The organism is Segatella sinensis (assembly GCF_040095255.1).
Lineage (GTDB): Bacteria > Bacteroidota > Bacteroidia > Bacteroidales > Bacteroidaceae > Prevotella > Prevotella sinensis.
In genome coordinates this window covers 1-57671 of the sequence record NZ_JBBNGE010000013.1, presented here as the reverse complement: position 1 = coordinate 57671, position 57671 = coordinate 1, and the positions used below count along the sequence as shown (strand labels likewise).

The 57671-nt window shown below is 43.4% G+C and carries 48 protein-coding genes (1 of these 48 running past the window's edge); 17 read left to right on the top strand and 31 right to left on the bottom strand.

Annotated features, from left to right (window positions below):
- A protein-coding gene (locus AAAT87_RS05630) for an outer membrane beta-barrel protein (RefSeq protein ID WP_349225875.1) crosses the window boundary here: on the top strand, positions 1–1692 show its 3' portion. Its footprint begins 525 nt before the window's first position; the window shows 1692 of its 2217 coding nt (coding positions 526–2217); its start codon lies off the left edge, out of view; it ends in the stop codon at positions 1690–1692.
- A gap of 51 nt (positions 1693–1743) precedes the next feature.
- Here the strand turns inward: AAAT87_RS05630 and bamJ are convergent, their stop codons facing one another.
- Entirely contained in the window at positions 1744–2142 is a 399-nt protein-coding gene (bamJ, locus tag AAAT87_RS05625) for a BamJ family beta-barrel-assembly machinery protein (RefSeq protein WP_317606529.1), read from the bottom strand.
- 4 nt (positions 2143–2146) lie between these two features.
- Positions 2147–3169 (bottom strand): family 43 glycosylhydrolase, encoded by a 1023-nt coding sequence (locus AAAT87_RS05620; protein WP_295025307.1) that lies wholly within the window; start codon positions 3167–3169, stop codon positions 2147–2149.
- Between the two features lie 222 nt (positions 3170–3391).
- On the opposite strand from AAAT87_RS05620, the gene AAAT87_RS05615 reads away from it, so the two are divergent.
- Positions 3392–4678, top strand: coding sequence for a BaiN/RdsA family NAD(P)/FAD-dependent oxidoreductase (locus tag AAAT87_RS05615; protein WP_349225874.1), 1287 nt, complete (start codon positions 3392–3394; stop codon positions 4676–4678).
- Position 4679: 1 nt separating this feature from the next.
- Here AAAT87_RS05615 and AAAT87_RS05610 read toward each other — a convergent pair whose 3' ends face one another.
- From AAAT87_RS05610 to AAAT87_RS05555, 12 genes are all read right to left on the bottom strand, one after another.
- A complete protein-coding gene (locus AAAT87_RS05610) occupies positions 4680–5708 on the bottom strand; it encodes an alpha/beta hydrolase (RefSeq protein ID WP_349225873.1) in 1029 nt (342 codons plus the stop codon).
- 173 nt (positions 5709–5881) lie between these two features.
- The gene (locus AAAT87_RS05605; RefSeq protein WP_349225872.1) at positions 5882–7996 is read right to left on the bottom strand and encodes a TonB-dependent receptor domain-containing protein; all 2115 of its coding nucleotides are present in this window, start codon (positions 7994–7996) and stop codon (positions 5882–5884) included.
- 480 nt (positions 7997–8476) lie between these two features.
- Complete coding sequence (locus tag AAAT87_RS05600; protein ID WP_294967704.1) at positions 8477–8953, bottom strand: hypothetical protein; 477 nt, start codon at positions 8951–8953, stop codon at positions 8477–8479.
- Between the two features lie 12 nt (positions 8954–8965).
- On the bottom strand, positions 8966–11164 hold the full coding sequence (locus AAAT87_RS05595; RefSeq protein ID WP_218487967.1) for a peptidase domain-containing ABC transporter: 2199 nt from the start codon (positions 11162–11164) through the stop codon (positions 8966–8968).
- Between the two features lie 118 nt (positions 11165–11282).
- Positions 11283–12071, bottom strand: coding sequence for a hypothetical protein (locus AAAT87_RS05590; RefSeq protein WP_288770562.1), 789 nt, complete (start codon positions 12069–12071; stop codon positions 11283–11285).
- 29 nt (positions 12072–12100) lie between these two features.
- Positions 12101–14143, bottom strand: coding sequence for an outer membrane beta-barrel protein (locus AAAT87_RS05585; RefSeq protein WP_287580034.1), 2043 nt, complete (start codon positions 14141–14143; stop codon positions 12101–12103).
- 118 nt (positions 14144–14261) lie between these two features.
- On the bottom strand, positions 14262–14444 hold the full coding sequence (locus tag AAAT87_RS05580; protein WP_153140028.1) for a hypothetical protein: 183 nt from the start codon (positions 14442–14444) through the stop codon (positions 14262–14264).
- Between the two features lie 2 nt (positions 14445–14446).
- Positions 14447–16285, bottom strand: a complete 1839-nt coding sequence (locus tag AAAT87_RS05575) for a radical SAM protein (RefSeq protein WP_287073232.1) — start codon at positions 16283–16285, stop codon at positions 14447–14449.
- Positions 16286–16661: 376 nt separating this feature from the next.
- Positions 16662–17387, bottom strand: a complete 726-nt coding sequence (locus AAAT87_RS05570) for a hypothetical protein (RefSeq protein WP_294967711.1) — start codon at positions 17385–17387, stop codon at positions 16662–16664.
- Positions 17388–17422: 35 nt separating this feature from the next.
- Positions 17423–18373, bottom strand: a complete 951-nt coding sequence (locus AAAT87_RS05565) for a relaxase/mobilization nuclease domain-containing protein (protein ID WP_294967713.1) — start codon at positions 18371–18373, stop codon at positions 17423–17425.
- Positions 18370–18783 (bottom strand): plasmid mobilization protein, encoded by a 414-nt coding sequence (locus tag AAAT87_RS05560; protein ID WP_294967715.1) that lies wholly within the window; start codon positions 18781–18783, stop codon positions 18370–18372. The genes AAAT87_RS05565 and AAAT87_RS05560 overlap by 4 nt, the downstream gene beginning before the upstream one ends.
- 184 nt (positions 18784–18967) lie before the next feature.
- Positions 18968–19447, bottom strand: a complete 480-nt coding sequence (locus AAAT87_RS05555) for a DUF3408 domain-containing protein (protein WP_288770417.1) — start codon at positions 19445–19447, stop codon at positions 18968–18970.
- Positions 19448–19844: 397 nt separating this feature from the next.
- Here AAAT87_RS05555 and AAAT87_RS05550 point away from each other — a divergent pair, with 397 nt between their 5' ends.
- A complete protein-coding gene (locus AAAT87_RS05550; RefSeq protein WP_008656559.1) occupies positions 19845–20156 on the top strand; it encodes a helix-turn-helix domain-containing protein in 312 nt (103 codons plus the stop codon).
- Between the two features lie 82 nt (positions 20157–20238).
- Complete coding sequence (locus tag AAAT87_RS05545) at positions 20239–20547, top strand: helix-turn-helix domain-containing protein (RefSeq protein WP_008628594.1); 309 nt, start codon at positions 20239–20241, stop codon at positions 20545–20547.
- A 232-nt stretch (positions 20548–20779) separates the two neighbouring features.
- Here AAAT87_RS05545 and AAAT87_RS05540 read toward each other — a convergent pair whose 3' ends face one another.
- The 6 genes from AAAT87_RS05540 to AAAT87_RS05515 form a co-directional block, all read right to left on the bottom strand.
- Positions 20780–21142: a virulence RhuM family protein gene (locus AAAT87_RS05540; RefSeq protein ID WP_288770415.1), complete on the bottom strand. Its 363-nt coding sequence runs from the start codon at positions 21140–21142 to the stop codon at positions 20780–20782.
- Entirely contained in the window at positions 21139–22350 is a 1212-nt protein-coding gene (locus AAAT87_RS05535; RefSeq protein ID WP_294967719.1) for a site-specific integrase, read from the bottom strand. Before AAAT87_RS05535 ends, AAAT87_RS05540 begins: the two co-directional genes overlap by 4 nt.
- 64 nt (positions 22351–22414) lie before the next feature.
- Positions 22415–23647, bottom strand: a complete 1233-nt coding sequence (locus AAAT87_RS05530; RefSeq protein ID WP_294967721.1) for a phage integrase SAM-like domain-containing protein — start codon at positions 23645–23647, stop codon at positions 22415–22417.
- Between the two features lie 444 nt (positions 23648–24091).
- Positions 24092–26662 (bottom strand): outer membrane beta-barrel family protein, encoded by a 2571-nt coding sequence (locus AAAT87_RS05525; protein WP_349225871.1) that lies wholly within the window; start codon positions 26660–26662, stop codon positions 24092–24094.
- Between the two features lies 1 nt (position 26663).
- Positions 26664–27446, bottom strand: a complete 783-nt coding sequence (locus tag AAAT87_RS05520) for a DUF4974 domain-containing protein (protein ID WP_349225870.1) — start codon at positions 27444–27446, stop codon at positions 26664–26666.
- Between the two features lie 29 nt (positions 27447–27475).
- A complete protein-coding gene (locus AAAT87_RS05515) occupies positions 27476–27964 on the bottom strand; it encodes an RNA polymerase sigma factor (protein ID WP_349225869.1) in 489 nt (162 codons plus the stop codon).
- A 168-nt stretch (positions 27965–28132) separates the two neighbouring features.
- On the opposite strand from AAAT87_RS05515, the gene AAAT87_RS05510 reads away from it, so the two are divergent.
- The 3 genes from AAAT87_RS05510 to AAAT87_RS05500 all read left to right on the top strand — a co-directional run bounded on the left by AAAT87_RS05510 (position 28133) and on the right by AAAT87_RS05500 (position 29456).
- A complete protein-coding gene (locus AAAT87_RS05510; RefSeq protein ID WP_294967729.1) occupies positions 28133–28390 on the top strand; it encodes a DUF4160 domain-containing protein in 258 nt (85 codons plus the stop codon).
- Positions 28391–28395: 5 nt separating this feature from the next.
- On the top strand, positions 28396–28650 hold the full coding sequence (locus AAAT87_RS05505; RefSeq protein WP_349225887.1) for a DUF2442 domain-containing protein: 255 nt from the start codon (positions 28396–28398) through the stop codon (positions 28648–28650).
- A gap of 509 nt (positions 28651–29159) precedes the next feature.
- Positions 29160–29456, top strand: coding sequence for a nucleotidyltransferase family protein (locus AAAT87_RS05500; protein ID WP_296974497.1), 297 nt, complete (start codon positions 29160–29162; stop codon positions 29454–29456).
- Between the two features lie 159 nt (positions 29457–29615).
- Here the strand turns inward: AAAT87_RS05500 and AAAT87_RS05495 are convergent, their stop codons facing one another.
- The 3 genes from AAAT87_RS05495 to AAAT87_RS05485 are packed head-to-tail and all read right to left on the bottom strand — an operon-like array spanning position 29616 to position 32193.
- The gene (locus AAAT87_RS05495) at positions 29616–29843 is read right to left on the bottom strand and encodes an outer membrane beta-barrel protein (protein ID WP_349225868.1); all 228 of its coding nucleotides are present in this window, start codon (positions 29841–29843) and stop codon (positions 29616–29618) included.
- On the bottom strand, positions 29813–30223 hold the full coding sequence (locus AAAT87_RS05490; RefSeq protein WP_349225867.1) for a porin family protein: 411 nt from the start codon (positions 30221–30223) through the stop codon (positions 29813–29815). The genes AAAT87_RS05495 and AAAT87_RS05490 overlap by 31 nt, the downstream gene beginning before the upstream one ends.
- Positions 30224–30231: 8 nt before the next feature.
- Positions 30232–32193 (bottom strand): outer membrane beta-barrel protein, encoded by a 1962-nt coding sequence (locus tag AAAT87_RS05485; protein WP_349225866.1) that lies wholly within the window; start codon positions 32191–32193, stop codon positions 30232–30234.
- 215 nt (positions 32194–32408) lie between these two features.
- Between AAAT87_RS05485 and AAAT87_RS05480 the strand changes: the two genes are divergently transcribed.
- Both AAAT87_RS05480 and AAAT87_RS05475 read left to right on the top strand, forming a co-directional pair.
- Positions 32409–32702: a nucleotidyltransferase family protein gene (locus tag AAAT87_RS05480; protein WP_089544535.1), complete on the top strand. Its 294-nt coding sequence runs from the start codon at positions 32409–32411 to the stop codon at positions 32700–32702.
- Positions 32695–33063: a HepT-like ribonuclease domain-containing protein gene (locus AAAT87_RS05475; RefSeq protein WP_297149024.1), complete on the top strand. Its 369-nt coding sequence runs from the start codon at positions 32695–32697 to the stop codon at positions 33061–33063. The genes AAAT87_RS05480 and AAAT87_RS05475 overlap by 8 nt, the downstream gene beginning before the upstream one ends.
- Before the next feature lie 101 nt (positions 33064–33164).
- Here the strand turns inward: AAAT87_RS05475 and AAAT87_RS05470 are convergent, their stop codons facing one another.
- From AAAT87_RS05470 to AAAT87_RS05455, 4 genes are all read right to left on the bottom strand, one after another.
- Positions 33165–35660, bottom strand: coding sequence for a TonB-dependent receptor (locus AAAT87_RS05470; protein WP_349225865.1), 2496 nt, complete (start codon positions 35658–35660; stop codon positions 33165–33167).
- A 509-nt stretch (positions 35661–36169) separates the two neighbouring features.
- Positions 36170–38728 (bottom strand): outer membrane beta-barrel family protein, encoded by a 2559-nt coding sequence (locus tag AAAT87_RS05465; RefSeq protein WP_349225864.1) that lies wholly within the window; start codon positions 38726–38728, stop codon positions 36170–36172.
- A 1-nt stretch (position 38729) separates the two neighbouring features.
- Complete coding sequence (locus AAAT87_RS05460; RefSeq protein WP_349225863.1) at positions 38730–39509, bottom strand: DUF4974 domain-containing protein; 780 nt, start codon at positions 39507–39509, stop codon at positions 38730–38732.
- Between the two features lie 161 nt (positions 39510–39670).
- Positions 39671–40159, bottom strand: a complete 489-nt coding sequence (locus AAAT87_RS05455; RefSeq protein WP_349225862.1) for an RNA polymerase sigma factor — start codon at positions 40157–40159, stop codon at positions 39671–39673.
- Between the two features lie 229 nt (positions 40160–40388).
- Here AAAT87_RS05455 and AAAT87_RS05450 point away from each other — a divergent pair, with 229 nt between their 5' ends.
- Positions 40389–40721 (top strand): helix-turn-helix domain-containing protein, encoded by a 333-nt coding sequence (locus tag AAAT87_RS05450; RefSeq protein ID WP_296974508.1) that lies wholly within the window; start codon positions 40389–40391, stop codon positions 40719–40721.
- Between the two features lie 105 nt (positions 40722–40826).
- Here AAAT87_RS05450 and AAAT87_RS05445 read toward each other — a convergent pair whose 3' ends face one another.
- The 3 genes from AAAT87_RS05445 to AAAT87_RS05435 are packed head-to-tail and all read right to left on the bottom strand — an operon-like array spanning position 40827 to position 44610.
- Positions 40827–43409 carry a TonB-dependent receptor domain-containing protein gene (locus AAAT87_RS05445; RefSeq protein ID WP_349225861.1) on the bottom strand — a complete coding sequence of 861 codons (2583 nt, stop codon included), beginning with the start codon at positions 43407–43409 and terminating at the stop codon, positions 40827–40829.
- 17 nt (positions 43410–43426) lie between these two features.
- Positions 43427–44113: a DUF4974 domain-containing protein gene (locus AAAT87_RS05440; RefSeq protein WP_349225860.1), complete on the bottom strand. Its 687-nt coding sequence runs from the start codon at positions 44111–44113 to the stop codon at positions 43427–43429.
- A gap of 17 nt (positions 44114–44130) precedes the next feature.
- On the bottom strand, positions 44131–44610 hold the full coding sequence (locus AAAT87_RS05435; RefSeq protein ID WP_349225859.1) for a sigma-70 family RNA polymerase sigma factor: 480 nt from the start codon (positions 44608–44610) through the stop codon (positions 44131–44133).
- A 297-nt stretch (positions 44611–44907) separates the two neighbouring features.
- Between AAAT87_RS05435 and AAAT87_RS05430 the strand changes: the two genes are divergently transcribed.
- From AAAT87_RS05430 to AAAT87_RS05420, 3 genes are read left to right on the top strand one after another with little or no spacing between them, the layout of a single operon-like run.
- Positions 44908–45675 (top strand): radical SAM protein, encoded by a 768-nt coding sequence (locus AAAT87_RS05430; RefSeq protein ID WP_022120410.1) that lies wholly within the window; start codon positions 44908–44910, stop codon positions 45673–45675.
- 45 nt (positions 45676–45720) lie between these two features.
- Positions 45721–46542 carry a pyridoxamine kinase gene (locus AAAT87_RS05425; protein ID WP_349225858.1) on the top strand — a complete coding sequence of 274 codons (822 nt, stop codon included), beginning with the start codon at positions 45721–45723 and terminating at the stop codon, positions 46540–46542.
- Positions 46543–46589: 47 nt separating this feature from the next.
- A complete protein-coding gene (locus tag AAAT87_RS05420) occupies positions 46590–47528 on the top strand; it encodes a DMT family transporter (protein ID WP_349225857.1) in 939 nt (312 codons plus the stop codon).
- Between the two features lie 44 nt (positions 47529–47572).
- Here AAAT87_RS05420 and AAAT87_RS05415 read toward each other — a convergent pair whose 3' ends face one another.
- A complete protein-coding gene (locus tag AAAT87_RS05415; protein ID WP_349225856.1) occupies positions 47573–49669 on the bottom strand; it encodes a TonB-dependent receptor in 2097 nt (698 codons plus the stop codon).
- Between the two features lie 203 nt (positions 49670–49872).
- On the opposite strand from AAAT87_RS05415, the gene AAAT87_RS05410 reads away from it, so the two are divergent.
- From AAAT87_RS05410 to AAAT87_RS05395, 4 genes are all read left to right on the top strand, one after another.
- Positions 49873–50646 (top strand): winged helix-turn-helix domain-containing protein, encoded by a 774-nt coding sequence (locus tag AAAT87_RS05410; RefSeq protein ID WP_349225855.1) that lies wholly within the window; start codon positions 49873–49875, stop codon positions 50644–50646.
- A 93-nt stretch (positions 50647–50739) separates the two neighbouring features.
- Entirely contained in the window at positions 50740–51297 is a 558-nt protein-coding gene (locus AAAT87_RS05405) for a hypothetical protein (RefSeq protein ID WP_349225854.1), read from the top strand.
- Positions 51298–51433: 136 nt separating this feature from the next.
- Positions 51434–56482 (top strand): RecQ family ATP-dependent DNA helicase, encoded by a 5049-nt coding sequence (locus AAAT87_RS05400; protein WP_349225853.1) that lies wholly within the window; start codon positions 51434–51436, stop codon positions 56480–56482.
- Between the two features lie 175 nt (positions 56483–56657).
- The gene (locus AAAT87_RS05395) at positions 56658–57557 is read left to right on the top strand and encodes a carboxypeptidase-like regulatory domain-containing protein (RefSeq protein ID WP_349225852.1); all 900 of its coding nucleotides are present in this window, start codon (positions 56658–56660) and stop codon (positions 57555–57557) included.
- The last annotated feature ends 114 nt before the right edge of the window (positions 57558–57671 follow it).

The following is a 57671-nucleotide window of genomic DNA, read 5'->3' as shown; positions in this document are numbered from 1 at the left end:
CAGGTGTATGATAAATTGAGCGAGGTGAACACCAACCACGAGGAATTGACCCTGGGTTGGGTAACGAAGAAGATTTCGCTCACAGGATTTTACGGCTACACAGACAACCGATACAATGTGCATCAGCCACAGGAAGCGCTCGTAAGAGCCAAAGATGGCGAATATCTCTTCGGAACCGACCGCCATGGCAAGAACAAGACAAATTATAACGCTACGGAACTCAATTTCGACTGGTTAATCAGCAAGCAGCACGAAGTGGGAATACAATGGGAAGGGCTTTGGCTGAATGGCGGCAGAAGCGAGAAACAGCAGCAGTACTATCGCTATCCTAACCCAGCAGGAGAAGATACAAATAGCGAGATGAAGCTTTCTGATGCGGATGGCGAAATGAAGTATTTTGATGCGGAGAGCCAGCAATGGGGACACCAGCGCAGTCACCACATCAATCTCTTCCATCTGGCTAAATGGTCGAAACATCTCTCATCACAGATTTATCTGGACTATGCCAGAAACAAGGATTCTGACAGCCAGCCTATCACGGAGAAAGAAGGTAGCGAGATGCAGGAAACCCTCAACCGCTCTAATTCCAACTACGATATCTATAGTGGAAGAATCGAAGTCAAGCAACTCATCTCTGATAAACATTCCATCAACTATGGTGGCGAATGGAGCCTGATGGAAGGCAAGGGAAAAACCGAAAGTTCTGCCAATATGCTAGGAACTACGGAATACAAAAACCACGATACCAAGACGGCTGCTTACCTGCAATATCAGGGTGAAGCTGGCAGATGGAGCTGGTGGGCAGGCATCCGATACGAGCATCTCACCTCCCGATACACCAATCTGTCGGAGGAATCTCCCGACAATATGGAGCGCCATTACGACCAGTGGTTTCCATCGTTCGGTATCACTCTCAACGAACCATCGTGGCATCACTCGCTCAGCTTCCGAACTACCACCGCCCGACCTTCTTTCAGTCAGCTCAGTGGGAACATCTACTATACCTCGCGCTTTCAGTATCAGATCAGCAATCCGAAGCTACAGCCTGTCAACACCTATCGTCTGACCTACTCCGTGCAGTGGAAAGATTGCATGGGAATGCTGAGATACACCCGTATCGACCACTCCATCATGTACGTGCATGAGGTGCCGGAAGACAAGCCCGTAAGATACGTGAGTACATTCATGAACTTCAACAAGATTCAGAAATACATGGCATATCTCAACTGGGGCCACGTCTTCGGCTGCTGGCGTCCGAATGCCCATGCAAGCATCACTTACCAGCGCTTCTCCGCAAATGATTATGGAGAGCTAATCAGCTATAACGGAGCAACTTGGAATGCATCGTTTGACAATTACTTCACGCTACCAAACGACTATCAGCTGTCGCTCTCCTACAGTTTTGACAACGGAGGACAAGTGGGCAAAACGAAGTTCCGCCCCACTCAGAACTGGAGTCTTGGTGCCAACAAATCGTGGATGGACGGCAGATTACAGGTTGCCTTCAGTGCCAACGACCTCTTCCATCAGCAGCTCTTCAAGGAGCGAACCCACGAGCATGCCGTTGACTTCTCCCAGACTGAGGATTACAAGCTATGGAGCTACAAGTTGACCGTAACCTGGAAATTCAACAAGCGCAAGGGAAGATACAACGGCTTGAATAGTGCGGAAGATGAATTGAACCGACTATAGCCGGACAAGACTCTCTAATCTTAATGATCTTTGTAATTTCAAGTATCCGGGTTATCCCACTCCCAGCAGTTCTACTTCGAATATCAGGGTAGAGCCGCCTGGGATGCCCGGCTGCGAGAACTTGCCGTAGCCCATCTCGGCTGGGATGTAAAGTTCCCACTGGTCACCCACGTGCATCTGCTGCATGGCAATAATCCAGCCATCTATCAGGTCGCTCAATCGCATGGCGAATGGCGTGCCGCCACGGCTGGAATCAAACTTCTTGCCATTGATGGTCCAACCGGTGTAATGGGCCGTCACGATGCTGCGTCGGCTAGGCTGTGCTCCCTTCGGGTCGCCCTGCTTCAACACCTTATAATATATACCACGAGGCAGCGCCATAACGCCCTCCTCCTTTGCCTTTTCCTCCAGCCAACGCTTGTTGGCCTCAACATATTCTCTTTTTGCCATAAATCTATTTTGTTTTATATTCACCTTCCACTTTGAGCTTATCTCCATCCAGGTTTACCTTGAAGAGATGAGGTACACGGATATATCTGCCCTGACTATCCACATAATGACTGTGTACAGACATCAGCCACTGCCCCTCAAAAGTTTGAAACAGCATACTATGACCGAAGTTAGGAGGAGTTATAGGTTCCTTCTCCTGAATCCACGGACCATCCAGGGTTCCACTCTTGGAATAAGCAACACCCTGGGTATAAACATTATATACCCATGAAGTCCAGAGCATACCCAGTTTTCCCGTCTTGGTACGGAAGAGCCAAGGACCATCCGTCACCTTGTTGGGAACAATCTCGCCCTTTTCATTTTTCTCCTTACTCCAAGGACTGTCAGAAGCACGGAACAGGATCTTGCCCTTGCCGATGGTACCACTTAAGTCAGACTTCAATCTTATCTTCTCAATCGTACCATTCCAATTCTGCAGCCATTCACCGCAATATACCATATAAGGTTTGCCATCCTTATCAATCCAGAATGTGCCATCAAGTGTAGGCTGATTAGCAGGCAGATAGGTAGCATCACCAAATGGGCGATAAGGTCCTGCTGCCTGATCACTCACCAGAACCTGGCAGGCACGACGCTCTATCTTGTTGCCCTTCACCTCGTCTATAATGACAGCTGGATTGGTAAAGGTTGCAAAATAATAGTATTTTCCTTGATACTGATGCAGTTCTGCCGCCCAGATTGCAGGTTTCGATCCCATCCACGACTGAGGATCAATCTCTGCCACCTTCTTCGGTCCTTCCCAATACTTCAAATCCTTACTGGTCCACATCATGCCGCCTGTACCCGTCATATAATAAGTATGAGTAGCCTTATCTGCCAGGATACATGGATCACTCAGTTGGATGGAATCCAAAGGAATCTGCTGGGATACGGACAGTGCCGCTCCCTTCTCTGCTGGAACGTGGGCATTCACATTCAGGAATGTTCCACAAGCCAACCCCAGAGTCAATACTATTGATTGTTTCATATTCTGATTTGTCTTTAATGAATGAATTGTTCGTTGCAATTCAGCCGATTCTCACCAGCTTTATTTTTTGCGCCGCTAAATTACAAAGAAAAAATGAAATAGCCAAGTTTTTGAAAGAATAATTCCGGCATCAATCTTTTTTATCTTAAAAATCAGTTGTTTTATTTTGCCATGTCTTCTTTTTATGCTACCTTTGCACCCTAATCATCCAAAAAATACGATATGCCACAATCACTACATATTGCAATTATTGGTGGGGGTGCCGCAGGATTCTTTGCGGCGATAGAGGCCAAGCGCAACTTCCCTCACGCCGACATCACGATTTTCGAGAAGAATTCGAAGGTTCTCGCCAAGGTGGAAATCACGGGAGGAGGAAGATGTAATCTTACCAATTCCTTTGACGAGATTTCTGACCTGAAACAGGCGTACCCTCGCGGACATAAACTGATGAAGCGACTCTTCAAGAGATTCGACTACCAGCATGCCTTCGACTGGTTTGAGGAGAACGGCGTGCCACTGGTTACGCAGGAAGACCAGTGCGTGTTTCCGCAATCGCAGGATTCGCACAGCATCATCGACTGTCTGGTGAATACCGCCAAGCGACTGGGCGTGAAGATACAATGCAACCACCAGCTCACCGCCATCACCGAACTGGAGGATGAGCGCCTGCTCCTGGATTTCAAGGTTTCAAAAGAAAAGGGAAATCTATCGGGTGCATCTTCTGCCTCTCATCCCGTTTCCGAAATCAGGCAGATTGCCTTCCACCGGGTAGCCATTACCACAGGCGGTCATCCGAAGCAGGAAAGCTTCAAGCATCTCTCAGACCTGGGACATACGATAGAGCAGCCTATCCCATCGCTCTTCACCTTCAACATTGCCGACAAGGCTTTCAAGAATCTGATGGGCACGGTGGTTGAGCCGGTATATACCAGCATTCCGGGCACCAAGCTGAAGGCTGAGGGTCCGCTCCTCATCACCCATTGGGGCATGAGCGGTCCTGCCGTACTGAAGCTCTCATCCCATGCAGCCCGCTATCTGCACGAGAACAACTATCAGATTAAGATTTCCGTAAACTGGGTACACGAGAGCAACCGCTCGCTGGTGGAAGAGAACATCCAGGGCATCATCATCGCCAACCCACAGAAGCAGCTGGCAAGCATCCGCCCTTACAATCTCCCATCCCGCCTCTGGCTCTTCCTGATTCAGAAGATGGGATATGCGCCCGAGAAGAAATGGAGCGAAATGGGAAAGAAGGCTTGCAACCTGCTGATAGAAGCCCTCACCAACGACCTCTATCAGGTGAACGGCAAGGGAGCCTTCAAGGAGGAGTTTGTTACCTGCGGCGGCATCAGCCTCAACAACATCGACCTGCATACCCTGGAGAGTAAGGTGTGCCCTCACCTCTTCTTTGCCGGCGAAGTGCTCGACATCGATGCCATCACCGGCGGCTTCAATCTGCAGGCCGCCTGGACCACGGGGTATGTGGTGGGACAACATATCGGAGAATAGCCTATTCCTCTTTCGAAACAAAGTCTTTCACGATGCGGGTATATTCCTCGTGATGATCGCGATATGCCATAGCATGAACGGAGCCTTTGGCGATGAAGATGGCTTTTCTGCCCTTCGTCTTTGCCTCGTAAAGCGGATGAAGCATGGCGTAGGGCACGAAGGCATCCTTATCGCCATGGATAAAGAGCATCGGTTTGGTGCTCTTGCGAACCTGTTCTATCTGCTGCGCCTCGGCAAAAGACCAGCCGTAGCGATACTGGCAAAGGGCGGAAGTGGTATTCATCAGCGGGAAGGCAGGCAAGCCAAACTGGTCTTTGAGCTGAGCGGAAAACTCATCCCATACGCTGGTATAGCCGCAGTCCTCCACAAAGCACTTCACGTAATCGGGTGTCTTCTCTCCCGATACTGCCATCGTGGTTGCCGCACCCATCGAAATACCATGAATCACCTGACGGGTATTCTTCGCTCTTCGTTCTTCACCCTTCACTCTCTGTCCTTCACCCTTCACTCTAAAAATCTCATTGGCGATTTCCGACCACCTGATCACATCCCATCTATCCTTCCATCCCATCTGGATATGGTCGCCCTCGCTCTCTCCATGTCCATACAGATCTGGCAGGAGCACATTATACCCCATATCGTGATTATAGAGATAGGCAATGTGCAGCATTCCCTCGGAGCGCACTTGATAGCCATGCACCACCACGGCAGTCTTTTCCGTAGTCTTCGGTGCATAGAGATAGATGGCATGGGCCTTGTAGCCAGACGGCATCACGACAAAGGTATCCCTCACGCAATGGTGCTGATACACAGAGTCCATCCAGCCAATCATCCAGGGGCACTCTTTCTTCATTCTGTTCTTCCAGTGCTCAGACGTCATTCTCTCATCCTTCGGATAGTTGAGCGAATAATTGAGCATATAGTTGCTGGCGCCATACAGTCCCAGCACCACGAGCACCACCAAGCCCAGAACCGAAGCGATGCCTATCTTTCTCATCTTTTCCTGTTTCATCTTCATTCTTATTGCCATTACAAATATCTATTATAGAGTTTCCGCTGCAAAATTAAGGAAAAAGATGGAAATGGCAAAGAAACGGAGGGAAAAATCCTGTTAAATTGAAGCATAAAGCTGCATTTATAAGGGTATATGAACTACGACAAACAATCGATAAGCATATCCCAGAAAGGATAGAGTTTAAACAGTTACAATCTATCCATTTCCTTTTTCCCTGCCCCTTTACCTTTATATTTTGTTTTAACTGTATTAAACTTATATCTTACGATACATTCCACTGCCCTTACAATCGCAGCCTTTTCAATATAGACATTATTCATTCCGCTGAAAATGGTAAAAGTATTTTTGCGGGCAGTATTAAAGATGTCATTTGCAGACAACTTGACATTCCATTTTTCAGATAAGTCCTTAGCCAAAGAAAGATTTATCTGTCCAACACTCCCCATCTTAATATTCTCACTATTTCCCTCACTACGCCAACTGTAATTTACTGTCGCCATATAGTTGTTATGGAATTTGAAAATATTATTGAACTTAACTACAACCAAAGGATTGTCCACGTGCTTTATATCTCCTCTGTAATCAATCTTGTAAAATTGCGAGACAACACCACATGCCAATACGGGATAATAGCATTTCCAAAGGAATCCGGGCATAAAAGAAGCCATTATCTGTAAGTTAGACAGACTGTTTCTAGAATTTTCCTTTTTGAGCAAAGCAATAGTCTTCGCATCATCATAATATGTATATGATGTTATTATTTGGTTTTGCACCTTTTTATAATTAGCAGTTAATGCCAGCCAGCGATACCTCAAATTTAAAGAGATGTTGTCGCTATAGGATGGTTGCAAATACGGATTTCCACTTTGATAGAGATATTTGTTAACATAGTGAACCGTGTTGCTCAACTGAGAGTACAATGGACGATAGCATTGCTTAGAATAGCTCAGCTGCACCATAGTTTTTCCAATGGGCAGAGACAATGAAGCAGTCGGGAAAAACTTATCATAAACATGTGACTGTTCGTGATTTTTTCTGCCACCTATAAAATATTCACTGTTCACATGCTCATACCTGCCACCGATACGGAATGTTACATTGCCTAAATGCTGCATAGTTTCAACGTAATATGCCATATTCAGCTCCTGTATTTTATTGTTCTCGCCTGCCATAATGCTATTTTCACTTTCTGAATTTTCCTCACGGCTACTATTGGTGAAATCTACTCCAAAGCTAAAATTACCTTTAAGAAATGGGTGTGACGCATATAATTCCGTTGCCATTAACCTAGCATGCCCAACATCTTTTATTCCGAAATCCTGATTGATGCCGGTTTGCTCTATAACGTTTTGATTTTCACGTGTTTTTTTCCACATTAAATCAAAAGTCATTTCCAAATTCCATTTTCCCCAAACCCCATGGCAATATCCATCTAACAAATGTTCCAAATCTCTTAATTTGATATCCTTGTATGCAGAAGTTTCACTTTCAATTACATCATCAGAATATAATGATGACATAATGCTCGAATTGGTCTTTGTTGGAGCATAAGATACTTGGTAAAATGCGCCAAATGAGAGTTTTGGAGACGAGGAAAAATCAAATCCCCATTTACCATCAATCAAGTTTGAGTGCTGTGTCGATTTCATAGTCGTATTCTGCTGATGATGTGACGAGAGCCATGAATTCTGAACATTTTTGCTAGAGTTCGTATTCTTGCCTTTCTCAAATCCCAACGTTCCAAAAACATCCAAATTGTCAATTCTATAGTTCAAGTCCAAATTGTCTTTGCCATACATATAATTACGACAACCAAAAGTAGCAATGTTATCAAAGGAGAAACCATCCCCAACCTTTTTAATGGTTGTTATCTTTATGATGGAACCTACGGTTGAAGCATAACGTGAACTTGGATTCGCTATAACTGTTATCTTATCTATTTGGTTAGCCTTCAATTGCTCAACTTCTATATTATTGCGGACAATATGTCCATTGATATAGAAGACTGGTTTTCCCTTGCCAAAAACTTCAATGGAACCATTATTATTCAGTACACCAGGCAACATACCCATAATGTCTTTTGCAAAACCAAGTTTTTCCAAAACGGTACCTTTGACTTCTGTCACAAAGCCTTCGCTGTTCAACTTTGCCAAAGGGCGGGTTGCTCTAACAACAACCTCCCTTAATTGCAGAGTATCCTTTCCAAAATTTTGGTTAGCGATACCAGTCTGAGCTAAACAGATTTGAGCTAAAATCAAATGAAATATAATACTAACAAATCTTTTTACCTTAAAATCTAACATTTTCATCCGTTCCTATATCTTTTGTTTTATATATGTTTTAATTCATCATTATTCTAGTACAAAAGTACACATTATTATCCAAAGCCATTACATCTCTTCCGTTAAATTTGTATAACTGCATCAAATTACCAATTCCATCCAGTTCTTCATCCCTCCTAGCCTGAATGTATTCCCGTTTTTTGTCATACATCATCTCTTAATGTTTGTAACTCGCTCTAAATTGGACTTTGATTGAAAATCAAGAAGTTGGGCGTTTGCCTATTTTATATAGGTAACAATATGGAAACGAGCGGACTTCTGCTCGTTTCTGTATTTTGCAATATGCAAAGAACGCCTCAATTCGGGGACAAAGATACGACAATTTTCTAAATATCCCATAACTAGCAAGGAGAAATTTACGGAATTTAGAACTTTTTGAGTTAAATCTGATGCTTACCAACAATATGTATCCAAAAACAAACAGCAGTATTCGGATATAGCTTATCCGAATACCTGCTGCCATAACGTTTTGTTGCTGACGATGATTCTGACATCGGCTTTCATGTACTTTTGCAACACAGGGGACTTTTGTCCCTGTGTACTCACTGTGGCTATAGCCATAAAATAGTTACCATCTTCCCTATGTATGAGCTTGGCATTATGGCTTATGATGTTGCAGTTATAAGATGCATTGTCGTTGCCCTCGAAAGAAACATGAGCTGTCCTTGGCTCATCGAAAAGATGCAAATACTTATATGGTACAAACACTTGCACTATTCTTTGATTGATGACCTCACCATTAGCCTCTATGGATATAGGATAAGGTATCTTGTAGAAAGCAACTGCGAGAGCGAGGACTATTATGGTAATGATAACTGTCCCCAAGCTGACGAGGCGAGGAGGAACTTTACCTATTACGTTCCTCACCTTCTCGCTTCTCAACTCGATATTATCTGATTCTTTTTCTTTCTGTTCCATGTCAAAAACATTTTAGTTTCCCAATTCCAACTGATTCTTCACAAGGTTATAGTATGCCCCTCGCTTGGCGGTCAAAGACTCATGATTGCCTACCTCAACCACTTTTCCATGATCGATGACCACGATTTGGTCGGCATTCTTCACCGTGCTTAGGCGATGAGCCACAATCACAACAGTCTTACCCTTATAGAATTTATCCAAGTTCTCCACAATGCTTCTCTCATTGTTGGCATCGAGCGAGTTGGTTGCCTCGTCAAGGAAGATGTAGTCAGGATTCTTATACACCGCCCTCGCTATCAAGATGCGCTGTTTCTGTCCTTGGCTAAGTCCCACGCCATCACGCCCAATCTTGGTGTTGAATTTCAGAGGCAAAGCCATCACGTAATCCTTGATGCAAGCTATCTCAGCAGCTTTCAACAATCGCTTCTTATCTATGTCGCCATCGTCAACAGCAATGTTTCGTGCGATACTCTCCGAGAAGATAACACCATCCTGCATGACAACACCACATTGTCTGCGCCACCACTTTTTGTTGAGTTTGTTAATGTCTGTATTTCCAATGTTGATTTTTCCCTCCAAGACAGGATAGTAACCAAGCATCAAACGGATGAGGGTGGTCTTTCCACTGCCAGATGCGCCAACGATGGCTGTTACCTTACCTTGCGGAATGTGAATGTTCACATCATCTATGGTCTTGCGCAAAGCATGTGGGTCGTACTTGAACATGATGGTCTTGATGTCAATGCCATCATTCTTGTCCTCAATGGAAGTTTGCAAACCTTCCTTTCCGTTCTCATCATCCATTTGGTGAATCTCGTTGATACGCTCCAAGCTAATCTTCACATCTTGCAGAGAATAGAAGAAGTTCATCAGTTGCTCCACTGGTGAGTTGAGTTGTCCGATGATGTATTGTACGGCAAGCATCATACCGAGTGTCATTTGTCCATGAATCACGGCTGTTGCAGCCACTACCGTGATGATGATGTTCTTCACCTCATTGATGAAGATGCTTCCTGCCTCCTGAGTTTGTTGGAGCTTGAGCGATTTCATCTGCACACCGAACAAGTCTGCTTGCGTGTCCTCCCATTCCCATCTTCTACGCTGCTCACAATCCTGCAACTTGATTTCCTGCATGGAGGTGATAAATTCGTAGGTCTTGTTGTTGTTGATGGCTTGTTGCTCGAACAGTTCATAGTCGAGCACCTTTCTCCGCTTCAAGAACAATGTCATCCAGCCTCCATAGAGGATGCTTCCCAACAGAAAGATGGCAAACACCAACTTGTTGTAGAAGAACAGCACTACGGAGAACACCACGAAGGTGAGCATGGCAAAGGTGATGTTGAGCGTCTGCTGCGTGAGGAAGTTGTTCACACGGCTATGGTCGTTCATTCTCTGCATCAAGTCGCCCATGAGTTTCGTATCAAAGAAAGACATTGGCAATTTCAAAAGCTTAATGAAGAAGTTGCTCACTAGCGAAATGTTGATGCGCAGCGAAATGTGAAGCAGCAACCACCTACGGATAAAGTCGATAGCCGTTCGGCTGATAGTGAGAATCAACTGCCCCAACAGGATAAGCCAAACAAACCCTATGTTTTGATTCTTGATGCCAACATCAACTATAGATTGGGTAAGGAAAGGCAAAACAAGTAGCAAAAGGCTTCCAATCACTAATCCCAAGATGATTTGTCCGAAATACTTGCGGTATTTCTTCACATACCCAAAGAGAAACCGAAAAGATCTTTTTTCTTTGACATTCTCTTCGCACTCCATATTATAGGTAAAGAATGCAGGAGTTGTTTCCAGAAACATAGCAATGCCCTTGTCTTCACCATTGGAACTGGTGCTTATCCAATGTTGTTTGAACTCATTTAAGCTATAAGTTACCAATCCTTTTCCAGGGTCAGCCACATAGAATTTCTTTTTCCTTTTAACCTTATATAGGACAACGAAATGATTTTGATTCCAATAAAGGATGCATGGTAGTGGTTCATTACTTAGCATATCAGTAGTTGCTCTCGCACATACAGTATGCAGCCCAAGAGTATTTGCAGCCTCATTGATACCTAGCAGAGAAACCCCTTCAGTTGTGGCAAAACAAAGTTTCGACAGAGAGTCCACCGTATACTCTCTGCCTAAATATTTACATATCATTTGCAAGCAAGCTACGCCACATTGCATGGAGTCATGTTGCTTATAAAACAGAAGACTCATTTCTCAATATATGATACAAGGTAACATTTATAAATGCAGCTTTTCTTATTCGGCTAGATGTTCATTGGAAACATTTATCCTATAAGACACTATCTGACAACCTCAATTGGTTAGAATCTTACTTTCCAAATATGCCATATATTATTTGTCCCACAGGTAGTCCTATTCCTATTTTCTTCTTTCCATGTCCTACATTTATGTATGGCGTAACAATTGGTTCCATTTCATAATGGTTTTTGGGTCCCATTCGTTCAACGACTTGTCCTCCCATCTGTATTCCAAAATGCTCTGATGGGTTATAGTTAATATAACCGCCAAACCTAGAAACTTCATAATAGCCAAGCATAGAGGGTGTCATAAAATCCCCATTTGGCATTAATGGCATAACATTATTACCATAGTAATATGCAAATGCTGTAAATGAAAACGGAGACGAAAGTTGATAAGTTAATTGCCCGAAGATACCTAACTGTCTAAGCAAACTGTTATAATAACCATATTTGTTTACTATACCAGATACTTGAAAATGTAGTTTTTCTTTTCTGAAAGAAAATCCTAACATCCCCTCTTCTTTATTCATCATACCAGGATATGCAGTAACTGCAACCATCCCTGACAATGTCATGTCATGACCTTGATATATTATTCCCTGTTCGGCAGACGAACTACTATATATAGGGATTCTACAATAAGATAATAATACTAATGGATGAATTGGGGCTATGGACCACAATTTTGGACTATAGGTATTAATACTATAATTGTTATAGAGACTATCTATCTGTTCATTATGGAATTCTTGAGTAGGAATATTATTCTCTCGCATCAAAATGATTTTTCTATCTTCCGACTGTGCATGACAACTAATTGCTACAAAAAAAGTAAAAATAATTTCTATATATCTCATAATTAAACGATTTACAAGTGAAAAATATTCTATTTGCCCGTTCCAAAGCGTGATGTGTCAATGCTATAATCCTTAGGCTTAAAGCCATTGAAACGCCAAATAAAAGTCAGCTTAAGATTACTAGTCATATCAAATACCTTCATTTTGTAATCTTGCCCTTTGTCGTTGATGGTCATTGTTGGTGACCACTGATTAAATATATCATCGACTTTCAAATCAAGTTCACAGCAAAGCTTTCTACCGAATAGCCATTTAGCTCCCGCATCAGCCTTCCACATACTTGACATGTTTGCAATCCCTTGTAATGAAGGTGATATGTATGAAAAATCTACGCTCAATGAAATGGGACTATTTTTGCTAAATTTTAAAGAACTATTAAACTTGCCATAGAAAATCCATTTATCGTTATCGAAACTTATATCATGGAAATGGCTTGCTTTTTCTCTCTGATTAAAAAAATTGGCAGTGGTTGTTACATTCCAAACATCCCCAATATTGAATGGGCAGTGTAGATTGATACCTACCAAACGTTTGTAATTCATATTTATAGTCTGGTAGATTAGATTCTGCGTATTCGGAGACTGGTATGGCAACCAAACTGTTGCTTTGTCATCATATTGGAAATACAGCGTAGCTACATATTTCTGTTTAAAAATGTAATTAAACTGTGTAGAATAGTTGACATATGGCAGGAGAGATGTATTTCCTATGGACACAATATAATTGTTTATATAATTTGTTCCACCATGAAGTTCCCAATATAATGGATATATACGTTGTGAACTAAGATTGACTTGGAATATACTTTTGGGATTCTTGTGATATGTAACACCAAGTTGCGGAATAAAGCTCCAGTTGTTCTGATAATTATTGTGGCAAAATTCACCTTTGCTCGAAATATTGAATGACAGTCCCCAATCAAAAGAACGCTCCGTGCCAACATATACACTGACTACATCTTCATTTAGTGTGTTCTTGAATTTACCCATTTCTACAGATTGATATACCTGTAAACTATGGTCAATTGAGCGCTGGTATTCAACGCCATAATTTAGTTTCCATTTTTTCAACAGATGCTCTTGGTCCACATAAAGATGAAAGCGATTAATAATCTGACTATTTGTCGAATTTAACAAGTCTGTAAAATTTTGAGAAAGGAATTGTTCCCTATTTTCATTATAATAGGTATAATCACCTCCGACTGTCATACCAATAGGAGTTTCGTATCTTAATGCTATGTTGTGATAATTTATTGGTGACTCAAAATTGTAGTTATTGTTAAAGCGACCAAGGGAGCCTACATATAAACTTCTTATTTTTGAATCAGATACAATTTGCCCATTATAGGTCAATTTTAATGATTTCCACCCCATTGATGTGTATATAGTATTCGCCCAGTTATTTCCAATTCGGTGCATATCATCTTCTATCATTGTATATGTTCCGTTAAGTAGATGGTTAGAAAATGTATGTTCGTGTCCCCAAGATTTAGTTCTTGACAGACCATAATTAAGGTCAAATGTCCAATCCTTAATGGCATATGTAGCAGACAAAGCTCCACCATAAGAACAATAATGAGCCTGATTATAACCTGTGCGAAGTTGCCCTTGTAATCCATCAAGTGGCTTTGGTGAATTTAAAACAACATTAATAACTGCTCCATTGACATGATACTTTGCAGGAGCAGAATACATAATTTCAACATTCTTTAAACGGTCAACAGGTGTTGTATAGAGCAACTGATAAAGATTTTGCAATGGCATATTTGTCAATTCTCCGTTAACAATAATTGTGACATTAGACGCTCCTGTCAGCCAAATCATGCCATTATTATTTGTGACACCAGGCATATATCCAAGAGCCTCCAATATATTGCTTACAGGTTTATCTTTGACAATTTCAGTTAAGTTCACAACTAAAATGCCATTTTCATCTTTTATATGAGGCTTATTGCTTTTGATGATAATCTCATTAAGTTGTTGAGTTGGTATTGTATCACAGTTGTTACTTGCACACATTTTGATACCAACAAAAACTAATATTAAAAGAAATAACAAACGAAGATGTCTCATATTACCATTTAAATAGATACAAGAATAGCCCTGTCATAACTTTAAACTGCAGTGAGTTTAATATGCAAAATGGCCGAGACTATTCTTGTCGTTTTGTTTAACCATTCTTATACCTTTTTTAAATATAGAAAGAACCGTGTACCCCGGGTTCCCCTTTGTAAGGTGCAGGAGCAACAATACTATGCTTATTAGTTTGGACATCATTGGTGAATGGCTTAACGGTCTGTCCACCTTTAAGTGAAGCAGCTTCTTGGGCAAGAATATCCAACTCCTGCACCGAGATTTTCTTAATTTCTTTCATACCTAAATTATTTTATTCGTATTTATTATGCTTACGCATTCTTCTCTGAAAATGCTATAATAAAGAAGCCCTTGACTATATAGGGCAGTTATTGTATCTTTAATATCTGTTTCCGAAGTTGCTTTAAAATGTTCTAAAATTTCTGTTATTGACCGAACTTTTTCATTACAAAACATCAATATTTTCCAATGAATACCGTTCCTTTCAAAAGATAAAGTATTAACCTCTATGTTATCTCGTCTCTCTTGATAAATTATTGTATTATTTGATAACACAATCAACTTGTATGAGAAGGTATGCACATCAAAAAAATGGTCTGTTGCAACAAAATTATTCCAAAGTGGATTTTGATATTTCCTTACCAATTGATAGATTTTAAATTCATCGTCATGACGAACATACCCCTTAGGTAGTCGTTCCATTACAGGGTCATAATACATTTCGTTCGTCTTTCCGTTTGAACATATTTCCTTATAATAGCGTGACATTTCATTAACAGCTAGCATAGACACATTATGCTTGATGTTGCCTACACTTTTATAAAACCTCATAAAATACAGATTATCAATACTTTCTAGTATATCTGCATCTGTTTCGTCTAATAAACCTCTTAGTACATTTAATCCTACTACGTTAATGTCATACTCAATTGCCCATTTAATGAACAAAAGATTGCTAGCAAAACTATTTTTCTTGTTAATCTTTACAAGTATATTGTCACTGACGGATTCGTATCCTATTTGAACATAAACGAAACCAGCCAAGGCCATTTCTTTTACTTCCGTCTTGGAAATACCTCTTGTAATAATTTCTGCCAAATTAATCTTAAAATTAGGATAATCTTGCTTTAAACCAGATAACAAGGTTAATAGGTTATGAAAACGAGAATAATCATTGCCAATAACATCATTATCAAGAAATGAAAAATTGAACACATTATATTTGGATATCAAAAAACGAATTTCGCTTATGATATCTTCTGGCGATTTTACTCGATAACGATAACCTTGATTCAAGAAACAAAATTTGCATCTATTCCAATGACATCCACGACTGCTTTCAATTGTTAAATTTATTTTATCCCTCGTTCCCTTATATACATTGAAATAATCATCGAAATCACTATTGAAGCAGTCATTTAGTGAAGGATAACTCTCAATACGTTGAAGTGACAATTCGATATTGTTATTTTTTACACGATATGCCATATGAGGAACAATCGCAGGATTATCCAAATTAAATGCCAATTTCACAAGACTAATTTCTCCTTCTCCCCATAATGCAAAATCAAATTGAGGAAAATTTTGGAGAAAAGCTTTTGCCAGATTTGGATTACCAATTCCTCCAATAGCAATCTTACAGTTTGGGTAAAGAATCTTTATTTCTTTTGCTAAAATTGAAGCAGGAATCCATTGAAAAAGATTCATAGAAAATCCCATCATAAAAGGAGTCTCTTGTAACTCAGAGCTTAAGACTTCCTTAATACGATTTTTCAATAATGACACAGCATCCCTTATATGCTTTTTAAAATCAAAAGAAGAACTAAAATAGTGTGGATTTAATGATTTTAAAATAATCTCTTGTTTTAACAAAGCATCCTTATCATTTTTCTCTATTGCGATGTAGGCATAAAATACTCCTAAATAATCAACTTCTGATATTTTGTCCATTGAAGACTCTCGCAAATAAAATCTTATAATATCCTCAAAGAGAATATTCCAATATAAGATTTTACAATTAAAGCCAGCTTTTTGTAATGCACCTTTCAGTACAGTCATGGCCGGTGAAGGCATGTCTGTACTAGCAGGAGGAAGCCAATTCAATACAATTTTTTTATTCATAATGCTATTGTTATTAACAAACAAATTAATGCCTATTATTTTACTAAAGTCTTTTTCCTATATGTTGCAATCTTTTAAAAAATGAACAACTATTACTTAAAGACTATTTCATAATGCAAATATAAGTATTTTTTCAGAGTTATCACATATTTTTTATGTTAAAGATTAATAAACATGCATATAAAAGGTGTTTTTCTAGAAATAGGCATAGAGAATGCTATTGCCTATTTCTATTATAAATTGTAGGTAGCTATTTCAATTTAATCTTTATTTTAGTAATGTTCAAAAAATAACTTGCGCAGAAAATTAACGATAGTAGTGTGCTATTCCTAAGAGTGTACGATAAAAATTGCACAAGATATTTTTTACATGTTACTTAGTGAAATCCTCGTAGGTTTTTATAAACAACGCTGTCTTTATATGTACCCATTTTTACCATTTCATAGTGACGAAGGATAGAATCCTCATAAAGAGCCACTCGATTTCGAACATCGTCAATAACATTTTCATCACGTTGCACAGAGAAATGCTTTTCTATGTAGCGAATATTCGGGTCGTCAGATGGCAATACCATTCGCAATGCTCGATACTTCAAGTCTGCCTCTTCCCAATCTTGATGCTCTCGCCATTGGGTGAGATTGCCCCAAATGGAGATAACAAGAGATAGAGCCAAGCCACCAATGAAAAGAAGAACAGACTTTGAAGTTGGCTCGAAGCGATGGGTAACAATCTTCTTCTGAGGTGCATTGCTTATGTTGTCAAGTCGCTCTTGCAGGTCTATTGATGCAGCATCTTGCTCTTGCTTCAGCTGCTTAACCGTATCAAACAAGAGCTTGCTTCGCTGTTCTCTGTTACTTGCTTCTTTCTTGGTAAGGTCGGTAAAGATACAGATAGCCTCTCTTAATCTTGCCAATTTGTCAATAGACTCCCCTTCTTTTACAGCTATAGAAAGGATGGCTTTTTCAAGCTTGCATGTATCAACACTTACAGGGACAGGAATGCTTCCAGCCTCTGCATTCTTTGGTGAAGCAGAAAGTTCATCGACTTTCTGCTCCAATCTCTCAACTGTGCCGTAGATGGCTTCCAATAGTTCTTCTTTCATATTTCTTTTGTTGTTTGAATGGTTTGTAACTTGCATCAAAGGCTAAAGCCTCTTCTGCGTTTCTTCTTTTTCTTCTTGACTGATTCATCCTCTGGGAATGGCTCAAAGGTCTGTACGTTGGCAGAAGCAAAAAGCCCAATGGAAGAAATACCATTCCAAGGATCCTGACTGCTCTCCGACATGAATGGCATCTGCTCATTCTTGTGACAGCCCTGCTCATATTGCTGAGCAGATTTGGCTCTTGCTGATAAAAGGTTCTCCGTTCCCTCAAATCTCGCATTCAGTTTGCCAAAGCTATAGTCTCGGCTAATCTGTGTACCCTTGAAGCTATATCCATCCTTGCAGAAACGGATGCCTTGAACCTTGGTTTGCTCCTTGTCCTTATATACAAGTTCCAAATGAACACCTTGTTTTGCGAGTTCATTCTTGAACTTCTGCCAACTACCTGCGGCTTTCAAGACATCCTTGACAACATTGTGAATCTCGTATTTGGCTCGCTCAGCATTGCGCAATTTGCGAGTGTTAGTCTTGCTTTTGTCCGTTCCGTAAGTCAGCCCATACTTGGATTTTAGACTCTTGGTCACTTGCTCATTACGCCTGTAATCATTCCTATCTGATATGAGTTTGCCCTCGTTATTAATGCGGTTGTACACGATATGACAATGTGGATTGTCCGTATTGTGATGCCTTACGATGATGAATTGTGTATCGGTGATGCACATCATCTGCATATATTCAAGGGCAATCTTAGTCATAAACTCATCCGTCAAACGTGGCTTGTCCTCTGGTTTGAAGCTCAATGCAATGTGTCCCACAGGCTTCTTAATCCTTGGATTTAGCTGCCTCTGTAGCTCGAAACTTTGCGTTATCTCGGCATTCGTACCGAGTAACACACCATCCGAGGCGATGATTTTCGCCTCGTCCTTGCCTGTAACATAGCGGATGCAACCACCAAATGAGCTGCCCTTCTTTAGCTTGCCTATCATGTAGCATCCTCCTTTCTGCCTATTCCGCATGGCTTCGATTTTGGACTTGCTTGGCGATACTCGCCAAGGATGGCTTTCAATCTTCTCAACAAGTCCACCACATACACATGGGTTTCGTGGAAACCTCTCTGATGCGACAGCTTGGTAAGTTGGTTGAGGTTGTTCGCCATGCCAATGAGATTCTTAGCGATGGCTATCGTCTCAGCGTTGTGTCCGCTGACCACCTCGCCGTTCAAGGCGGACTCACGGATGTACTCCGCCAACTTGCGGTTGGCTTTTCTCGCCCTCAGTCTCAATGCCTCGTAGCTTGGCTTTGAGAACTTCACCGTGACAGACTTCGACAATTTGCGAACCCTGCCTGCGGGCGGTCTTCCGCCCTTTCTCTTGTCCTGTTCCTGTATGCTTGTCATTCGATATACTGTTTACAGTTGGTACACTCACTTTCTGCGACCGTCGGGAGCAAAATTTCTCCGCCCTCATGGTGGAGCGAGGCGTTTTGGGGTTTCCAAAACATAACCTCGCTCCCTCTCAGAACACGTTAGTTGGAACTACAGCCTTTCAGCTATCCACGTCCAAGGTCGCAGACCTTAATTCTCACAATTTGCGCCAAGCCTCGAAGTCCTCTTCATAAAGGCTTAGGTGGTGGCGCACGATGTTCTCGATGATGCCCGATACGCTCATGCGTCTCCCTCCGAGGATGCGGACGACACGATCAAGACGGTCTCGTACATCGGAACTGACGAAGACTGGCTTGCGGTCGTCAATCCTTGGAACTTGGAGGAAGGTCTGCTGATACTCCTCCAATGTCGCCTTGCGCTGCTTGCCACTGATGCGCTTCTGCGGATTCGGTGGCGATTGAACCTCGTTCGTCAGCTCGTCCTCCATGTTGGAGGTTGTTGCAGCCACATCCTCTGTCACAACTTCTAAATCGGAGTTCTCCACCTCTTCAAAGAAAGAGCTATGTTTTTGGGCATAGTCTTTACCATAAGTGGATGATTGAAGCGAAGCCACCACCTCCTGTGTCATTTTCTCCTGCTGTTCAGGAAACATTTTCGTTTCTTTTGTTCTTGCCATAGCTTAACTTGTTTAAATTGTTGGTATAGTGGTCACGGTTTGCACCATTGACCGATTGTCGGATGCAAAGTAAGTGTACTGAGTGCAGCCATGCAACTGATTGGGTGTAACGTGGCAATTTAGTTGTGGCTTGCTTATTTGCATACCGAGATAGTTGTGAGAACTTCAACGTATTTCTCAACTCATCATTGTTCATGTATCCGTTGCAGTCGTGCAAGTTTTTCTTGTTGTTTTTGGCGTTGAAGTCGGCAAACCCCGGCAACATACTGCCACAGAAATTGAAAACGCTTGTTTTTAGATTGCCGTGCCTTATCTTTGCACTCACAAACGTGGAGCACAGCATATGCGTGGAGCTTTGCGACATATAACATAGTATTAACTTAGAAAAAAGAAAAGTATGGGATTCATCGTATTCGAGGAAGAGGCATTCAACTATCTTGATGCCCAGTTGGAGAACTTCGTGAAGCGCATGGACAGAATCCGTGAGCGCAGTGAGGACAAGACCATGAACAAGTGGCTCGACACGCAGGACGTGTGTCAGACGCTCAACATCTGCCCACGGACAGTGCAGACGCTTCGGGACAACGGAACTTTGGCTTATACGCAAATCAGCCACAAGACCTACTACAAGCCGGAGGACGTGATGGCTATCGTAGCAGTAGTGGAGGACAAGAAAAAGGACATGCGCTTTCGCAAGCGCACAGGTTAGGCTGTCAATATACAACAGCCACTTAATCCTATGCAGCAAGTAAACCGAGTAACGTAAGTATCAATAATAAAACGAGACAACTATGAGCAATGAAGTAATGACAAGAAACAGCGAGTGGATGAACCACATCGTGAACCACCTCAACCGAATGGTTGACAATTTTGAACGTGCCGTGATGAACTACCGCCCCATGCTTGGCGGTGAGCGGTTCATGACGGACAAGGAACTTTGTGCCAGGCTGCAACTGAGCAGAAGAACCCTGCAGGACTACCGAAACAACGGTGTCATCCCGTATATCCAGCTTGGCGGAAAGATACTCTACCGCGAGTCCGACATTCAGAAGATTCTGATGGCTAACTATCGTGAGGCGTACAGAATGAAAGGTGTATAGGAGAATATCCTTGATGAGTGTGTGAAATGAACAAGGCGACAACGTATAACTTACCGAGCGTGGCTGTTATAGGTTGTCGCCTCGTTTTATTGGCTATACCGAGTTGTTCGTGTTTGCCGGGTATCATTTGTGTTACCTGTATAAATCTAATACCATGCTAAAACACACTGCGGTGGTTCGCCCAAGTGGCTGGAGGCGCAAAGCCTCCAAGGAACGTTGCTTTATGGCAGGTCTATGCCATTGCATTCTCTGTAAAGATACAGACCAGTTTAGTGCGGCTTGTCTGTCTGCCGATGACGGACTGCATGATGAACTCCCGAAAGGCTCTGCTCTCAATGCTGTCAATACGGAAGGATACCGCAATGACGAGTTCAAGACTATACACATCATAGCTGATGCGGTCGTTCTTCCTGACATGACGGCGTACACCCTGCTCTTTCAGAATGCCGTCCTTGAATACAGCCTTGACAGCCTTGCGCACATAGCAGCCGAACACATTATACATGTCGGCAATCTCCTGCATGGTCATCCATACAGTATCGGTCGGCATGGATACCGTTCCGCTCTCGCTGATAGTTATAACTCCTCTGTTCATTTTCCAATAGTTTTTTCGTTCGATAATCTGTTCCTTTCTCGCTTGGCAATAAGCTTATCCATGTCATTTGAAATCTTCTGCTCCGTCACCTGCGCATAGACCTGTGTGCTTGTGATGTCTGCGTGTCCCATCATCTTGGCTATGCTGCCGATGGGAATGTCCTCGTTGAGCATCAAGACTCCGAATGTATGGCGGCTGGCGTGGAATCCCAACTTATTACTTATGCCAAGCACCATTCCAAGGGTATGCACATCAAGATAGATGTCTTTCTTCTCACCCAGTGGAAAAACAGGCTTGCTGTCGTCCGTGGTATTGTAGAGCGAAAGAATCTTCTCGGCTATCGGATGGAGCGGCACGAAGAACTCCACGCCTGTCTTCTCTCTTTCCTTGCGGATGAACTTCCTACCCTCGGAGTTCTCCCCGATATGGTGAGGGTACAGTTTCTTTACATCTATATAGGATAAGGAGGTGAGCGAGGCAAAAATGAAACATCTGCGTGCAAGCTCCGTTCGCTCGTCAGCCATCGGGGTAGAGAGCATCTTGATGAAGTCTGCCTTGCTGATATGGGTCATCTTCGGGGCTGCCTTCTTCTCATACCCTATCCTGGCTATGGGATTGAAGCGGATAATGCTCCTGTCCACTGCCTTGTACATCAACATGTTCAGCCAGAGAAGGCAATGGTTCACGTAGCTGTCGATGCGTCCCTGGTCTCGTTTCAGGAATAGCTTGTATTCCTCTCCGAAATTCTCGTCTATGTCCTCAAAGGCGATGTCGTCCTTATCCAACGAATGGACAAAGGCTCTCAGGTTCTTCTGCCATGTTCGCTTGTGCAGAAAGGTTTGTCTGGCTTTTGAGGTTCGATACCATTCCACGATGGTATCACCAAAGTTCAGCAAGAACCTTCCTGTCGTGTCCTTGTCCTTCAACACAGCCTTCAGCATTTCCACGGTGATGATGCCATTGGCGGTAAGAAGTGAGTTGTATTTATCCTTGACCTCAGCAAGGAAACTTGCCAATCGTCCGTTGTCCCTTGCGTTCCGTACCTCTCCCTTCTTGGCGTTCCACTCCTGTGGTGTACAGGATATGCCTGTGGAAATGGCTGCGCTTTTGCCGTCAACGGTGATGCGGCAAAGTATGTTGGCTGTTCCGTCTGCCTTCACCTTCTGTCTGTTGATGTAAGGCAAAATTGAAAATGTACTTCTGCTCATAGTTGTTGTCCTTATAATATAATAATGTAGTTGAAACTGTAAAAAGAAAAGTTGAAAGCCTTGTTCATAATGCGAGAACGAAGTCCTTCTCGGTTGCAGCGATGAACTTGTCCATGTCCTCAAACAGCTTCTTTTGGGTCACTCTCGCATACCGCTGCGTCATCTTCACATCCTTGTGACCGAGCATCTTGCAGATGGTCTCCATCGGCACACCAGCCTCCAGCGTAATGAGGCTGGCGAACGAGTGTCGTCCCGAATGGTAGGAATAGGTCTTGCTCGTTTCCGCCAACTTGCAGATGGTGATGAGATCGATACGAACACGATTCGTGCTCAGCAATGGGAAAAGGGTATCTCTTGCCCCGTCCTCGTATCTCGCCACCAGCTCCAACGCCTCGGGCAGGAGTTTCACCCTGGCAAGTGTTCCGGTCTTCTTGCGGTTATAGATGAGCCATTTGTCGCCATCCTCCAACACCTTGACATTGGCTTTCGTGATGGAAACGGTGTCTATGAAGGCTGTTCCTGCATAGCAGGCGAAAAGAAACAGGTCACGGCTAACGGATAGTCTCGGCTTGTCTTCGGGCAGTTCCGCATCACGGATTTTTATGAAATCAGACATGCTGAGAGCCTTGGGTGTCGTAACCTTTGGAGTGCCAACCCGATAATGGGCGAACAGCAGGTTCTTGCACAAGCCTCGCTCAAAGGCGATGCGGCACATCTTCTTGAAGAGCGACACATAGATGGTGATGGTTCCTGATGAAAAGCCTTTCTCGTCAAGCAAGTAATGGTGAAAGTCACTGATGAAAGGCTCGGTCAGCTGTCCGAAAGCCAAATCAGTCAACCTATACTTCTCCCCGATGAACTCAGCGAGATTCTTGCGAATCTTTCTGTAAGTCCAGACACTGCTCTTCGACATATCGATGCCCTCATGGGTGCTGAGTTCACTGATATGCTCGTCCACGAAGGAGAGAAGGGTGGTCTGTGTCTTGACGCTGCCCTGCAAAGCCTCCTTGACATCCTTAGCCTCGAAGTCCGTTCTCTTTTCCACAAGCACATCGAAAGCCTTTTGGATGGAAAGCAACAACTGCCCGATGTCCTTGTTGGTTTCCACGGCTTCCTTGCTCTTGCCCTCCAATCGGCTGGCACGAGGATTCCAAAGCGATGGAGTGCAAGACAACTTGCAGGAGAACTGCGCCATAGTCCTGTTCACCGTGATGCGTCCCATGATGGGAGCTTTTCCATTCTTGTCCATTCCGCTCTTTTTTAGGTAGAGCAACACCTTGAATTTTTCGATTTTCATAACGCTTACATTTTGAGTGTGCAAATATAATCATTTTGTAAGCGTTCCTTGATACGCAAAACATTGAGAATCAGCGCAATAAAATCCGTTGATGCACAAAGTTGCCTTTCCGCATTGTTACCTGCTTTGCATAGGTAACTGTGGCTCACGATTTAGTAACTGAACTACTTCAATATTCCTCACTCGCTTGCTTTATGCCGATTTGGCAACTTTGTGCAAATCTACTCATTCCCAACTGTTTACGTTCCAACCTCTCTTATTCTCCTTTGGCTGCTTTAGAGCTTTATGTTAAAAAACCTAACTCATAGAGTTAACATCCAAATGTCATAGAGTTACGGGGAGAAAAGCTATAGGAAACAAAGCTGAAAAAGCCTGATTTTGACTCCAAAACCACAGAAAAAAATAACACGGACAAATTGAATTTGTCCGTGTTTTAAAAATGAGCTATAATCTGCTCTTTTCTGCATTACCAGCACCCGTACCCTTATACTTGCTCTTGGTGGCATTGAAGTTATAAGTTACATTGACCAAGAACATGCGGGTATTATCTATACCGGTTCTGGTGAAGTGCGCATACGAATTATTATATTGCCAACTCTGATTCTGACCATGAAGCAAATCCTCTGCTTCCAATCTCACAACCAGTCGGTTGTTCAGGAACGACTTGGAAATAGACGCATCCAGGGAATTCCATGCATAGTTGACACCCAATTCGCGATAATTACGCGACTGGTAAGCGTATTCCAATCTAGCCTTCCAATGATGTGGCAATACCCAGGTATTCTCCAAATCCAGATAGAGAAAAGGACGATTGGCATTATAGTCGCTGACGTATTTGCTGGCATCAAAGAACTGATTGACCAGACCTACCGTATAGTCAAGATGCCATAAGCCTATCACCGGAGTAGCCTCAAGATAGAACTTCAGGTTCTGAATCTTATCTACATTCTCGTAATATGACAGGGCTATATCCTTATTGCCCTGGAACGGCTTCATCATATATACCGAAGCTTTCTTGTTGTAAATATATTCTGCAGAGAAACTCAACCAGGAATATTGCGCATCCCATTCCAGATGATAGGCATCCGTTGGTCGCAAGTTCGGATTACCGCTTTCATAGGTATGACGACTCGTATATCGGGTATAACCGGAAAGACGGAAGTAACTTGGTCGATAGGTCTTCGCCGTGAAACTCAATGAAGAATGCCACTTGCCCTTGTCATATCCCAAGGATACATTAGGAAATACATTATCATACTTTCTGCTCATATCCGGGTTGAGCACTCCTTCGGCATAATAGTCTGATTTTACATACTCATATCTCACACCGGCATTCAGAGAATAATCACCCAACGACCATGCAGCCTCAGCAAAGGTGGCAATGTTCTGTTCCTTGATTCTGGAATCATTGGATGCAGCCACACCACCCTCGTTCTGGTTGTTGGTATGACTATCAGAATTTGTGTATTCCGAACCAAAGTCTATGTTCAATTGGTCGGTCAAAGGATAAGAAACAACCAATTTACCGGCAAGCAACTTTCCTTTGGTATGGCTATCTGAACATACAATCTGGTCGCCCAACTCAGAACTGGTTTCGGTGGCTTTCTGTATCTGGTCTTTCGTCCGCCACAACGCTGATGCATTCAGGTCTATACTCCACTTGCCTATCTTACCATCATAATAAAAGTCAGCCTGATGAATAGGAGTCTGCTTAGAATCTGACTCATCGTTGAGATAATTTACATCTCCCTGGTGAACTCCATCCTGAAAGATGGAATAGTTATTCTGATCAGTAAAATACTTGGTATAGCCAGAACCAAACTTATATTTCAGACCGATGGTATGATTTTCGTTGAATTCATAATTGAAACCCAGATTGGCATCAGGTCCATAATCTCTAGCATCTATGCGCCCTATTGATTTTTGATATATCTGATGCTGATTACCATTGATATATTCATCCAATCCCAACTTATCATAGAAATACGAATCTGACCACATCAATCCACCGAATACATCCAGTCCACCCACACGGTAATTGAGATTAGCCTGCTCTTGCCAGGTATTCTTCATGGCAAAACCATATTTTGCCTGGAAATTACCACTCCATCCATAACCTTGCTTCTTGACCGTGGTTATACGAATCACCGAATTGACCTGGGCATCATACTGCGCACCAGGAGTCGTGATAACCGTCACGTTCTTCACATCCTTGGAAGATATGGTTTGCAATTCATTTTTGTCGGTCAGCTTTCTGCCATTGACATAAATCTCCGGTGTGCCTTTTCCAAACACCGAACAGTTTCCATCCTTATCCACACGCACTCTTGGAACCTGCTTCAACAAGTCGGCAACCATACCCGCATCACTCAGTATTGTACCCTGCACCTGGGTCTGAAATCCCTCGCAAGTTAGTTTTGTCTTGGGGCGAACCGCCTTCACTATCACCTTCTGCAGGTTCATCGTTGCCTCCTTCAGAGTAATTGAACCTATCTTACCTGTATTATAAGTATCAACAGCGGTATGATAGCCCACGCAACTAACTCTTACTATCGCCTTTCTGGCTCCGCAGGGAATCACAAACTGGCCGTTCTCATTCGTCACACCGCCATTTATCAATGAAGAGTCACGAACATTCAGCAAGGCAACATTGGCGAAATCTACAGGGCGATGATGCGCATCTACAATGCGACCTATCATCTTGGTGGGAGTCTTCTGCGTACACTCCACAAAGATGTTTTCGCCATCTATCGTCATCTTCATCGGATAGAAGCCCATAATCTGGCGGATGGCATCCGGAGCTGTTCGCTTCACGATACTCGTTGTAACCGTGAAATCCTCCAGTTCATCATACATAAAGTTGATACGATAATCCTTGGTGCTCTTGGCAAGGATGGTGAGCGCTTCTGACATAGAAGTGTTGCGGAAGCTGCGGGTGATGCGTTGGGCATAGATGGTCTGAAGAGAAAGGCTCATCAGACCTGCCAGCAGCATGATATATCTTAATCTTTTCATCTTATTCCACGATTAAAGTTTGACCTTCATGACGAATATTCACTTTCTCGAAATGATTCAACAGTTCGATGATATCATCCAGACTCATGTCCTTCTCCAGTTGCAGGAAGAGACGAATGTGGCGAGCCGACTCGTTCTGATAAGTTACCTGGAGATGAAAATGCCCGGCAATAGGAGTCAGGATATTCTGAAGCTCAGCGTTTTCGTAAACCAATGGGAGCTGGGCAAGACTTGCAGAATCTGCCTTTTCTTCTATGTTGGATTTCTGAGGAGCAGAAACCTGTTGGATAGAATCCTTTCGGGATGCCACGAGTTCGGTATTGTTCTTATCAGATGGCTGATGGGAACGGGTTACCAGATGAATAGCAGCAAAGGTGATGCCGGAGACGACAAGGACGGCAGCAACGGCAGCCACCTTTCTCATCGGGCTCCAGAGAGGAAACAACTTGGCGGTTTGCTGGGTTTCTGCATTCTGACTCATCTCTTCTTTCTGCTGCTTTTCTTCTTTCAGCTTCATCTCATCTTTCAGCTTCATCTCATCTTTCAGCTTCTCCCATTCTGCATCAATCGAAGGCATCTTCATCCCTTCCTTCGGCTTGGCGAAATCCAGAGACTGTCGGGTCTCTATCAGCTGCTGATAGAGTTCATTCACTTCCTCATCGCCCAGAAGTTCATCCTTCTGGGTTTCGGAATACTTTTCGGGATGCTCCAGGAGATCGAGGAGCATATCCCATTTCTGAGAATCCATCTTCTGAGGATTTATGTCAGATAATTCATGTTTCATTTTCTTTTCCTTTCTTCATTTTAGGGTTATTATTTTCCTTTCAACTTTTCTCTGAGCGTTCGCAAACCTTTTACGATATGCTTGTTCACTGCCGAGACGCTGATGCCCAGTTCCTCCGCCGTATCCTTATACGACATTCCTTCCCGATAGCACAATCGGATAACGGAAGCTGTCTGGTCGGTCAGGTCATGGTCGATGCAATCCACGGCAGCCTGCCATCGCTCTTCCAGGCGAGAAGGTTCTTCCTCCGTCAATTTCTCTTCCGAGAGAGGGAGAAGCCGTTTCAGTCTTTCATCTCTCTTCTTTCTGGCTATGAGATTGATGCAGGCATTCTTCACGCTCCGCATCAGGTAAGCCCGGTCTGGAATCAGCTGTTTATCCCACAATCTGGAGAACACGTCGCTCACCACATCCCTCGCCTCCTCATTATCATGGAGCAAGGCAAAGGCGAAGCGATACATCTGCTCGTAATGGTCGTGAAACAGCCGTTCCATCCGCTGTTCATTTTCTTCTGTCATCACGTCATTTTCTTCTTGTTTCTACTCTTATATACAAGCTTTCCTGAAATCAATTACCCCTAAAATGAAGAAATCTTCTATTTTTTTTGGAAAAGCAATGCAAAAGTAATAAAAAGATTTGGAACATTCAATAGTTTTTTTTATCTTTGCCAAAAAATAATAAAGATTATGCCAGAACTAAGTCGTTTTTTCGGAATTATCATTGCCATGTTTGGAGATGATCACAATCCTCCACATTTTCATGTGAGATATGGAGACTACGAAGCCATTATTACCATACAAGATGGAATCGTAAAAGGAGAATTGCCTAAAAAGGTACTTAAAGACGTATTCAAGTGGATGGAGATTCATCAAAACGAACTTGAAATGAATTGGAAGCGATTACAGGAAGGCAAGGAAATAATAAAAATTGAACCTCTTAAATAAGTTGAATTATGGTTGACATTGATTTAATAAGAATCGTTGATGTTGATTACATTAAGGATTATACCATGGACTTAAAGTTCAGTAATGGCGAAACAAGACGCATTGACTTTCTCCCATTACTAAAAGGCAATAAGCGAGAAGAACTTAAAGACATGAATAAGTTTATTCAATTTGGACTTACCCATTGGACTTTGGAATGGTACAATGGAATTGATTTTGCCCCAGATTTCCTGTACAAACAAGGGGAAAAAGTGGCTTAATAAAAACATCGGCCAAGCAAAGAGCAAACCAACATGGTTTTGCCTTCGCTTGACCGATTGTCATATATTCATTGTTTTAAGAGAGTTTCTTTCTGGAAAAAGCTACATGAAGCGATTATAATCTCATAAAGAATCCGTGTAATCTCTCCCGATGCCCTTGAAATTACATGGCGACGCAGGAATATCTGTGTCGTGATGTAGGAAAGATTACGTCGCCATGTGGTAAAGTCTACATCGGGACGTTATTTTTGGGGGTATCTATAAGGTTTCATATCAGATTCTTTTTTGATTTAACATCGAGCTTATACGCACACGAAAAAGTATTTTCATATACATCAGTTTTTCTTTTTTCTGTTTCTTATTATCTATACTGTTGAGCCAAGCGAAAAACTAAGCAAAACATAGATTATTTTCGGAAAACCTATGCAAAGGTAATAAAAAACTAGAAAAAAGCTTGCTCTTTCGAATAAAAAGTGTATCTTTGCACCAAGAAACAACATCATTATATTATGGGTAAACGAGCCATCATAGAAGCTTTACGCCATTATTTCAGCACCCAACCCGTACTGAAAGCCTGGCTGTTCGGTTCTTTCTCCAGAGGGGAAGAAACGAAGGATAGCGATGTCGATATTATGGTTTCTTTGGACAAGAGTAAACCTATAGGTTTAAAATTCTTCGGCATGTGGAGTGATTTGGAAGAACTCTTAGGTAGAAAAGTTGATTTGGTCTCAGAAGGAAACTTACTTCCTTTTGCACAGGAATCAGTAGAACGTGATAAAATCTTAGTATATGAGAGAACGAAGTAGAGATAAAAACCGCCTAGAGCACAACAAATAAAGGAGTATCTAACAGAAGAGAAGTAAAAAACATCGGTCAAGCAAAGAGCAAACCAATATGGTTTTGCCTTCGCTTGACCGATTGTCATATATTCATTGTTTGTTAAGAGAGTTTCTTCCTAACAAGAACTACAAGCGGCTCTTTTCAGTATTACCGGCACCCGTACCCTTGTACTTGCTTCTACTAACATTAAACTTATAGCTGAATGAGCACATGAACATTCGGGTATCCGTATATTTTCTGGTATAGATATCGCTGGTACCATATACCAATCTTGTGGAATTGCGCATCGTCGCAAAGAGGTCATTGCCCGCCAAAATGACATTCAGGCGGTCGTGAAGAAAACTTCTACGCAAAGAGACGTCCACTCCTCCTTGTGCCATATAAAAAGCGGAAGCGCAGAATGGCCCTGCGTGTTCCAACTCATATCAAGATTAAGCGTCCAACCGCATGGTAGTGAAAACGCATTATTGAAAGAGCCGATGAATATCGGCTTGCTGTATGCCTTACCACCAATGGTCAGGAACTGCTTTCTCATACCAGCGTCCAACGTAGGATGCCACCATCCTATCGTCGGCGATGCCGTCAGTCCCACGTAACAAACCTGAGTATGATTCAAATTACGAAAGATGTACATACTGATTAACTCATTGTCATGATACGGTTCTATCACCTGATAGCAAGGATCTACAAGATAACGCCAGTTGGCAAAAAACTGGAACCATGTATATCCCAAATTAATCCCTATGCCATGTTCGAAGGTTGACTTGGCAATGGATTTCCACCCTGATAATAATAGCGACTATTATATTGCACGTTACTACTTAACTGACTATAGGAAGGACGACTCACCGTCACCTTATAAACCATATTCATTTTCACATTCCCGATAGGAAAGGTCAAGGACACATTCGGAAAGAAATGGTCGTACTTACGACTCTGGTCGGGTACGAAATAATCCTTATTCTCCTCGCTCCAATAATCACCACCTGTATTATAGTAATTGGAAGAAACATGTTCGTATCTGAGACCAGCATTCAGTTCTACCTTGTTCAGTCTCAATCCATAAGAAACAAAGGCTGCAAGATTACTTTCCTTCACCTGGTCGTCCGTCTTGCCTGGCAAGTCAGTTCCCTGTTCATCTATAGTATAAAGATTGGCACGGCAACTTTCGGTAAACTCATTACCAACCTTCAGGGTACCTTTCCATACCGGAAAACTCAGCACCAGCTTAGAAGCATGCATCCAACTATCAGCCGTGAAATCAGATTCTATCGTACGAGAATCTCCGCCCTCAATTCCTGTTTCTTCAGAATATTGAGTCTGTCCTGTTTTACGAAGATATATTTCCCCATTCCATTCTATGCTCATCTTTCCTATCTGTCCGGCATAATAAGCCGTAAAATCCTGCGTAGGTCGGCTTTTGAAACGACAATACATATCATTTGTATAGCTTTCTGTCTTGGAGCCATTCTTCCAGACATCCATCAGCGAATTCCATCCACCCCGACTATAAGGATTGATGTTCACCTCGTAAGTGGCACCCACGGAATGCCTATCATTGAAAACATAATTAAAACCAAGACTTCCACTGGTATAGTAACTCTTGTTTTTGATAATCAAGTCTTCATTGATATTCATGAGCGTCTTGCCGTAGAGTCTGTTATCATTATGCTGATCCTGATAGCCCTGAGACAAACCGCCATACAAATTGGAGAAGATATCCAATCCCCGATAGCGATAGTTCAAATCGAGGACTTCACGATGATTGTTCTGATGATTGCGCTGATAGACCTGGCGATAAGTCAATCCCAGTCCTTCTCCCTTTTTTCTTGTCGTCTTGATTCTGATGACAGACTGATAGGTTGCATCGTATTCAGCACCCGGCTCGGTTATCACCTCTACATGTTTGATGTCAGAAGAACTCAATCTATCGAGATCAATGGTTCCCTTGATTTTCTTGTTATCTATATAAATCAAAGGTTTACCTTTGCCCAAGACTTCTATTTCTCCATTCTTCTGCATCACTCTCGGAAGATGTTTCAAAACATCTTCTGCCGAGCCCATTTTCTCCAAGGATGTACCTTCTACCTGAGCCACCAATCCTTCAGAAGTCATTCTGAAAGGCTGTCGATGTCCTTTCACTACAATTTTCTGCAGGTTCATTGTTGCCTCTTTCAGAGTTATTGTCCCTATCTTGCCTATATTATATGTATTGCTTGCCGTAATATAGCCCACGCAACTTACTCTTACTATCGCCTTTCTCGCCTCGCAGGGAATCACGAACTGACCGTTCTCATTCGTCACGCCGCCATTTATCAATGAAGAATCACGGACATTCAGCAGGGCTACATTGGCGAAATCTACAGGGCGTTTCTTATTGTCGAAGATGCGGCCTATCATCTTGGTGGGAGTCTTCTGCGTACACTCCACCATGATATTATCCTCCACCTGCGTCATCCTGATGGGATAGAATCCTATCAGCTGCATGATGGCATCGGGAACACTCTGGTTTCTGATGCTCTTGGTTACCCTGAAATCCTCCAGTTCATCATACACGAAGTTGATGGTGTACTTATGCTGGCGGGCATTCAAATCCTTCAACGCCGCAGAGAACGACACATTATTATATTGTCGGGTGATGCGCTGGGCTAATATGGTTTGAAAAACAGCCACACAAGCACAAATTATAATCCATTTTTTCATATACATCAGTCTTTCTTTCTTCTGTTACTTATTATCTATACAGTTGAGCCAAGCAAAAAACTAAGCAAAACATAGATTATTTTCGAAAAACCTATGCAAAGGTAATAAAAAGCACCATAAAACCAAGTAATTTGAACTATTATTGCAAGAAAACCCTGCAAAAACTTGGAACATAAAAAATAAAATCGTATATTTGTGGCAAAAATGGAAAGATAATGAAAACGACAAACGATTATATTACCATACTTCGCAAATACCTGAGCACCAAAGCTGATGCTTATGGTATTACAAAGATTGGAATCTTTGGATCTGTGGCGAGAAACGAACAGACCGAAGACAGCGATGTTGATGTTTGTGTGGAAATGAAAAAGCCAGACTTATTTACAATGGTTCACATCAAGGAAGAACTGCAAGAGCTCTTTGGTAAGCCTGTAGATATTGTCCGACTTCGCAATAACATGAATCCGATGCTTTTGAAGCAAATTAAAAGAGATGGAATCTATGCATGACGAAGAACTCTTATACTATTCACTCAAACGAATAGCTTCGACTATTGAAAGAATCATCAATAATTCTCAAGCGATTGATGATTCACAATATTATGTACTTTCTCCTGCTGGCATGGAACGCCTCGAAAGTACCTGTATGTTGCTTCTTGCAATAGGAGAAAGCATCAAGGGGATTGATAAAATGACGCGGAAGCAACTTCTTCCTAACTACCCAGAAGTAGATTGGAAAGGAGCTATGGGAATCCGTGACATTATTGCTCATCACTATTTTGACATAGATGAATCTATTGTCTTTGATGTAGTCAAGAACAAACTCCCTGGAATGTTAGAAACAATTTATAAGATGATAGAAGAATTATAAAAAACATCGGTCAAGCAAAGAGCAAACCAATATGGATTTGCCTTCGCTTGACCGATTTCAAACCTAGACAACTCTACGTTTCAAGTGGACTCAATGAACCATCAATATTCCTTGATAAAACTCTTTGAATTGGCAGACTTGAAAACCTGGTCGCTATGATTCTTCTTGTCCTGCCCATTAAAGTTATATCTGAAACCCAACATCACCAGATTCAGTCTTGTACTGAAGTTGTTGCAATAGGATTCCTGGACTTGCGCAGTCTGTACGGTATTCCATATATGCTTATGGGTGAACAGATAACGCATTCCGAGACAGATGTCAAAGCTTTTCGATATGGAATAGGATATAGTCAACTGAGATTCCGGAGAAGTCTTATACCTTGCCTCTGGCGTTGAATTCTTTACCTCATTCGTATCAAACATTAAATTGACATTGACTCTATCATTGTAATATTGCCCCTGCAGCATCCCGTAGAGATAGTTATCAGAATAGCCTGCACATTTCACCCAATTCTGTTGTATCATCCCCAATAAGACAAAGTGAGGAATCATATATCGGACAGTTGCGCCACAGTTATACAGATTGTAGCTGTTCTTATCGTTATAGTAAGACATCACCACTTGCTGCATATTCACCTTGCTATACTGGGCTATGCGCTGTCGGATATTCTCATATTGAGCAAAAACATCTATGTACAGAGACTTAATATTGGCTGTGTACTCCAATTGCAAATCATGAGTATATGCCGGTTTGATGTTCTTATCTCCTACATTCACAAACAGAGGATTAGTAGCTGAGTTTACATCACACAACTGATCTATCTCCGGATTCGAACTTGCATATTCATAAGAGAATTCCAAATTGTGATTGGTTCCCATATGATATGACAAGTCTAAGATCGGATGCCAATTGACAAAACTGAAATGGTCGTTCCCCATACTCCTATACGCGATGTTTATTCCCGAGGAAGCAGAAACATCAAGATTCCCCATGTTCTTTTCTACCTCAAGATAGCCATAATTATTGCACTCATTATATTTTGACAGAGTATGGTCAGCCTGCGACTGGATGTTGTGCCACAGGAATACGGAATTGGCTCCTATCTTCCAATTAGCTGCAACCCATGGAAAGGCATAATCCAGTCCACCATTTACTTCTTTTTGTCTATACTTAGCAGAGTAAAGATATTCGGTTTGATTCTCCTGACGCTTAGTGGTATTTGTATTGTAGGAATAGATGCCACTAAAATGGAATGTCAAGGAAGATGCTTTGCCGAATGAAGATTTATGATACAAATTCATTTGATACTTGTATAAGTCATCATCATATTTACGATGATAATCTAAAATATTATTTCCGAGCAAGTCATCTTCTAATGAATATTCAATCTTACCTGTATCGAACGAGTTTTGAGGAATCATTTCAAATACAAAGCCTAAGGAAGAGACCGATTTGTCTGTCCACCGGTAATCTCCTCCTACCATGGCTTTCCAATCTTTATAATAATTGGTTCGTTCGGTTTCTGTATTTTGATTCTTGCCAGACACGGTTAATGCATCAGTTGTCTTCGACTTATTATCCAAAAAGGCGAAACCAGTCAATCCGGAGTAGATAGAAAATCTGCTCTTATCGTAGGAGAAGTTTGCATCAGCCGAACCAAAAGCCACGACGGGATGAGACAAAACTCCCATGTTGAAGTATCTGCTCGCTTCCTTATGCTTTTTGGTTATGATATTGACAACACCTGAATATCCCTGTCCCATATATTCCAAAGGAACGCTGTTTGAAACTTCCACCTTGTCGATCATAGCTGGTGAGATACTTGCCAAGGAGTGAGATTTGGGAATACCATCTATCAAGACCAATGGCGCACCACCTTTGGCGAGACTGATGGTTTTCATCGTAGGATCAATACGCAGATCTGGGACTTCTGTCAAGGCTGTATAAATATCCTTGGTTTCATTGGCGTGGTGACTGAAAAAGAAGGTCTTGACATTTCCCTTCTTCTTGACGACATGTCCTCTTTCGGCTTTCACAACCACCTTCTGCAGGTTCATCGTTGCCTCCTTCAATGTTATCGTCCCGATTTTACCTGTATTATAAGTATCTACAGCCGTATGATAGCCCACACAACTTACTCTAACTATCGCCTTTGTGGCTTCGCAGGGAATCACGAACTGGCCGTTCTCATTCGTCACGCCACCATTTATCAATGAAGAATCACTAACATTCAGCAGGGCTACATTGGCGAAATCTACAGGGCGATTCTTATTGTCGATGATACGGCCTATCATCTTGGTGGGAGTCTTCTGCGTACACTCCACCATGATATTATCCTCCACCTGCGTCATCCTGATGGGATAGAATCCTATCAGCTGCATGATGGCATCGGGAACGCTCAGGTTTCTGACGCTCTTGGTTACCCTGAAATCCTCCAGCTCATCATACACGAAGTTGATGGTGTACTTATGCTGGCGGGCATTCAAATCCTTCAACGCCGCAGAGAACGACACATTATTATATTGTCGGGTGATGCGCTGGGCTAATGCGGTTTGAAAAACAGCCACACAAGCACAAATCATAATCCATTTTTTCATATACATCAGTCTTTCTTTTTTCTGTTACTTATTATCTATACAGTTGAGCCAAGCAAAAAACTAAGCAAAACATAGATTATTTTCGAAAAACCTATGCAAAGGTACAAAAACAAATAGAGATATGCTAAACTTCTGCCTTTTTATTTCGTTAATATCCTTATTTCAACCTCCAAAAAGAGGAAGTAACAGAGATAAAAGACATATCTATGTAAACAATATTCCAAGAAATACATATTCGCCTGAAATGCTAGAAAAACGGGGCATAAAGAGATTTAGAATTTTCCCTTAAGGAAAAATAAAAATATCCTTAAGGGAAAAAATATTTTTCCTTAAGGGAAGGAACAAATCCCCTTAAAGGCTTTTTTTGATTACGCCACACCTGTAAAGATTCCATCACAAGACTAAATTTTAATCGGTCAAGCAAAGAGCAAGCCAATATGGTTTTGCCTTCGCTTGGCCGATTGTCATATATTCATTGTTGGATTAAGAGAGTTTCTTCCTAACAAGAACTACAAGCGGCTCTTTTCTGCATTACCAGCACCTGTACCCTTATACTTGCTCTTGGTGGCATTGAAGTTATAAGATAAGCTCATACCTACACAACGTTCATAGCCATAACAGTCTTTTTCCATTACAGTATGGCTGCCATACATTGTCCATTGTTCCGTGTCGGTCTTGAACAAGTCGTTGGCATAAACGCCTATTACAAGAGCGTCGTTGAGGAACGACTTTGTGAATTTCATATCCACACGAGCAAATGACTTTGTTTTTTGCAGGTCATTAAGCCTACCCGTCTTATATCTCATATTGAGAAAAGCCTTTAGTGTAGGCGTTATGTTGAAACGATTGTTTAGACGGAAGTTGAAGCATGGCCTGTTTGACAGTTTGTTGACATCAAAACCGTCAGTACACAAGAACGACTGTGTGTAGTCTATCTCTGCCATAGGATTATACCAACCAAAACGGGGTGAAGCCACTATCGAAACATACACATCCTGACTATTATTGAAGTTGACATTGCGTAGAAAAACAATGTCTTTGCCTTGATAGAGTGTGGCTACCCACACCATCGGCTTATCTATATAGTTGTAGCCAGCATTCAACGACAACCAGTCGTACGCCACATTCAAATCAACATTATTTGTTATACATGGACGGAGATAAGGATTTCCCCCCTCATAAGTATAGCGGTTGTCATACTGCACCTCATCTCGCAGACTGTTATAGCTTGGGCGCCGTGTCTTGCAGGTATAGGCAAGTTGCAATGCCCATTTGCCACTGTTCCATGACATAGAAGCAGAAGGAAACCAATCGGAATATCTACGACTCGGCTCAGTCTGCAATTCCCCGAAATAATAATAATGAGACTTTACATACTCGTATCTTACACCTGCATTTGCAGAGAATGCTCCAAACTTCAAACCATACTCAGCAAAGCCGGCTATGCTCTGTTCGTTAATCTTTGTATTCGATGCATCTACATATTGCTCGGCATTGGCATATTCGCCACGAATACGGGATGAAATAAATTCGGAGCCTACACTTAGTGCTCCCTTCCAAACGGGGTAAGACAAAATGAGTTTGGCAGCAGCCATGTCACTATGCTGTCTGTTACGTGTATGAACGTCGCGACTCTCAATATCTGCGCTGCTTTCTTTGATTGACATAGTCCTGCCTTTCTTTTTCCAGAAATAAGTGGCGTTGAAATCCACACCCAATTTACCAATCTTACCCACATAATAGGCGTTAGCATTATGCACCGGACTAAAGCAATCACTTATATTGGTCGCTTCGTTTACGAATGCTGTTTGCACCCCGTCTTCCATTATCTTCTGATAAGAGTCGGTCGTTCCTCCTTTGCCCGAACCATACTGATTCTCATAGCTCAATCCAAATGTATTGTCATCATCTATAGAATAAGCAAAAGCAACCTTTGCGCCAGTTCCCTTTGAGCGATACTTAATCGGTGAAGTCTGTTCTATAAATATATTCTTCGTGCCATTGATTTCGGTAGACAACACATTATCCTCACCGCCTGGTGTCGTTGTTCCCCAAAGTTCGCCAAACACTTCTGCTTTTCCTGTGCGATATGTTGACGATAGGTATTGCGAACCACCCCACCACTTGTTGAACTTTGTAGTAGTATAGTTCTCGCCACTCCATCCTTCGCCTTGACGACGAATTGTCCTGATACGAATTACAGACTTAATCTCCGCATTGTATTTGGCACCAGGAGCGGTTACTATCTCTACATTCTTAATATTATCCGACTTCAGTTGATGAAGCTCTTTGAGATCGTTCACCAGTCGGTTGTTGATATAAATAAGCGGTGAACCTTTGGCAAACACATTCACCGTTCCATCCGAACTGACATCAACGCGAGGCATTTCGCGCAACACATCAGTTGCAGTACCAATTTTATTAAGCTCTGAGTGCTCTATATCCACAAGCATTCCCTCTTTGCCCAACTTTATATTCTGGCGCATAGCTTTTACCTTCACGCCTTTAAGGTTTATCGTATTCTCATGCAACACGATAGTCCCTATCTTGCCTATATTATATGTATTGCTTGTCGTAATATAGCCCACGCAACTAACTCTTACTATCGCCTTTCTGGCTCCGCAGGGAATCACGAACTGGCCGTTCTCATTCGTCACACCGCCATTTATCAAAGAAGAGTCACGGACATTCAGCAGGGCCACATTGGCGAAATCTACAGGGCGTTTCTTATTGTCGATGATACGGCCTATCATCTTGGTGGGAGTCTTCTGCGTACACTCCACAAAGATGTTCTCGCCATCTATCGTCATCTTCATCGGATAGAAACCCATAATCTGGCGGATGGCATCCGGAGCTGTTCGCTTCACGATACTCGTGGTAACCGTGAAATCTTCCAGTTCATCATACATAAAGTTGATACGATAATCCTTGGTGCTCTTGGCAAGGATGGTGAGCGCTTCTGACATAGAAGTGTTGCGGAAGCTGCGGGTGATGCGTTGGGCATAGATGGTCTGAAGAGAAAGGCTCATCAAACCTGCCAGCAGCATGATATATCTTAATCTTTTCATCTTATTCCACGATTAAAGTTTGACCTTCATGACGAATATTCACTTTCTCGAAATGATTCAACAGTTCGATGATATCATCCAGACTCATGTTCTTCTCCAGTTGCAGGAAAAGACGGATATGGCGAGCCGACTCGTTCTGATAAGTTACCTGGAGATGGAAATGCCCGGCGATAGGAGTCAGGATATTCTGAAGTTCAGCGTTTTCGTAAACCAATGGGAGCTGGGCAAGACTTGCTGAATCTGTCTTTTCTTCTATATTGGATTTCTGAGGAGCAGAAACCTGCTGGATAGAATCCTTTCGGGATGCCACGAGTTCGGTATTGTTGTTATCTGATGCCTGATGAGAACGGGTTACCAGATGAATGGCAGCAAAGGTGATGCCGGAGACGACAAGGACGGCTGCAACGGCAGCCACCTTTCTCATCGGACTCCAGAGAGGAAACAACTTGGCGGTTTGCTGGGTTTTTGCATTCTGACTCATCTCTTCTTTCTGCTGCTTTTCTTCTTTCTGCTGCTTTTCTTTCAGCTTCATCTCGTCTTTCAGCTTCTCCCATTCTGCATCAATCGAAGGCATCTTCATCTTTTCCTTCGACTTGGCGAAATCCAGAGACTGTCGGGTCCCTACCAACTGCTGATAGAATTCGTTCACTTCCTCATCGCCCAGAAGTTCATCCTTCTGGGTTTCGGAATACTTTTCGGGATGCTCCAGGAGATCGAGGAGCATATCCCATTTCTGATAATCCATCTTCTGAGGATTTATGTCAGATAATTCATGTTTCATTTTCTTTTCCTTTCTTCATTTTAGGGTTATTGTATAAGCGGATTGCAAATCCGCAAAATAAAGAGGTCGAACCTTTTTTAACGACGGATTGTAAATCCGTCGGAACGACTGGCGGAGGACTTTCTTGCGGCAAAGACTATCTTGTCGGAACGACTGGCGGATTATTTTCCTTTCAACTTTTCTCTGAGCGTTCGCAAACCTTTTACGATATGCTTGTTCACTGCCGAGACGCTGATGCCCAGTTCCTCCGCCGTATCCTTATACGACATTCCTTCCCGATAGCACAATCGGATGACGGAAGCCGTCTGGTAGGTCAGGTCATGGTCGATGCAATCCACGGCAGCCTGCCATCGTTCTTCCAGACGAGAAGGTTCTTCCTCCGTCAATTTCTCTTCCGAGAGAGGGAGAAGCCGTTTCAGTCTTTCATCTCTCTTCTTTCTGGCTATAAGATTGATGCAGGCATTCTTCACGCTCCGCATCAGGTAAGCCCGGTCTGGAACCAGCTGTTTATCCCACAATCTGGAGAACACGTCGCTCACCACATCCCTCGCCTCCTCATTATCATGGAGCAAGGCAAAGGCGAAGCGATACATCTGCTCGTAATGGTCGTGGAACAGCCGTTCCATCCGCTGTTCATTTTCTTCTGTCATCACGTCATTTTCTTCTTGTTTCTACTCTTATATACAAGCTTTCCTGAAATCAATTACCCCTAAAATGAAGAAATCTTCTACTTTTTTCGAAAAACCTATGCAAAGATAATAAAAAACTAGATAAAAGCTTACTCTTTCGAATAAAAAGTGTACCTTTGCAGTTAAGAAACAACATCATTACAATATGGGTAAACGAGCCATTATAGAGAACGTGATAAAATCTTAGTATATGAAAGAACGAAGTAGAGATAAAAACCGCTTAGAGCACATGCTCAGAAGAAGAAGTAAGATTTTAGAAGAACGCCGCAAACATGTTGATCCTGAGATTCGCAGGTCTGTAGATTTGTCTTTCCAAATCGTAGATAGGATACATGACATTCTGGTTTCTAAAGGGATGAAGCAGAAAGACCTAGCCCTTCTACTCGGAAAACGGGAAGCGGAAATAAGCAAATGGATGCGGGGAACACATAATTTTACAATAGACACTCTTGTATCTATTGAGGATGCTCTCCAAGCTCCTATATTAAATGTCGTCCATCAGGATTTAGAAATATGTGTATGATTTTTTTATCGGTCAAGCAAAGAGCAAGTCAATATGGTTTTGCCTTCGCTTGACCGATTGCCATATATTTGTTGTTGTATTAAGAGAGTTTCTTCCTAACAAAAACTACAAGCGGCTCTTTTCTTCATTGCCGGCTCCCGTACCCTTATACTTACTGCGCTTGGCATTGAAATTATACGTAACCTGCAAGGAGATGTTGCGTGTGTAGTTGTAGCAGTCTTTTATAGTACCCGCTCCCAGTCCGTACATCGTCCAACGTTCCTTTGTAGTCTTGAAGATGTCATTTGCAGAAAGATAAATGATCCATGTGCGATTGGCAAACGACTTGTCGAACCGCAGATCGACGCTGTAATTACTCTTCCTCATAAGAAATCCATCTGCATTGGGTGTTGCTGCATTCAGGCTGATAGCTGCGTTCATGGTTTCTGAAAGAGCGAAATTATTGTCGAGCAAGCACAACAGCAAAGGTCTGCTTAATGCCTTGCTGGCACCATACTTCCTGGTATCGAAGAACTGCTGGTTATAATTGAATCCCCACGTAGGACGGAAGATGCCGAACTTTGGCGAAACATTGACAGAAGCATAAAGCAGCTGCTTATGGTCGAAATTCAACGACGTACTATAAGCAAATTCCTTTCCAGGATAGATATACTTGGTCCACTCTATCACATCCTTCAGGTATTTATAACCTGCGGAAACATTCAGCCATTTATATATCATCATTGCCTCAGCATTGAACACCTTCTCCGGTTGCAAGGTAGGATTTCCGCCTTCATAAAGGAAACGGTTATCAAACTGCATGAAGTTGCCCAACTGTCGATAACTTGGACGATTTATTTTCTCGTTGACATTCAACTGCCAATTCCAGTTACCTTTGTTCCATGATATGCTGAGGTTAGGAAAGAAGTTGCTGTATCTTCTACTTACATCATCCTGCTTTACTCCACCAGAGAAATAGTCGCGAATGATATTCTCGAAACGCACACCCAAACCAATGTTCCACTTGCTGAGGGACAGTCCATATTGCACAAAGCCAGCAACATTTCTTTCATGGATATCCGTCTCTGTAGATGGCACCAACTGCTCTTCGTTCAGGAACGTTCCATGAGAGTCGGTCTTCGACAGCTCCGTTCCTACAGACATATTTCCTTTCCACAGAGGAATATTCACAACCAACTTGCCTGCCCACATATCGCTATTCTGACGATTGCTTGAGTGTACCTCCTGATTACCCAACTCCTTGCTGTTTTCAATAATCTCGTCACTACGTCTGTTATTGACCGTATAGTATGTGGCGTTGAAATCGATGCCTACCTGTCCTATCTTTCCCACATAATAGATTTCTGCCTCATGTGAACCAAGGTGAGGCTTTCCAACCTCATTCTGCTCAATGCTGCCCTGTGCCACACCGTTCAGAAATACATTCTGTTGGCTACTACCTTTCGTCCTGCCATTCAACATGCCATAGTAGCGATAAGAGCCACCAATGGAATTGCTGTCGTTGAGCGAATAGTCGGCTGAGAGTTTTTCCGACAAGAAGCGGTTATTGGTATCCGAATTAAAATGCTGGTCGTTGTGATAATGCTTGTCGGGCAAATTGATATCGGTGTTCAGAAGATTATCCTCACCAAAATGAGAGTCCCCCGTCCATAAGCTATTGGCTATCTCAAATTTCTTGGTCTGATACCGGGCGCTGACAAGCTCGTAATCCGACATCCATTTGTTGTATTTACCAAAAGCATCTGCACGCAAGCTGAACCCATTGGCACGGCGCTCTTTGGTACGGATACGAATTACCGACTCTACCTCCGCATCATATTCAGCTCCAGGACTTGTTATCACCGAAATCGACTTGATGTTGTCGGGAGTGATGTTTACAATCTCATTATTGTCATTCACACGCTTGTTGTTGATATAGACAATCGGTGTGCCTTTACCAAACACGGATATCTTTTGTCCATCAACAGAGACACGTGGCAACAAACTCAGGACATCAAAAGTGTTTGCCATCTTAGAAAGCAAGGTATGCTCTACGGCAACCTCCACTCCTCCAGGCGACATTTTATACTGAGGTCTTTCACCCTTCACGACAACTCCCTTGATAATCATCGTTTCGGGCTGCAATTTGATGATTCCCATTTCCGGATTGCTGTATATACGGCCGATTGTCTTATAACCAACGTATGTGATACGGGCTAACACCTTCCGGGAATTACAAGGAATGACAAAACTTCCATTCTCATTGCTCACACCATGCCCTACGATTGTGGAATCAATGGGCGACAACAAGGTTATATTTGCATATTCGGCAGCATTGCCACTCTCATCTATAATACGTCCCTTATAACGAAGGGTTGTCTTCTGCGTACACTCCACCATGATATTATCCTCCACCTGCGTCATCCTGATGGGATAGAATCCTATCAGTTGCATGATGGCATCGGGAATACTCTGGTTCCTGATGCTCTTGGTTACTCTGAAATCCTCCAGTTCATCATACACGAAGTTGATGGTGTACTTATGCTGGCGGGCATTCAAATCCTTCAACGCCGCAGAGAACGACACATTATTATATTGTCGGGTGATGCGCTGGGCATAAGACTGCTGAACCAAAAGCAACAGGAAGAGAAGAAGAAGCTCTCTGATAAGCTTGCCGCTAACGGGCATTGGTTTCCAAAAAACTCTCATAAATATATCCTCCTATCTTATTTCACCATCAATGTACCGTCAATATACTCTATCTGTATGCGGTCGAAAGCATTCAAAATCTCCAGGTTCTGCTCCAAAGTCTTCGTCTTGTTCCAGTTGAAGAAGAGACGGATGTGCTGGGCACCAGCATCCACATACTCCACCTTGACATGATAGAAACCGGATAGCTGAGCCAGAATGGTTCCCAATTCAGCATCATCAAACACCACCGGCTTCATATCAAGCGAATCCTTGTTCTCTGCTGTTGCAGCACGAAGACTGTCGTTCGTCAGCGCCTGGGTTGTTGCCAGCTGTTCTGTCGCAGCCTTGTTATCCGCTGTCTGATCAGAAGCCGAGAGGCCAAACCAGCCATTGTGAATCGCAGCCAAGGCTACCCCCGAAAGGAAGATGATGCCGACGATGGATGCAGCAATCTTCATCCGGTTGCGATAAGCGTCCTTGGATTTGCCGGCATCTATCGACATCTTATCCTCGTGATGAGCCTGAACAAACTCCTTCCAAGCCTCATCCACATCCACCTCCTTCGGATTGGCTTTCTTGCCAGCCATTCTCGCCATCGCCAGTTCATGGAAGAACTCCTTCACTTCCTCATCGGCAAGCAGGTGCTCCACCTGCTCGTCGGTATATTTCTCGGGATGCTCCTGCATGTCAAAGAGCATCATCTGCTTTTCTTCTTTACTCATGTTTGTCATTGTCTTGCTCATTTAAATTGTTCCTTAATCCAGTCCATCGCCTTCGAGAGATGATTGAATACCGTCACCTTGCTCACTCCCACTTCATCAGCCACCTCCTGATAAGATTTCTCCTGAAGATAGCGCAGACGGAAAATGAGTTGCCGGATAGGCGGTTCCAGGTCTTCGATGAGAAGCATCAGTCGGTCGAGTCGCTCGTCGGTCTCTTCCGAGAGAATCACGTCGGCATCATCCAGCAGCAGCTTCGCCACCCTTTCCTTCACGCTCTTATGAGCTATCAGGTTGAGACAGCGGTTGCGTACGCTCCGCATCAAGTAACCATCCTCACTCCCAGGCACCAGAACCACATCATCGGCAAGAATCTGGGCGAATACTTCACTCACCACATCCTTGCTCTCGCCATCATCCGAAAGAATGCATCTGGCCAGATTGTACATCTTCGTGTAATGCTGACGGAATAACTGTTCTATGTCCTTTTTTCTGTTCATATACTATCTATACAGTTGAGCCAAGCGAAAAACTAAGCAAAACATCAACTTTTTTGTTTTTTCTTTAAATCCGAATCGAAATCACCAAGAATCTCCCCGGATTTGAATGCAAAAGTACACAAACTATCGGAGATAGAAGACAAATGGTAAGGATAAATCGATTTTCTGTTGATTTATTTGTTCATTCCAACATTTTTTAGTACTTTTGCCCACCAAATTACGAACAAGTAAATAAGATTGGTATAAAAATAGGTATTACCAAAGTAAAGAATAGATTAGATAAAGGAGAATAAGATTATGTCAACGATTATTTATCCATCACCGATATTCGGTCCGGTAAACTCCCGCCGTCTGGGTGTTTCATTGGGCATCAACCTCATGCCATCTGATGGCAAGGTCTGTTCATTCGACTGCGTTTATTGCGAATGCGGATTCAACGCCGACTTCCGTCCTAAGAAGAAGCGCCCTACCCGCGAGGAGGTAAGAGAAGGATTGGAGAAGGTTCTGAAAGAGCGCCACGACAACAACCAGCCTTTGGACGACATTACCTTCGCCGGAAATGGTGAACCTACAGGACACCCTGACTTCAAGGGAATCGTGGAAGATACGATGGAACTCTGCAAGAAATATTTCCCTGAAGCACAAGTATCCGTACTCAGCAACGCCACCTATATATATAAGGAGGAAGTGAGAGAGGCGCTGATGCTCGTGGATAACAACATCCTGAAACTGGATACCGTGGATATGGATTACATCAAGAAGCTGGACCGCCCTCAGCAGCCTAACTACGACGTGAAGGATGTGATCAAATATCTGAAGATGTTCAAGGGGCACGTCATCATCCAGACCATGTTCCTGAGAGGTGACGGTTTGGACAATACCAGCGAGCATTTCGTAGCTCCTTGGCTGGAGGCAGTGAAAGACATCCAGCCTCAGCAGGTAATGGTTTATACCATCGCCCGTGAAACACCAGACAAGTTGCTGGAAAAGGCACCAAAGGAAGTACTCGATGCCATCAAGGAGCGTGTAGAGGCACTGGGCATCAAGTGTACAGCCAGCTATTAAGAGATAATCAGGATAAGAAAGAAAAGCAAGTAGAAAAAAGAAAGAATGAAAGCGAAAAGTAATATCCTTATTATCAGCGATATGTGTGGCTACGGAAAGGTATCTGCCGCAGTTCAGATGCCTATCCTCTCTTATATGGGACTCGATGTGTTCAATCTGCCCACCATGCTCATCAGCAACACCTTCCCATACGGCAAGTACGCCATTCTGGAATGCACTTCGTATATCGAGGAAGCCTTGCAGAAGTGGAACGAACTGGGCATTCATTTCGATGCCATCACCACGGGTTTCATGGCTTCGGAGCGTCAGGCTAAGCTGGTGGCACGCTATTGCAGAGAACAGGCTGCACAGGGCACCGACATCTATGTGGATCCCGTGATGGGCGATTACGGCAAGCTCTATGGTGGAGCCAGTGAGAGTACCGTGAGATGCATGAAGGAGATGCTGAGCGTATCGCATCTCTGTTTTCCCAACTATACCGAGGCTTGCCTGCTGACGGATTCGGAATACAAGGAAGAGGGAATCTCGCAGAAGGAAGCCTATGAACTGATAGATAAACTGAGAGCCATCGGTTCCCACTCCGTGCTCATCACCTCGTGCATCGTAGAGGGTCAGCATGCCGTGGTAGGTTTCAATCATCTTACAGAAGAGTATTTCCTCCTGCCCTACGAAGAAATCCCTGTTCAGTTCCCGGGCACCGGCGACATCTTCTCCAGCATCATCGTGGGCAGACTGAAGGATGGCGATCATCTTCGCCATGCCACCCGCATCGCCATGGATACCCTGCGCAACTGGATAGACATCAACAAGGATGACAAGGACAAGAACCGCGGTATTCCGATAGAAAGACATCTGGGGGACTTGTAGATTGCCACTTTGCAAAACGGAAGCAAGGGAATACCAATTAAATTATAATGGAAAAGAAAGAAACAAATACACTCAGTATATTTCAGCGCCCGGTATGGGTAAGCCTGTTCGCCCTTACGGCTGCTATCTCGTGGGGATGGGCTTACCCATTGATTAAAATGGGAATGGAGGAATATCAGATTACAGCAGACATGACCGGAAGCAAGATGCTTTTTGCAGGCATCCGCTTCTTCATTTCCGGCATCATCATCCTGGCCATCGCCAGAAGCTCGCATCGTAAATTCGGATTCAAGAAGAATGCTGTTCAAGAGAATGTCTGGTTCCTTCTCCTCTATGCACTCCTCAACACCACCCTTCATTATGCTTTCTTCTATTTCGGACTCTCGCATAATGCTGGAGCACGTTCGGCGATACTCAATTCGATGAGCGTCTTCACGGTGGTTATCTTTGCCTGCATCTTCTTCAAGAGCGACAGGATGACGTGGCGAAAGGCATTGGGCTGCATCATCGGCTTCCTGGGCATCCTTGCCTTGAACCTTGGCGGAAAGGAAAGCGGAAGTTTCACATTCCTGGGCGATGGTATGATTATCCTCAATGCCCTGTGTGGAGCCAGTGCTTCCCTGCTGACCCGAGGATTGAGCAAGAGGGTGGATGTTTTCGTAGGAACCGGTTATTCGCTGAGCATCGGTGGAGCCTTGCTGGTGATTCCTGCATTGTTAATGGGTGGTTATCTGCCAGTCATCAGCCTCTGGGGCATCACGATTCTGCTGCTGCTCATCGCCATCTCAACCATCAGTTTCGCTCTCTACAACAAATTATTGACCTGCAATCCCGTAGGAAAGGTAGCGATATACAATTCGCTCATCCCCGTAGTAGGAGCCATCACCTCCTGCCTCTGTCTTGGCGAAACCTTCTACTGGAAGTATCTGATAGCAGGCGCATTGGCTACTGCCGGAATTTATATCATCAATAAAGGGAAGAAATAAATTCCGGCTGTTGCCCATGCAACCCATATAGAAAGCAAAGCCACCTATTTCAAGATACCCGTTTCGCGCTCCTCATTGTTGATATTCCGCTGTATCTTACGGTATTCCTTTCCCCGATTGATATTCCAGGCAACACCGATACGAAACAAATTACCTCCCGAATTGTCATAACCACGAACCTGCTTACGGAGCAAGGCGTTGACTATTTCTGCTGAATAGGATTTCGGATGAGCCATAAACGGATTATGCATATAGAGCGTAAAATCGAAATCACCTATATGATAACTGGCTGAGGCTGCCAATGAAGGAGGATTATGCCCGATATTCTCTCCCTCCATAAAGTTCCAACCGCTATCAGCATACAGCATCACTGTCCATTTTCCCCAATATCCCTGTAATGTTCCACTATAATTATAAGCGGTATAACAATGACTGTACTCATCGCCCTTATTAAAAAAACGGTAAATACCTGCGTTCACAGATAATATAAGGTGGTCGGGGATAATGTCAAACCGGGTATCATTCGTAAGATACAACATATTACAATGGGGCTGATTTGCCTGGGTATAAAGAAACTGATCATTTTCCGTGCGGGTGTATTTCGCCAAATTACAATGACGATTGATGCGATAATTCAAGGTAAAATCAGTATTTATCCTTGGTTTACTGAAAGAGAATACCACCCAGTTCTCATATCTACTGTTAGGCTTAAGCGAAGGATTACCCACAGTCCATTCCATACTGTTCTTTCGAATACGGGTATCCGAAATCATAGCTATCTGCGAAATATGCTGTGATAATTCACTTCCCAAGCGGATCTGAAACGAAGATGTCAAGGAATAAGCCAATGTGAGTTTCGGACGACAAAGCCAAAAACTAAATTCCTCATCTCCCTGTCGATAAGACTGATTACTCAACCCGAAGCCAGCCACATAAGTTAAACGGGATGTTCCTTCCTTGAATTGTCCCAAACTTCCCTTGATTTGTGCAAAACCATAAATACCCAATGAACGGATACCAGTCTCGCTAACCACATCACCCAAATACTGATTATCCATATATTTCCAGTTCAAGTTGGTTCCTGCAGAAAAAGTAAAGGGTTTCAACCGGTTTTCATAGATAGCCTCAGCTATGAACGAATAGGTCTTTCCAGCTACCTGATATTGATAGGGTTCGCCCTCACCTTCATAATAGGCTCCTTTGGTGTGGATATAAGTGCCCAAAACATCTGCCGACAAAGACTGATGCTTGCCCAGCTGATGATAGAAATACAAATCGAGAGCAGGAGTAAAATCCCTACCCTTGCTGGTTCTGTAAACAGGATACGCAGGCTTTCCTGATTCAGAAAACCACATTTCATTCGATGTATAAGGCTGATTGCTGAAATCCGTGGTAAGCGTTGTCTGGAATACATATAATGCAGAATCAGCCAGATTATACTTCAACTGCAATGTATTACCATAATTTTGAGTTGCCCCATTCATGATTTTTCGAGATATCTGATACTCAGAACCATCATGTAGAAGATACTGAGCATCCTCATTATATTCGGATGCCTTATTATCCACATAAGTCTGCTCATATAAAATATTCAATTGACTCTTGCCCCTATTGATGGATGCATAGACATCGTTCGAACCGAGCTTGGTAGTTAGCGCATTAGTCAGGTTGAAGCCCAAACTGCCACCCGATGAAGCCCTGCGGGTATGAATATCTATCACGTATGCAATATTCTTTCCATATCTTACGCCAGGGCTATCGATATAATCTACACTCATAATAGAAGCTACATCCAGCATCTGCACGTCATGCATATTGGCGAGAATGCCATTGATACGAATCTGCACTTCTCCTTTATTATCGGTAGCAGAAATGGAACGGCCAGCCTCATCAACCCTGATATGAGGCAAAGCCAACTTTCCTAAAAGCGAAAAACCAGAAAAAGAACGCTGCTTCTGAATATCGCTTGGGAATATCAACTTGCCATCTTCCTTGTTGACTACTCGTGCCGCCTTCACAACAACCTCTTGCAAGGCTATAGAATCATTCGATACCTTTTGGATCTCCTGGGCACGTATTTCTGCACAAGAGATCAATGCCCACAGCATCACCATAGCTGTTAACAATTTACTTTTCTTCATTGTCATCATATACTTTTCTAAAACTTGTTTTCTGCTGCAAAGGTATCAAAAAGAGAAGACCGAAGCGAAAAATATGGCTGACATGAGTCTGACATTTATCAATTAACGAATATTATATCTAGTTTTATACCATCTTTCATAGAATTTCTGTACTTTTGCATTTGAATCTTTAAACAGTATATCATTTAAACAGAATAGATAATATGAAACTGAAAGCATATCATTCCATCCTCATCTTCGCCATCCTTGTGATGTCTGCAGCATTCTCCAGTGTGAGCAACTACCGCAAGGCACAGTATGCCATTGTACAAGATATGAACAAAGCTTTGGCTCTGACTCTTCAGGAAAATAAATATCAATGGATTACGCCTGATACCATCCAGAGCTACCGCTCACATCTCAGCATCGACCTGCTGAAGTCGACCAGTAATCTCTGCTATGTGATGGAAGACAGAAGAAGAGGCAAGAACAAATCCCAGTTGGTAAATAGCGCCAACCTGCTCAGCAGCAAAGAGATGCTTCTCAACGAGCATTCTATCCAAAGTTATGCTAACTGTTCGATGGCAGATGTTTTGAGTATGAGCAACCAGCGGACATCTTTGACGCTTACTCTCATGGCTATGATTTGGGCTATTGCATCGTTATACTATCATCTCAGAAAACAACCCTGGAATCATGAGGCTGATATGTTCGGCACCATGTGCTATTCTCAAGACGAGGATTCCTTCTACAATCAGGAAAACGGACAAGCCATCAAGTTTACTCCGATGCAGCATCAGCTGATGCAACTCTTCTTCAACAATACGCATCATCAACTCTCCAAACAGGAGATATGTGATGCTCTTTGGCCCAAGAAACCGGATGCCAGCGAAACGCTCTATACCTTGATTCGCCGTATCAAACCGGTGATTGAGCAGAATAGCAACCTCATGATTGAATCGGAAAGAGGCAAGTCTTATCGACTGATTATCAGATAAGTTCAGAAATGTCAGCCAAATGTCATACTTATTATTTGGCAGTTTCCCATCTTCTTCATACCTTTGCAGCTAAAATACAAAAGAAGCAAAGATATGAAGAAGATTTTTTTGATAGCAGTTGTCTTGCTGATGATGATAAACTTCATCATCAACTATCACCATGAGGTTACGAAAGAGAAACATACACCGATGGCGGATTTCAAGACCAAGGTAGAGATGGCACCCATGAAGGAATACAATGATCCGGACTTCGGCTACGTTATCAAGTATCCTTGCTTCTTCCAGCAGGAGGATACTTCGGTATCGGGATACCAGGGCTATGCCCGCTTCTCATTCACTAATCATGCCAACATCATCCTGGAGAGTTACGTTACCCCCAACAATAGCAACACCCTCCAGGCTTGTGCAGATTCTCTAGCCCAGAAGCTTCATTCGGAGCGGACGATGCAGGCATCGAATAAGGCATTCATCCTCTCCGGTCCTGTCTATGAAAACGGAGTAAGAGTAGATGGCTACAGTCATTACGATAAATTCATCAAGAGTGGCAGAATACTCTTCGTCTATTCCCTCACCTATCCCGACAGCTACAAGCCAGCCATGCCCCGACTGTTCAAACTCATAGACGACTGGAAGGTTTTAGGGGCATATTAATCTGCCTTGAAGATATCCTCACGAGCCTCTTGGGATTGTATAAAAACAGCATTCAAAGAAGATAAAAGCGCTTGATTATTTGCATATATCAAATAATAATTGTACATTTGCGGTGGAAATATAAACATCGAAGATTATGTCAATATTCAGTCGCCTCTTTGGAAGGAAGAACAATCTCACCGTAAGCTCTGACATCAAGAAGAAAGATGCCAGAAGCAGGAACATTGCCTTCGTGGATACCGAAGTGGGACTGAAAGACCATAAAATACACGACATCGGAGCATTGCGTTATGACGGAGCCAACTTTCACCAAGCATCGCAGACGGCACTGAACAAGTTCCTGCAAGAAGGAAAGATTGACTATATCTGCGGACATAACCTCATTCATCACGATGCCCACTATCTCCAACTCAACGGCATACTGATAGATACCCTCTATCTCTCCCCACTCCTTTTCCCCAAGCGCCCTTACCATCATCTGATAAAGGACGACAAACTGATGAGCGAGCAGATGAACAATCCTGTCAACGACTGCGAGAAAGCCAAGGAGCTTTTGATGGATGAAATCGCTGCATGGAATCAATTATCAGAAAGAAAGAGGAAAATCTTCACCTTGCTGCTCCAGAATGAAGAGGAATTCAGAGGATTCCTGATGTATGTGGGAGCCATCGAAAAGGATGATGCAATCATAGAAGTTTCAGAATTCATTCTTTCTGAATACAAGAATCATATTTGCGCCAATGCCGACATTCCGGCTCTTGCAGCCCAGTCGCCTTGCGGCTTGGCATACGCCTTGGCCCTCATAGGCACAGACGATTACCAATCTGTAACCCCAGGTTGGGTACTCTTCCATTATCCCGAAGTAGAACATATTATCTATATGCTCTGCCATACCCAATGCACCGATGGCTGCGAGTATTGCAACCGCATGCTCGACATTCATCACAACCTGAAACAACTCTTCGGCTATGATGCCTTCCGTACCTATGACGGCGAACCGCTGCAGGAACAGGCATCGCAGGCAGCAGTAGATGGCAAGTCATTATTGGCGATATTTCCTACGGGTGGCGGCAAGTCGCTCACCTTTCAGTTGCCAGCCCTGATGGATGGCAGAACCATACATGGACTCACTGTGGTTATCTCGCCTCTTCAATCATTGATGAAAGACCAGGTAGATAACCTCGCAGACCGCGGCTTCACCGATGCCGTAACCATCAACGGTCTCCTCGACCCTATCTCCCGCTCCCTAGCCATCGAACGAGTACAGAGCGGAGATGCCACCTTATTATATATAGCACCAGAGATGTTGCGCTCCAAAACCATCGAGCGCATCCTGATGGCACGGCATGTGGTGAGATTCGTCATTGACGAAGCCCACTGCTTCTCTGCATGGGGACAAGACTTCCGTGTGGATTACCTATACATCGGCAAGTTTATCAAGGAATACCAGGAACGCAAGTTTGGCAAGGACGCCATGGCCCGCAATCATGGTCAAACCCTGATACCCGTATCTTGCTTCACCGCCACTGCAAAACAGAAGGTGGTGCAGGACATCTGCGACTATTTCAAGCATTGGCTGGGCACCGACCTCCAGCTCTTCGCCTCATCAGCCTCACGTACCAACCTGCACTATTCCGTTATCCACGTAGATAGCGACGGCAACAAATACAATCTCCTGCGCTCACTGGTAGAGCAGGCTGATTGCCCTACCATCATCTACGTATCCCGCACCAAGCGAACCCGGGAACTCGCCCAGAAGCTGACCCGTGACGGCATATCCGCCCTGCCCTATAATGGCAAGATGGATGCTGATGAGAAGATACACAATCAGGATGCCTTCATGAGCGATAAGGTTAGAATCATCGTTGCCACCTCCGCCTTCGGCATGGGAGTAGATAAAAGCGATGTGGGGCTGGTTATCCACTACGACATCTCCGACTCTCTGGAGAACTATGTACAGGAGGCTGGACGTGCAGGAAGAGATCCACACCTCAATGCCAAATGCTATGTACTCTATAGCGACGAGGATTTGGACAAGCACTTCATCCTGCTCAACCAAACCAAACTGAGCATCAGTGAGATACAACAGGTATGGAAAGCCATTAAGGATTTTACCAAGCAGCGTCCACACGTAAGCTGTTCGGCGCTGGAGATAGCCCGCCAAGCCGGTTGGGATGACTCGGTATCCGACATAGAAACCCGTGTCCGCACCGCCCTTTCTGCTCTAGAACAGAGCGGATACATAGAGCGTGGCAACAATATTCCGCACGTCTATGCCACAGGTATCACCGTCAAGAACATGGACGAGGCAAGACTGCGCCTCACCGAATCACCCCTGTTCTCTGAAGATGAGATGCAGAATGCCATCCGCATCATCAAGTCGCTCATCACACAGAAGCATATAGCCAAGGCACAGGATAGCGAGGCTGAATCCCGCATCGATTACCTCGCCGACATCCTAGGACTCAGCAAGCGAGACGTCATCTCTTCTGTTGACAGAATGCGACAGGAAGGCATCCTTGCCGATACCCGTGACATATCAGCCTATCTGCAAGACATCAGCGACAAGCAACGCAAGCCTCAGCAGATGCTGGAGAACTTCGCCAAACTGGAAAGATACATTCTGGAACATATCCCGGATGAATCGCTCCATATCACATACAAACAACTCAATGACAATGCCGTACATGACGGCATCAACACTTCAACAGAAAAGAAAATCCGCACACTGCTATACTTCCTGGCAGTGAAGGGATATGCGCACAAGAAGGAAGACGGCGTCCGCAATCTCATCGTAACAAGAGACAAGGACATAGAGACCATCATCAAGCGATTCGAAAGACGAATTGAAGTTTGCCGATTCATTATCGAAAGACTATACAGCCTGGCTGAGGAAATAAATAAAACTATAACAGAAGAGAGCAACAATAGCTCTTCTGTAGAAAAGAATCCTTCTGAAGAAAAAGGTTTAGGAAAAGCCTCTGGCGCAACAGACAATAGAAAAGAGAAGCCTCTTCAATTCTCGGTAGTCGAACTTCTGAACGATCTGAAATCCAGCAACCAGTCACTCTTCTCCGACTTCTCTTCCCTGCAGTTGGAAGACGTGGAGGAAGCCTTGCTCTATCTCTCCAAGATAGGAGCCATGAAGCTGGAAGGAGGATTCCTGGTGCTTTACAATGCGATGGCAATTAAACGCATCAAGGAACCTCGCCTCCGCTATAAGCAGGAGGATTACCGCATGCTCAATGAATTCTACAAGCAGAAGATTCAACAGATTCACATCGTGGGCGAATATGCCAACCTGATGGTAAGGGATTACGATGCCGCCCTGCAATATGTGCAGAATTACTTCCAGATGGACTACCATTGCTTCATCTCAAAATACTTCAAGGGCAACCGGGAGACTGAGATAGAGCGCAACGTAACACCTTCGAAGTACAAACAACTCTTCGGAATGCTCTCCAAGCGACAGAAGGAAATCATCGACGACCACGAGTCCCGCAGCATCGTAGTCGCTGCCGGTCCTGGCAGCGGCAAGACACGTGTGCTCGTACATAAGCTTGCCTCTCTCCTGCTGCTGGAAGATGTAAAGCACGAACAACTCCTGATGCTTACTTTCTCGCGTGCAGCCGCTACCGAGTTCAAGCAGCGCCTGATGCAACTCATCGGCAATGCCGCCCATTTCGTAGAAATCAAGACCTTCCATTCCTACTGCTTCGACCTGCTGGGCAGGGTTGGCAATCTGGATGAGGCTGGAGATGTGGTTAAACAAGCCGCAGAAATGATCAACAATGGAGAAGTGGAGCCCAATCGCATCAGCAAGACCGTGCTCGTGATCGACGAAGCGCAAGACATGAGCAAGGATGACTATGCCCTTGTCTCTGCTCTGATGAAAGCCAACGAAGAGATGAGGGTGATAGCCGTAGGCGATGATGACCAGAACATCTATGAGTTTAGGGGGTCCAACTCGCAGTATCTCTATGAATTGACCCAGACAGAACACAGCCGTTTCATCGAGATGACCGAGAATTACCGCAGCCTTCGCCACATCGTGGATACTGCCAACGACTTTGCCCGCAACATCCGCCAACGAATCAAATCTACCCCTATCATCTCCATGAGTCAAGAAGATGGAGAGGTAAGAATCGTGAAGCATCCTTACGAGATTCAGGAGAAAAAGGTTTATATGTATCAGCCTATCCTAGAAGACGTTACGCGATTACTAAGAAGTAACACTTCAAAAGAAGCCGATGCATCTTCCCGCAAGAAGAACGAAACCATCAGTATCCTTACGCAGACCAATGAGGAGGCTGTCATCATGCTGGCTCTTCTTCACAGTCATGGCATCAAGGCCAAGCTGGTGCAATCAATGGACGGCTTGCGCTTCTGGAATCTGGCAGAGGTAAGATACTTCTTGAAGAAGATAGACCAAGGCATCAAGGAAACGAAATCCCCTATCATCCCAGATGATATTTGGGAAGCAGCCAAGCAGCAGACATTCAAAAAGTATGCCACCAGCCAGGCATTACCATATCTGCGCCGCAGTCTCCAGGTATTTGAGCAGACCAATCGTGCCAAGTACTACAGCGATCTGAGGGAGTTCGTGTTTGAATCATCAGTAGAAGACTTCTGTGACATCTCGAAATCAGACATCGTGGTCAGCACCATCCACAAGGCAAAAGGCCATGAGTTCGACCATGTACTGATGCTCATTACCCATCCCGAACATCCTACTGATGACATACTGCGCCGATACTATGTGGGCATGACCCGTGCTAAGCGTACGCTTGCCATCCACACCAACGGCAATCTCTTCGACAGCCTGAAAAGTGCCCAGCATCTCTATGATGCCCAAGCCTACGATGAGCCCAATGAAATAGCACTTCAGCTCTCACACAAGGATGTAAACCTAGGCTTCTCCAAGCCTCACAAGGACGCTATCCTTTCCTTGAGAAGTGGCATGCCGCTAACCTACCACGACCATTGCCTCTGTCTCCCATCAACAGGCAGAGACATAGCCCAGCTCTCCATCAAGATGAAGGAGAAACTAGGCAAATGGGAGATGAAAGGCTACAAGGTAACCGCTGCCCGAATCCGCTTCATCGTGGCATGGAAGTCAAAGGATGCACCGAGGGATGAGAAGGAATCCGCCATCGTGCTCGCAGATTTGGTAATGAAAAAATAAGGTAAATTCATCAAAAATCTATCACAAAACGCTATTTATCCTTTCTTTTTATACACAAAAGTGTAATTCTTAAGCCGCACTCTTGAGAAATACACTTTTGTGTCAAAGGCTTTTTCCTATAAAGCTATACTTTTGCAGCAGAAAAATAAAAAAAAACAAGCAAAACTGTAGCAATATGAAGGAAAAAGTAATTTTTACCACAGCGTTGTGCCTCTCGGCTATGACTCCGATGATGGCGCAGAATATCACCGGCAAGGTGATGAACACCAAGGGAGAACCTTTGGCGTTTGCCAATGTAGTATTATTGAATAGAACAGACTCGGCTTTCGTCAAGGGCGCAGTGAGTGGAGAGGCTGGCAGCTTTGTCATCGACTCTTCCTGCAACGGCGGAATCATCAAGGTGACCTCCGTAGGCTATAAGACAATCTGCAAGGATTGCACTGGTGAGAATATGGGCATCATCAAGATGGAAGAAGATAGTGAGACGCTTGGTGAAGTAGTCGTGAAATCATCTATGCCTAAGACTATCCTGAAGAATGGCGGAATGACGACAACCATTGTCGGATCCGTACTTGAGAAGGCAGGAACCATGGAGAACCTGCTCGACCGCATCCCTAACGTTTCTGCCCAAAATGGCAGCATCAAGGTATTCGGTCGCGGTGAGCCTGTTATCTATATCAATGGACGACAGATGAGAGACAAGAGTGAGCTGGACCATTTGCATTCAGATAACATCAAGTCGGTGGAAGTCATCACTAACCCGGGTGCCCGTTACGCAGCCAGCACCAAGGCGGTCATCCGTATCACAACGAAGAAGATACAGGGCGAAGGATTCGGATTCGATGCGAAGACTACTGGTGAATATGATGAGAAGAAAAACTTCGGTGGATTTGGCCAATTGAATATGAACTATCGCAAGAATGGATTAGAGCTGGGCGCATACGCTTTTGGAGCAAGACAATACCAGCCAGACAATAAAGACTTACAGCAGAAGACTTATCTTGACAAGACGTGGAACCAGAAAAGTGAGATAAGACAAGTAGGTATTATCAATAGTTCGTTAATAATTCAATAATGTGCTAAGCAGCTATACGCTGTAAGCACGAGAGATCTTTGAAAATCTTGCTAATTAAAGTTCGGTTCGGGGTGTACCCACTTGCTTTAAAAATTCGTTTCACCAGATAAATGT

Bases quoted from the DNA above. Each gene is read 5' to 3' on its own strand.
- bamJ (WP_317606529.1), bottom strand. From the start codon at position 2,142: ATGGCAAAAAGAGAATATGTTGAGGCCAACAAGCGTTGGCTGGAGGAA.
- AAAT87_RS05620 (WP_295025307.1), bottom strand. From the start codon at position 3,169: ATGAAACAATCAATAGTATTGACTCTGGGGTTGGCTTGTGGAACATTC.
- AAAT87_RS05615 (WP_349225874.1), top strand. From the start codon at position 3,392: ATGCCACAATCACTACATATTGCAATTATTGGTGGGGGTGCCGCAGGA.
- AAAT87_RS05610 (WP_349225873.1), bottom strand. From the start codon at position 5,708: ATGGCAATAAGAATGAAGATGAAACAGGAAAAGATGAGAAAGATAGGC.
- AAAT87_RS05605 (WP_349225872.1), bottom strand. From the start codon at position 7,996: ATGTTAGATTTTAAGGTAAAAAGATTTGTTAGTATTATATTTCATTTG.
- AAAT87_RS05600 (WP_294967704.1), bottom strand. From the start codon at position 8,953: ATGGAACAGAAAGAAAAAGAATCAGATAATATCGAGTTGAGAAGCGAG.
- AAAT87_RS05595 (WP_218487967.1), bottom strand. From the start codon at position 11,164: ATGAGTCTTCTGTTTTATAAGCAACATGACTCCATGCAATGTGGCGTA.
- AAAT87_RS05590 (WP_288770562.1), bottom strand. From the start codon at position 12,071: ATGAGATATATAGAAATTATTTTTACTTTTTTTGTAGCAATTAGTTGT.
- AAAT87_RS05585 (WP_287580034.1), bottom strand. From the start codon at position 14,143: ATGAGACATCTTCGTTTGTTATTTCTTTTAATATTAGTTTTTGTTGGT.
- AAAT87_RS05580 (WP_153140028.1), bottom strand. From the start codon at position 14,444: ATGAAAGAAATTAAGAAAATCTCGGTGCAGGAGTTGGATATTCTTGCC.
- AAAT87_RS05575 (WP_287073232.1), bottom strand. From the start codon at position 16,285: ATGAATAAAAAAATTGTATTGAATTGGCTTCCTCCTGCTAGTACAGAC.
- AAAT87_RS05570 (WP_294967711.1), bottom strand. From the start codon at position 17,387: ATGAAAGAAGAACTATTGGAAGCCATCTACGGCACAGTTGAGAGATTG.
- AAAT87_RS05565 (WP_294967713.1), bottom strand. From the start codon at position 18,373: ATGATAGGCAAGCTAAAGAAGGGCAGCTCATTTGGTGGTTGCATCCGC.
- AAAT87_RS05560 (WP_294967715.1), bottom strand. From the start codon at position 18,783: ATGACAAGCATACAGGAACAGGACAAGAGAAAGGGCGGAAGACCGCCC.
- AAAT87_RS05555 (WP_288770417.1), bottom strand. From the start codon at position 19,447: ATGGCAAGAACAAAAGAAACGAAAATGTTTCCTGAACAGCAGGAGAAA.
- AAAT87_RS05550 (WP_008656559.1), top strand. From the start codon at position 19,845: ATGGGATTCATCGTATTCGAGGAAGAGGCATTCAACTATCTTGATGCC.
- AAAT87_RS05545 (WP_008628594.1), top strand. From the start codon at position 20,239: ATGAGCAATGAAGTAATGACAAGAAACAGCGAGTGGATGAACCACATC.
- AAAT87_RS05540 (WP_288770415.1), bottom strand. From the start codon at position 21,142: ATGAACAGAGGAGTTATAACTATCAGCGAGAGCGGAACGGTATCCATG.
- AAAT87_RS05535 (WP_294967719.1), bottom strand. From the start codon at position 22,350: ATGAGCAGAAGTACATTTTCAATTTTGCCTTACATCAACAGACAGAAG.
- AAAT87_RS05530 (WP_294967721.1), bottom strand. From the start codon at position 23,647: ATGAAAATCGAAAAATTCAAGGTGTTGCTCTACCTAAAAAAGAGCGGA.
- AAAT87_RS05525 (WP_349225871.1), bottom strand. From the start codon at position 26,662: ATGAAAAGATTAAGATATATCATGCTGCTGGCAGGTCTGATGAGCCTT.
- AAAT87_RS05520 (WP_349225870.1), bottom strand. From the start codon at position 27,446: ATGAAACATGAATTATCTGACATAAATCCTCAGAAGATGGATTCTCAG.
- AAAT87_RS05515 (WP_349225869.1), bottom strand. From the start codon at position 27,964: ATGACAGAAGAAAATGAACAGCGGATGGAACGGCTGTTTCACGACCAT.
- AAAT87_RS05510 (WP_294967729.1), top strand. From the start codon at position 28,133: ATGCCAGAACTAAGTCGTTTTTTCGGAATTATCATTGCCATGTTTGGA.
- AAAT87_RS05500 (WP_296974497.1), top strand. From the start codon at position 29,160: ATGGGTAAACGAGCCATCATAGAAGCTTTACGCCATTATTTCAGCACC.
- AAAT87_RS05485 (WP_349225866.1), bottom strand. From the start codon at position 32,193: ATGAAAAAATGGATTATAATTTGTGCTTGTGTGGCTGTTTTTCAAACC.
- AAAT87_RS05480 (WP_089544535.1), top strand. From the start codon at position 32,409: ATGAAAACGACAAACGATTATATTACCATACTTCGCAAATACCTGAGC.
- AAAT87_RS05475 (WP_297149024.1), top strand. From the start codon at position 32,695: ATGCATGACGAAGAACTCTTATACTATTCACTCAAACGAATAGCTTCG.
- AAAT87_RS05470 (WP_349225865.1), bottom strand. From the start codon at position 35,660: ATGAAAAAATGGATTATGATTTGTGCTTGTGTGGCTGTTTTTCAAACC.
- AAAT87_RS05465 (WP_349225864.1), bottom strand. From the start codon at position 38,728: ATGAAAAGATTAAGATATATCATGCTGCTGGCAGGTTTGATGAGCCTT.
- AAAT87_RS05460 (WP_349225863.1), bottom strand. From the start codon at position 39,509: ATGAAACATGAATTATCTGACATAAATCCTCAGAAGATGGATTATCAG.
- AAAT87_RS05455 (WP_349225862.1), bottom strand. From the start codon at position 40,159: ATGACAGAAGAAAATGAACAGCGGATGGAACGGCTGTTCCACGACCAT.
- AAAT87_RS05450 (WP_296974508.1), top strand. From the start codon at position 40,389: ATGAAAGAACGAAGTAGAGATAAAAACCGCTTAGAGCACATGCTCAGA.
- AAAT87_RS05445 (WP_349225861.1), bottom strand. From the start codon at position 43,409: ATGAGAGTTTTTTGGAAACCAATGCCCGTTAGCGGCAAGCTTATCAGA.
- AAAT87_RS05440 (WP_349225860.1), bottom strand. From the start codon at position 44,113: ATGAGTAAAGAAGAAAAGCAGATGATGCTCTTTGACATGCAGGAGCAT.
- AAAT87_RS05435 (WP_349225859.1), bottom strand. From the start codon at position 44,610: ATGAACAGAAAAAAGGACATAGAACAGTTATTCCGTCAGCATTACACG.
- AAAT87_RS05430 (WP_022120410.1), top strand. From the start codon at position 44,908: ATGTCAACGATTATTTATCCATCACCGATATTCGGTCCGGTAAACTCC.
- AAAT87_RS05425 (WP_349225858.1), top strand. From the start codon at position 45,721: ATGAAAGCGAAAAGTAATATCCTTATTATCAGCGATATGTGTGGCTAC.
- AAAT87_RS05420 (WP_349225857.1), top strand. From the start codon at position 46,590: ATGGAAAAGAAAGAAACAAATACACTCAGTATATTTCAGCGCCCGGTA.
- AAAT87_RS05415 (WP_349225856.1), bottom strand. From the start codon at position 49,669: ATGAAGAAAAGTAAATTGTTAACAGCTATGGTGATGCTGTGGGCATTG.
- AAAT87_RS05410 (WP_349225855.1), top strand. From the start codon at position 49,873: ATGAAACTGAAAGCATATCATTCCATCCTCATCTTCGCCATCCTTGTG.
- AAAT87_RS05405 (WP_349225854.1), top strand. From the start codon at position 50,740: ATGAAGAAGATTTTTTTGATAGCAGTTGTCTTGCTGATGATGATAAAC.
- AAAT87_RS05400 (WP_349225853.1), top strand. From the start codon at position 51,434: ATGTCAATATTCAGTCGCCTCTTTGGAAGGAAGAACAATCTCACCGTA.
- AAAT87_RS05395 (WP_349225852.1), top strand. From the start codon at position 56,658: ATGAAGGAAAAAGTAATTTTTACCACAGCGTTGTGCCTCTCGGCTATG.